The sequence below is a fragment of the Bacillus sp. FSL K6-1012 genome, from assembly GCF_037964915.1.
In the GTDB taxonomy this organism is placed as follows: Bacteria; Bacillota; Bacilli; order Bacillales; family Bacillaceae; genus Bacillus; species Bacillus halotolerans.
This window is the reverse complement of record NZ_CP150175.1, coordinates 691373-749043: the sequence shown is the minus strand read 5'-3', so window position 1 is coordinate 749043 and position 57671 is coordinate 691373. Positions and strand designations below refer to the sequence as shown.

Annotated in this window: 51 protein-coding genes and 2 riboswitches (2 of these 53 running past the window's edge); of the genes, 14 read left to right on the top strand and 37 right to left on the bottom strand. The window is 45.4% G+C overall.

Annotated elements, in window-relative coordinates; translation table 11 throughout:
- Together opuE and NSS75_RS03885 are read left to right on the top strand one after the other, a co-directional pair.
- Positions 1-1397: the 3' portion of a proline transporter OpuE gene (gene opuE, locus NSS75_RS03890; RefSeq protein WP_101861342.1), read on the top strand. It extends 82 nt beyond the left edge of the window; only the last 1397 of its 1479 coding nucleotides appear in the window; its start codon lies beyond the left edge, outside the window; it ends in the stop codon at positions 1395-1397.
- 105 nt (positions 1398-1502) lie between these two features.
- Positions 1503-2201: an MgtC/SapB family protein gene (locus tag NSS75_RS03885; RefSeq protein WP_081638247.1), complete on the top strand. Its 699-nt coding sequence runs from the start codon at positions 1503-1505 to the stop codon at positions 2199-2201.
- A 39-nt stretch (positions 2202-2240) separates the two neighbouring features.
- Here NSS75_RS03885 and NSS75_RS03880 read toward each other — a convergent pair whose 3' ends face one another.
- The 5 genes from NSS75_RS03880 to NSS75_RS03860 form a co-directional block, all read right to left on the bottom strand.
- Entirely contained in the window at positions 2241-3248 is a 1008-nt protein-coding gene (locus NSS75_RS03880) for a phosphotransferase enzyme family protein (RefSeq protein ID WP_339237552.1), read from the bottom strand.
- A 176-nt stretch (positions 3249-3424) separates the two neighbouring features.
- The gene (locus tag NSS75_RS03875) at positions 3425-4615 is read right to left on the bottom strand and encodes a CamS family sex pheromone protein (protein WP_024120459.1); all 1191 of its coding nucleotides are present in this window, start codon (positions 4613-4615) and stop codon (positions 3425-3427) included.
- A 15-nt stretch (positions 4616-4630) separates the two neighbouring features.
- Positions 4631-6637, bottom strand: a complete 2007-nt coding sequence (gene ligA / locus NSS75_RS03870) for an NAD-dependent DNA ligase LigA (RefSeq protein ID WP_024120458.1) — start codon at positions 6635-6637, stop codon at positions 4631-4633.
- A gap of 23 nt (positions 6638-6660) precedes the next feature.
- The gene (pcrA, locus tag NSS75_RS03865) at positions 6661-8880 is read right to left on the bottom strand and encodes a DNA helicase PcrA (RefSeq protein ID WP_024120457.1); all 2220 of its coding nucleotides are present in this window, start codon (positions 8878-8880) and stop codon (positions 6661-6663) included.
- Between the two features lie 59 nt (positions 8881-8939).
- Positions 8940-9626 (bottom strand): heptaprenylglyceryl phosphate synthase, encoded by a 687-nt coding sequence (locus NSS75_RS03860; RefSeq protein WP_024120456.1) that lies wholly within the window; start codon positions 9624-9626, stop codon positions 8940-8942.
- A 239-nt stretch (positions 9627-9865) separates the two neighbouring features.
- On the opposite strand from NSS75_RS03860, the gene NSS75_RS03855 reads away from it, so the two are divergent.
- Complete coding sequence (locus tag NSS75_RS03855; RefSeq protein ID WP_103672129.1) at positions 9866-11443, top strand: FMN-binding glutamate synthase family protein; 1578 nt, start codon at positions 9866-9868, stop codon at positions 11441-11443.
- 35 nt (positions 11444-11478) lie between these two features.
- Here the strand turns inward: NSS75_RS03855 and NSS75_RS03850 are convergent, their stop codons facing one another.
- Genes NSS75_RS03850 through NSS75_RS03840 form a run of 3 tightly spaced genes read right to left on the bottom strand, consistent with a single transcriptional unit; the run spans position 11479 to position 14560 of the window.
- A complete protein-coding gene (locus NSS75_RS03850) occupies positions 11479-11793 on the bottom strand; it encodes a YerC/YecD family TrpR-related protein (protein WP_014479070.1) in 315 nt (104 codons plus the stop codon).
- Positions 11794-11795: 2 nt separating this feature from the next.
- Positions 11796-12791, bottom strand: coding sequence for a DUF3048 domain-containing protein (locus NSS75_RS03845; RefSeq protein ID WP_316961199.1), 996 nt, complete (start codon positions 12789-12791; stop codon positions 11796-11798).
- 26 nt (positions 12792-12817) lie between these two features.
- Positions 12818-14560 (bottom strand): adenine deaminase, encoded by a 1743-nt coding sequence (locus NSS75_RS03840; RefSeq protein WP_024120453.1) that lies wholly within the window; start codon positions 14558-14560, stop codon positions 12818-12820.
- Between the two features lie 127 nt (positions 14561-14687).
- On the opposite strand from NSS75_RS03840, the gene NSS75_RS03835 reads away from it, so the two are divergent.
- Positions 14688-14921 carry a DUF2892 domain-containing protein gene (locus tag NSS75_RS03835; protein WP_024120452.1) on the top strand — a complete coding sequence of 78 codons (234 nt, stop codon included), beginning with the start codon at positions 14688-14690 and terminating at the stop codon, positions 14919-14921.
- A 14-nt stretch (positions 14922-14935) separates the two neighbouring features.
- Here the strand turns inward: NSS75_RS03835 and NSS75_RS03830 are convergent, their stop codons facing one another.
- On the bottom strand, positions 14936-16210 hold the full coding sequence (locus NSS75_RS03830; protein WP_339237549.1) for an amino acid permease: 1275 nt from the start codon (positions 16208-16210) through the stop codon (positions 14936-14938).
- 144 nt (positions 16211-16354) lie between these two features.
- On the opposite strand from NSS75_RS03830, the gene NSS75_RS03825 reads away from it, so the two are divergent.
- Entirely contained in the window at positions 16355-16777 is a 423-nt protein-coding gene (locus NSS75_RS03825) for an Lrp/AsnC family transcriptional regulator (RefSeq protein WP_024120450.1), read from the top strand.
- A gap of 39 nt (positions 16778-16816) precedes the next feature.
- On the opposite strand, the gene purD is transcribed toward NSS75_RS03825, so the two are convergent.
- The 22 genes from purD to mneS all read right to left on the bottom strand — a co-directional run bounded on the left by purD (position 16817) and on the right by mneS (position 41039).
- Positions 16817-18085 (bottom strand): phosphoribosylamine--glycine ligase, encoded by a 1269-nt coding sequence (purD, locus tag NSS75_RS03820; protein WP_339236026.1) that lies wholly within the window; start codon positions 18083-18085, stop codon positions 16817-16819.
- Positions 18086-18100: 15 nt separating this feature from the next.
- Positions 18101-19639, bottom strand: a complete 1539-nt coding sequence (gene purH / locus NSS75_RS03815; RefSeq protein ID WP_103672125.1) for a bifunctional phosphoribosylaminoimidazolecarboxamide formyltransferase/IMP cyclohydrolase — start codon at positions 19637-19639, stop codon at positions 18101-18103.
- Positions 19636-20223: a phosphoribosylglycinamide formyltransferase gene (purN, locus tag NSS75_RS03810; protein WP_339236021.1), complete on the bottom strand. Its 588-nt coding sequence runs from the start codon at positions 20221-20223 to the stop codon at positions 19636-19638. Before purN ends, purH begins: the two co-directional genes overlap by 4 nt.
- Entirely contained in the window at positions 20220-21260 is a 1041-nt protein-coding gene (gene purM / locus NSS75_RS03805; protein WP_101861353.1) for a phosphoribosylformylglycinamidine cyclo-ligase, read from the bottom strand. The genes purN and purM overlap by 4 nt, the downstream gene beginning before the upstream one ends.
- 100 nt (positions 21261-21360) lie before the next feature.
- The gene (purF, locus tag NSS75_RS03800; protein ID WP_024120445.1) at positions 21361-22791 is read right to left on the bottom strand and encodes an amidophosphoribosyltransferase; all 1431 of its coding nucleotides are present in this window, start codon (positions 22789-22791) and stop codon (positions 21361-21363) included.
- A complete protein-coding gene (gene purL, locus NSS75_RS03795) occupies positions 22767-24995 on the bottom strand; it encodes a phosphoribosylformylglycinamidine synthase subunit PurL (RefSeq protein ID WP_095714333.1) in 2229 nt (742 codons plus the stop codon). Before purL ends, purF begins: the two co-directional genes overlap by 25 nt.
- Complete coding sequence (gene purQ, locus NSS75_RS03790) at positions 24979-25662, bottom strand: phosphoribosylformylglycinamidine synthase subunit PurQ (RefSeq protein WP_339236018.1); 684 nt, start codon at positions 25660-25662, stop codon at positions 24979-24981. Before purQ ends, purL begins: the two co-directional genes overlap by 17 nt.
- Entirely contained in the window at positions 25659-25913 is a 255-nt protein-coding gene (gene purS, locus NSS75_RS03785; protein ID WP_010333246.1) for a phosphoribosylformylglycinamidine synthase subunit PurS, read from the bottom strand. The genes purQ and purS overlap by 4 nt, the downstream gene beginning before the upstream one ends.
- Complete coding sequence (gene purC, locus NSS75_RS03780; protein ID WP_103672124.1) at positions 25906-26631, bottom strand: phosphoribosylaminoimidazolesuccinocarboxamide synthase; 726 nt, start codon at positions 26629-26631, stop codon at positions 25906-25908. The genes purS and purC overlap by 8 nt, the downstream gene beginning before the upstream one ends.
- Before the next feature lie 74 nt (positions 26632-26705).
- Positions 26706-28001 (bottom strand): adenylosuccinate lyase, encoded by a 1296-nt coding sequence (purB, locus tag NSS75_RS03775; protein ID WP_101861356.1) that lies wholly within the window; start codon positions 27999-28001, stop codon positions 26706-26708.
- Positions 27998-29140: a 5-(carboxyamino)imidazole ribonucleotide synthase gene (gene purK, locus NSS75_RS03770; RefSeq protein WP_101863701.1), complete on the bottom strand. Its 1143-nt coding sequence runs from the start codon at positions 29138-29140 to the stop codon at positions 27998-28000. The genes purB and purK overlap by 4 nt, the downstream gene beginning before the upstream one ends.
- Positions 29133-29621: a 5-(carboxyamino)imidazole ribonucleotide mutase gene (purE, locus tag NSS75_RS03765; RefSeq protein WP_024120439.1), complete on the bottom strand. Its 489-nt coding sequence runs from the start codon at positions 29619-29621 to the stop codon at positions 29133-29135. The genes purK and purE overlap by 8 nt, the downstream gene beginning before the upstream one ends.
- A 140-nt stretch (positions 29622-29761) precedes the next feature.
- Positions 29762-29863, bottom strand: a riboswitch (purine riboswitch).
- Between the two features lie 79 nt (positions 29864-29942).
- Positions 29943-30140: an NETI motif-containing protein gene (locus NSS75_RS03760; RefSeq protein WP_044152785.1), complete on the bottom strand. Its 198-nt coding sequence runs from the start codon at positions 30138-30140 to the stop codon at positions 29943-29945.
- A complete protein-coding gene (locus tag NSS75_RS03755; RefSeq protein ID WP_339236013.1) occupies positions 30140-30694 on the bottom strand; it encodes a DUF5698 domain-containing protein in 555 nt (184 codons plus the stop codon). Before NSS75_RS03755 ends, NSS75_RS03760 begins: the two co-directional genes overlap by 1 nt.
- A gap of 214 nt (positions 30695-30908) precedes the next feature.
- The gene (locus NSS75_RS03750; RefSeq protein WP_010333239.1) at positions 30909-31076 is read right to left on the bottom strand and encodes a Fur-regulated basic protein FbpA; all 168 of its coding nucleotides are present in this window, start codon (positions 31074-31076) and stop codon (positions 30909-30911) included.
- 129 nt (positions 31077-31205) lie between these two features.
- Positions 31206-32003: a hypothetical protein gene (locus NSS75_RS03745; RefSeq protein ID WP_024120436.1), complete on the bottom strand. Its 798-nt coding sequence runs from the start codon at positions 32001-32003 to the stop codon at positions 31206-31208.
- 215 nt (positions 32004-32218) lie between these two features.
- Positions 32219-33541, bottom strand: coding sequence for a hypoxanthine/guanine permease PbuG (pbuG, locus tag NSS75_RS03740; RefSeq protein ID WP_024120435.1), 1323 nt, complete (start codon positions 33539-33541; stop codon positions 32219-32221).
- Between the two features lie 135 nt (positions 33542-33676).
- Positions 33677-33778, bottom strand: a riboswitch (purine riboswitch).
- A gap of 142 nt (positions 33779-33920) precedes the next feature.
- Positions 33921-35462, bottom strand: a complete 1542-nt coding sequence (gene guaA / locus NSS75_RS03735) for a glutamine-hydrolyzing GMP synthase (protein WP_038954159.1) — start codon at positions 35460-35462, stop codon at positions 33921-33923.
- Positions 35463-35623: 161 nt separating this feature from the next.
- A complete protein-coding gene (locus NSS75_RS03730) occupies positions 35624-37828 on the bottom strand; it encodes a DUF4129 domain-containing transglutaminase family protein (protein WP_339236008.1) in 2205 nt (734 codons plus the stop codon).
- A 20-nt stretch (positions 37829-37848) separates the two neighbouring features.
- A complete protein-coding gene (locus NSS75_RS03725) occupies positions 37849-39045 on the bottom strand; it encodes a DUF58 domain-containing protein (RefSeq protein WP_101861360.1) in 1197 nt (398 codons plus the stop codon).
- Positions 39045-40007: a MoxR family ATPase gene (locus NSS75_RS03720; RefSeq protein WP_024120431.1), complete on the bottom strand. Its 963-nt coding sequence runs from the start codon at positions 40005-40007 to the stop codon at positions 39045-39047. Before NSS75_RS03720 ends, NSS75_RS03725 begins: the two co-directional genes overlap by 1 nt.
- Positions 40008-40166: 159 nt before the next feature.
- Positions 40167-41039 carry a manganese transporter MneS gene (mneS, locus tag NSS75_RS03715; RefSeq protein ID WP_024120430.1) on the bottom strand — a complete coding sequence of 291 codons (873 nt, stop codon included), beginning with the start codon at positions 41037-41039 and terminating at the stop codon, positions 40167-40169.
- 412 nt (positions 41040-41451) lie between these two features.
- Between mneS and gabP the strand changes: the two genes are divergently transcribed.
- The 6 genes from gabP (at position 41452) to NSS75_RS03685 (ending at position 47044) form a co-directional block, all read left to right on the top strand.
- Positions 41452-42861, top strand: coding sequence for a GABA permease (gene gabP, locus NSS75_RS03710; RefSeq protein WP_059293380.1), 1410 nt, complete (start codon positions 41452-41454; stop codon positions 42859-42861).
- Between the two features lie 86 nt (positions 42862-42947).
- Complete coding sequence (cotA, locus tag NSS75_RS03705) at positions 42948-44489, top strand: outer spore coat copper-dependent laccase CotA (RefSeq protein WP_339236003.1); 1542 nt, start codon at positions 42948-42950, stop codon at positions 44487-44489.
- 104 nt (positions 44490-44593) lie between these two features.
- Positions 44594-45580: a DUF4003 family protein gene (locus NSS75_RS03700; protein ID WP_103672121.1), complete on the top strand. Its 987-nt coding sequence runs from the start codon at positions 44594-44596 to the stop codon at positions 45578-45580.
- Between the two features lie 13 nt (positions 45581-45593).
- Entirely contained in the window at positions 45594-46409 is an 816-nt protein-coding gene (locus tag NSS75_RS03695) for an alpha/beta hydrolase (RefSeq protein WP_339235998.1), read from the top strand.
- An 82-nt stretch (positions 46410-46491) separates the two neighbouring features.
- Positions 46492-46701, top strand: a complete 210-nt coding sequence (locus NSS75_RS03690; RefSeq protein WP_003234008.1) for a cold-shock protein — start codon at positions 46492-46494, stop codon at positions 46699-46701.
- Between the two features lie 184 nt (positions 46702-46885).
- Entirely contained in the window at positions 46886-47044 is a 159-nt protein-coding gene (locus tag NSS75_RS03685) for a hypothetical protein (RefSeq protein WP_174754407.1), read from the top strand.
- Between the two features lie 32 nt (positions 47045-47076).
- On the opposite strand, the gene NSS75_RS03680 is transcribed toward NSS75_RS03685, so the two are convergent.
- Both NSS75_RS03680 and walM read right to left on the bottom strand, forming a co-directional pair.
- Complete coding sequence (locus NSS75_RS03680) at positions 47077-48123, bottom strand: hypothetical protein (protein WP_339235993.1); 1047 nt, start codon at positions 48121-48123, stop codon at positions 47077-47079.
- A gap of 65 nt (positions 48124-48188) precedes the next feature.
- Positions 48189-48560 (bottom strand): cell wall metabolism protein WalM, encoded by a 372-nt coding sequence (gene walM, locus NSS75_RS03675; RefSeq protein ID WP_081638245.1) that lies wholly within the window; start codon positions 48558-48560, stop codon positions 48189-48191.
- Between the two features lie 440 nt (positions 48561-49000).
- Between walM and bdhA the strand changes: the two genes are divergently transcribed.
- On the top strand, positions 49001-50041 hold the full coding sequence (gene bdhA, locus NSS75_RS03670) for a (R,R)-butanediol dehydrogenase (protein WP_024120423.1): 1041 nt from the start codon (positions 49001-49003) through the stop codon (positions 50039-50041).
- A gap of 49 nt (positions 50042-50090) precedes the next feature.
- On the opposite strand, the gene NSS75_RS03665 is transcribed toward bdhA, so the two are convergent.
- On the bottom strand, positions 50091-51512 hold the full coding sequence (locus NSS75_RS03665; protein ID WP_326230350.1) for a sugar porter family MFS transporter: 1422 nt from the start codon (positions 51510-51512) through the stop codon (positions 50091-50093).
- 637 nt (positions 51513-52149) lie between these two features.
- Between NSS75_RS03665 and NSS75_RS03660 the strand changes: the two genes are divergently transcribed.
- Positions 52150-53145 carry a potassium channel family protein gene (locus tag NSS75_RS03660; RefSeq protein ID WP_213418368.1) on the top strand — a complete coding sequence of 332 codons (996 nt, stop codon included), beginning with the start codon at positions 52150-52152 and terminating at the stop codon, positions 53143-53145.
- Between the two features lie 63 nt (positions 53146-53208).
- Here NSS75_RS03660 and NSS75_RS03655 read toward each other — a convergent pair whose 3' ends face one another.
- The 3 genes from NSS75_RS03655 to gutB form a co-directional block, all read right to left on the bottom strand.
- Positions 53209-54177: a carbohydrate kinase gene (locus NSS75_RS03655; protein WP_339235988.1), complete on the bottom strand. Its 969-nt coding sequence runs from the start codon at positions 54175-54177 to the stop codon at positions 53209-53211.
- A gap of 106 nt (positions 54178-54283) precedes the next feature.
- On the bottom strand, positions 54284-55672 hold the full coding sequence (locus NSS75_RS03650; protein WP_326374604.1) for a glycoside-pentoside-hexuronide (GPH):cation symporter: 1389 nt from the start codon (positions 55670-55672) through the stop codon (positions 54284-54286).
- An 83-nt stretch (positions 55673-55755) separates the two neighbouring features.
- The gene (gene gutB, locus NSS75_RS03645) at positions 55756-56817 is read right to left on the bottom strand and encodes a sorbitol dehydrogenase (RefSeq protein ID WP_339235982.1); all 1062 of its coding nucleotides are present in this window, start codon (positions 56815-56817) and stop codon (positions 55756-55758) included.
- A gap of 233 nt (positions 56818-57050) precedes the next feature.
- Here gutB and NSS75_RS03640 point away from each other — a divergent pair, with 233 nt between their 5' ends.
- On the top strand, positions 57051-57671 hold the 5' portion of the coding sequence (locus tag NSS75_RS03640) for an NB-ARC domain-containing protein (protein ID WP_339235980.1). 1887 nt of this gene lie beyond the right edge of the window; the window shows 621 of its 2508 coding nt (coding positions 1-621); it begins with the start codon at positions 57051-57053; the stop codon falls past the right edge of the window.

Sequence of the window (57671 nt, the reverse complement as noted above, 5' to 3'; positions counted from 1 at the left end):
CTGATATCAACGATTACATGCTTGGAGGAAGAGGTCTCGGACCGTTTGTTACTGCTTTGTCTGCCGGAGCGGCGGATATGAGCGGATGGATGCTGATGGGTGTTCCCGGCGCGATGTTCGCGACAGGGCTGTCAACCTTATGGCTTGCTTTAGGTCTTACAATCGGGGCGTACTCAAACTACTTGCTGCTGGCTCCAAGGCTGCGTGCTTATACGGAAGCGGCGGATGACGCGATTACGATTCCTGATTTCTTTGATAAACGATTCCAGCATTCTTCATCACTGCTGAAAATCGTATCTGCTTTGGTCATTATGATCTTTTTCACATTGTATACCTCTTCCGGTATGGTATCTGGCGGACGGCTGTTTGAATCTGCTTTTGGCGCGGATTACAAATTAGGCTTGCTTCTGACTACCGGTGTTGTCGTATTGTACACACTGTTTGGCGGTTTCCTTGCTGTCAGTCTGACTGACTTCGTGCAGGGTGCGATCATGTTTGCAGCACTAGTGCTTGTGCCGATCGTTGCTTTTACCCATGTGGGCGGCGTTGCTCCGACTTTCCATGAAATCAGCGCTGTTAACCCAAATTTATTGGATATCTTTAAAGGCGCGAGCGTCATTAGCATTATTTCCTATTTAGCCTGGGGCTTGGGCTACTACGGCCAGCCTCATATTATCGTCCGGTTTATGGCCATTAAAAACATTAAAGATTTAAAGCCTGCGCGCCGAATCGGCATGAGCTGGATGATCATTTCAGTTCTCGGTTCCGTGCTGACGGGTTTAATCGGTGTTGCTTATGCCCATAAATTCGGTGTTGCTGTAAAAGATCCGGAGATGATATTCATTATCTTCTCTAAAATATTGTTCCACCCTTTAATTACAGGATTCTTATTGTCAGCTATTTTGGCTGCGATCATGAGTTCCATCTCCTCACAGCTCTTAGTAACAGCAAGTGCTGTGACAGAGGATTTATACCGGACGTTTTTCAGACGAAAAGCTTCCGATAAAGAACTAGTAATGGTCGGGCGTCTGTCCGTCTTAGTGATCGCCGTTATTGCGGTTCTCTTATCCTTGAATCCGAGCAGCTCCATTCTTGATTTGGTCGGATACGCGTGGGCCGGCTTCGGTTCAGCTTTCGGGCCTGCGATTCTGCTCAGCCTGTATTGGAAGCGGATGAACGAATGGGGCGCGCTTGCTGCGATGATTGTCGGGGCTGCGACCGTGTTGACCTGGATTACAACCGGCCTGGCAAAATCAACCGGCGTGTACGAAATCATCCCTGGGTTTATCCTCAGTATGATTGCCGGCATTATCGTCAGCATGATCACGAAGCGGCCTGCAAAAGCCTCTTACCGATTATTCGGTGTCATGGAAAAACTGTTAAAACGCAAAAAATAATCAAAAAGCCATCAAGCGCTGCTTGGTGGCTTTTGTGCCCTTGTTTTGCGATAAATACTGTGAGAAAATCATATTTATTTAAAAACACCATAGATAAGGGGGAAGTTGCTGTTGAGCTGGTATATTGATCCTGACATTTTATTAAAATTAGGCATTGCCACTTTGATTGGCATGGTCATCGGGCTGGAGCGCGAGCTGAAGAATAAGCCGCTCGGATTAAAAACCTGTATCGTTATCGCCGTCAGCTCATGCATGCTGACGATCGTCAGTATTAACGCGGCATATCATTTCCCTAAATACTACCGCATCATGATGGACCCGCTGCGTCTGCCGGCGCAAATCATCTCCGGCGTCGGGTTTATCGGCGCAGGTGTCATTTTGCGGAAAAGCAACGACGTCATTTCCGGCTTAACCACATCGGCTATGATTTGGGGTGCGGCAGGACTCGGGCTTGCTACCGGAGCGGGATTTTACAAAGAAGCCTTTGCCAGCCTTCTGTTCATCCTGATCAGCGTTGAATTTCTGCCGTGGGCGGTCAGAAAAATTGGTCCAGACCGTCTGCAGGAAAAAGACATCCGCATCAGAATGTCACTTTCCGATAAGGACAAAATGACAGAGATCTTAAAAGAAATGAAAAGAAGAAACATTAAAACACACTCCGTCCGAATCGATGACCTTCATGAAAAAGAATTCCCGATCATGGAAGTCAAGGTCCGTGTCCATAAAAACAGATACACGACCGATGTCTACTATGATATAAAAGACATTGAAGGTGTCGTCGGCGTGAAGTGCGATACATTATAAAAGCCAATGGGGCATTATATCCCATTGGCTTTTTTCGTTCTAGACGAGCTTAGAAAAATCAAATTCTGTGATCGGCGTGCGGTTTTCTATATCCCTTCTGAAACCGGCCAGCATTTCTTTTTCTTCTGCGCCTATTGAGTTAAGATCAAACATTTGATGCAGCAGTCCGTATATCAGCATGTGACGCAGACGAAGAAAATCAGGTATTCTTTTCAGCCACGAAGCATCAAGATTATTTTCCTCTCTGTATCCGTTCATAAAGTGCGTCATAAATTCCTCTGTAAACACGGCTTTATTTTCATATGGAACGACCGGGTACCACAGCACATTATAAAGGAGAATGCTGATATCATTGACAAACCAATTGTATCCGATGTCATCAAAATCAAATGTTGTGATTTTCCCTTGGTCCCAGTTAAAATTGCCATGGTGGAGGTCTGCATGAACCAAGCCGTAGCTGTCCCTGCTTTTTGGTAATTGGCGCAGTTCATTCATTAGCTCATCCGCCTGCTGAAACACCTGTTTCTGGTCTTCCGGCACGTATTTTCTAAGCATCAGCTGCTCTTCTTCATCCCACTCCTGTCTTTTAAAAGCAGGATTTTTGAGCTTGTAGCTTTTTGTCAAGCTGTGCATTTTCCCTGTGTATCTGCCAAGCTCAAAAAATAGGGTTTCATTCCAGTCGGATTCGTCCACTTTGTGCCCCGGCGCCTTCTCATAGGCTCGCAATAAAAATGCTCCGCCGTTTCCGTCAGGGACTTCTTCAACCTCTGTGCCGTTTAGCGACGAAATCGGTTTTGCGACTGAAAGCCCGCCTTCATCCAGATGACGGAGCCATTCCATTTCACCCATCATATAATCAGCCGACCTGCGAATTGTATGGGTAATCTTTAAAATATAAGGTTCATTATCTTTTATAAACTCATATACATAGTTTTCGGCATCAGCCAGAAAACGCACCTGATTTCTTGAAAAACCGTATCTCCCCGCAGCCTCTGCCAAAACCTTCTCCTCACGAAATACTTTCTTGATTTCTTTATGCACGTTTATCTCCCTTTCTATGCCTTTGATTTCTTCTATTGTTTTTACACGATTTCCAGCATCAACATACCCCCATTTGGTTTTTGTTTCAACAGAAGCGGAAACGATTGCGGTTTCCTTATACTGTTAATTGTAACACAAAAAAACCCTCGAGCCTTAATTGGCACAAGGGTTTTGCATGTTTATCAGTCATAAATGTGAACAGTCGGCTCTTTATCGCCAGCATCGCGGAGAATGACCGCTTCCTGTCCGTCTGAGGATGTAATATCCACTTCGAGATCTAGTGAGCTCTTTGAGTAGTAGTCCATGACTTCACCCGTTAAGAACTGGGTAAACGCGACGACTTCACTCTTTCCGTAGAATTGCATCGGAATTTCAATTTTCATTTTCTTCATTTCATCGTTTTCATACAGGGCCGTTCCGACAACACCTGTGTAGTTCGGGAAGTAGTTGTCAATTGAGTTTTTGAACCGTTTAAAGACTTCAGTATCATCAGGATATTTCTCTGCAGTGCTCGTATCGGCCGGATAGAAGACGTATTTTTCATTTACATCGTCCCAGTTTGAGATATCAGAGGAGCCTGCTTTGACTTCTGTTTTGGCGATAAAATTACCGGGAACGATTGATGTTTTGGACGCCTGTTTGTAAAGCGCAATCGTAATCGGCACATTTTTCAGGTTGTCTTTTTTGCGAAGGCGGTTAATGACCTCCTGCGCGATTTTTTCTCCCTGTTTACGGAGTGTGCTGTTGTCAATCTCCACTTCTTTTTGAGGGTCGCCTGTTTTTTCACGGTAGTAATACACTGAATTTAACGCCAAGCCGATCATAACGCCGCCAAGCTGGATGGAATTCTTGTCTTTTCTGACTAAGTAATCATGTTCCAGCATAGAAGCTAAATAAACCGGACTGCTTTCGTTTTTCTCTTCTGTTGAGCCAGAGCTAGGGAGCGCTGGGTTCAGACCTTCGTTTTTAAAGTTTTTATCTTCTTTTTGGGCTTTTTTCAGATCAGAGCCTGTTTTTTTCCGAGCCAGCCAGCTTAATACTGTATCTTCATCTAAGTATTGTCCTTCTTGGAACAGATAATCATCTGTCGAGAAAGAGTCCTGGGCAAGGCGCATCAGCCCCGTTTCAAACTCATCAATATCAAGTCTTGTATTCAGCTGTTCCGTTGTCAGGCCGCGTGCTTTCCCCGCTTTAAACGGAAGCACCATTTTGTAATAGGAGTCAGAGATATTGTATTTCGGGATAATCGCTTTTTCTGACGATTTCGCCGTTTTTTGCGTAATCTCTTCCTCCTTCTTCCCCCCAAAACCTGACGAACAGGCAGACAGCATTAACACTGCCGCCGTTGCCGCCATTACCAACGTCTTTTTCAATAGAAAACACTCCTCTTATTTCTTTAGCTCTCCCATTAACTGTTCTTCATTCCACACTTCAATGTTCAGCTCTTGCGCTTTTGTCAGCTTGCTTCCCGCCGCTTCTCCGGCGATGACCAAGTCTGTGTTTTTGCTGACGCTTCCAGTCATCTTTCCGCCGAGCGCTTCAATTTGCGCTTTCGCTTCGTTTCTTGACAGCTCTTCCAGCTTTCCTGTCAGAACGATGGTTTTGCCTGCAAAATAGGAATCGCTGTCCTCTGCTTTTACTTTTTTCGGACCTTTATAAAGTGTGTTTACGCCCAGCTCCTCAAGCTCTGCCAAAAGCTCGAGCATTTCTTCTTTATGGAAATAGGTGATGACTGCGTCAGCCATTTTTTCACCGATTTCATCTATTGCGAGAAGCTCCTCTATGGTGGCTTTTTTCAGATTATCCAGGCTTTCAAAGTGCATGGCGAGCGTCTTTGCAGCCTTCGAGCCGATAAATCGGATGCCGAGGCCGAATAACAGGCGCTCTAATGAATTTTCCTTTGATTTTTGTATAGAGCTGATCAGGTTTTCAGTTGATCTTTCGCCCATGCGTTCGAGCTGAATCACCTGTTCCTTCGTCAGCTTATACAAATCTGCCACATTTCGGACGAGATTCTCCTGAAACAGCTGGGTGATGACTCGTTCGCCAAGCCCGTCAATGTTCATGGCATTGCGGGAGACAAAATGAATCAGCCCTTCTCTGATTTGTGCAGGGCATTCAGGATTGATGCAGCGAAGTGCCACTTCTCCTTCAATGCGGACGAGTTCACTGCCGCATTCAGGGCATTCTGTCGGCATGCTGAATTCCTTTTCTTCCCCTGTCCGCTGTTCAACGAGAACGTTCACGACTTCAGGAATGATATCGCCCGCTTTTTTGATGACTACCTTATCCAAAATCCGGATATCCTTCTCTCTAATTAAATCTTCGTTATGAAGGGATGCTCTTGAGACCGTTGTCCCGGCTACTTTTACCGGCTCAAGAATCGCGGTCGGCGTAATCACACCCGTTCTTCCGACATTTAATTCGATATCGAGAAGCTTTGTCACGACTTCTTCTGCAGGAAACTTATACGCTATGGCCCAGCGCGGGCTTTTCGCCGTAAAACCAAGCTCCTCCTGCTGATCAAGGGAATCCACTTTGATGACGATGCCGTCAATTTCATACGGGAGATCGGCGCGTTTCGCCTGAAGCTCATCGATCATCGCAATGACTTCTTCTATGCTGCCGCATTTTTTCCGTTCCTGGTTCGTTTTAAAGCCGATGTCGTCGAGAAAATCAAGTCCTTGGCTTTGTGTCTCCACACCCATTTCGTCAAGCTCCGCTATACTGTAGACGAAGATATCGAGATTTCGTTTCGCCGCAATTTTAGGGTCAAGCTGTCTGAGTGATCCCGCAGCGGCATTGCGCGGATTTGCGAACGGTTCTTCCTCGTTTTTGATCCGTTCTTCATTGAGCGCTTCAAACGAACGCTTCGGCATATACGCCTCTCCTCGCACTTCAATCGAAAGGCTGCGTTTCATTTTGAGCGGAATAGTGCGGATCGTCTTCAGATTTTCCGTAATATCCTCTCCCGTTGTCCCATCGCCTCTTGTCGCGCCTCTGACAAAATAGCCGTCTTCATAACGGAGAGAAACAGCAAGACCGTCTATCTTCAGCTCCACATTATACGCCACATCATCACCCACGGCCTGTCGCACACGGCGGTCAAAGTCGCGGAGATCGTCAGCATTAAACGCGTTGCCCAGACTGAGCATCGGCGTGCCGTGAGTGACTTTTTGAAACGCATCAAGCACAGCGCCGCCGACACGCTGTGTAGGAGAATCAGGCGTTCTGAGGTCTGGATGCTCCTCCTCAATCGCAATCAGCTCCTGCATCAATCTGTCGTATTCGGCATCCGGGACGCTCGGTTCATCTAAGGTGTAATATTCATAGCTATACTTGTTGATGGTGCGGCGCAGTTCTTCTGCCCGCTGCTTCGCTGTTTCTTTGTCCATCTGCTTCTTCCTTTCCTCTTCAATTACTGCTTTTCAATTGGCGCGAATGCCGCTAACAGGCGTTTCACACCGATCGGGCTCGGGAAGGCAATATCGAGTTCGGTCCCTTCTCCTTCGCCTTTCACGCTGACAACGGTTCCTGTGCCCCATTTTTTATGCCCGGCTTTATCTCCGACAGCCCAGTTTAGGGTATCGCCGCCTGTTTTGCTTGCGTAGGACACCGGACGGGAAACAGGGCCGCGTCTCGGCTGCATTTTTCTCGCAGACGGCGCTCTCGTTTCTTTTTTCTCATTTAGGTTTTCCAATAAATCATCTGGAATTTCACCGATAAAGCGTGATTCCGGGTTCATGTTTGTTCTGCCAAACAACGTGCGCATTTTTGCGTTGGTCAGATAAAGCTCCTGCTCCGCTCTTGTAATGCCCACGTAAGCGAGACGGCGTTCTTCTTCCATCTCTGCTTCTTCCATCAGTGAACGGCTGTGCGGGAAGACGCCTTCCTCAAGTCCCATAAGGAAAACAACCGGGAATTCCAGTCCTTTTGCTGCGTGCAGCGTCATCAGCGTGATCGCATCCGTGCCGCCGGATTCTTCCTCTTTCTGGTCGAGCTGGTCGATATCAGCGATCAGTGCCAAATCAGTCAGGAACGCAACGAGTGTTTTGTCTTCGCTTTTCTGTTCAAAGTTTTTCGTTACAGACAGGAACTCGTCGATGTTTTCTAAACGGCTTTGGGCTTCAATTGATTTTTCAGCCTTCAGCATTTCTCTGTATTCGGTTTTATCGAGAATTTCTTCGGTCAGCTCGGTAATTGATAAATAGTCCTGCATGTTTGTCAGGTTCTCAATCATCTGTCTGAAGCTGTCGAGCGCGTTTGCTGCCTTGGCGCTGACGCCAATGAAATCAACCTGCTGAATCGCTTGGAATAGTGACAAGCCGTTCATCGCTGCATATGAAGCGATTTTTTCAAGCGATGTGGCGCCTACTCCGCGCTTCGGCACATTGACAATGCGCGTGAAACTGATATCGTCATCCGGATTGGATACGAGACGCAGGTACGCGAGGATGTCTTTGATTTCTTTTCTGTCATAGAACTTTGTGCCGCCGACAATGTTATAGTTCAGGCCCGCTTTGAGAAGCGTTTCCTCAATCACACGGGACTGGGCGTTTGTCCGGTACAAGATGGCGATATCCGACAGCTTCCGTTTGCCGGAGTTATGAAGCTCATAAATTTTCCCGGCAACAAATTGTCCTTCACCGAATTCATTGTCTCCGCGGTAATAGGAAATTTTAATTCCTTCATCGTTTTCCGTCCATAGATTTTTCGGCTTGCGGTTTGTGTTGTTTTGGATCACTTCGTTGGCCGCGCGCAAAATCCGTTTTGTTGAACGGTAGTTTTGTTCAAGCAAAATGACGCTGGCATTCGGATAATCCTTTTCAAAGGAAAGAATGTTGGCAATGTCCGCCCCGCGCCATCTGTAGATGGACTGGTCGGAGTCGCCGACAACACAAAGGTTTTGGAAACGCTCAGCCAGCTGCTTCACGAGCATGTATTGCGCTCTGTTCGTATCCTGATACTCATCGACGTGGATGTATTGGAATTTGCGCTGATAAAACTCAAGCACTTCCGGAATACGGTCAAACAGTTTAATGGTTGTCATAATTAAGTCGTCGAAATCAAGCGACTGGTTTTTCAGCAGTTTTTTCTGATAATCAGTGTATACATCGCTGACGACCTGATCATAGTAGCCGCCGGCAACCTTAGAAAATTCCTCAGGTTCGGTTAATTCGTTTTTCGCACTGCTGATCGTGCCGAGGATGCTCCTCGGATCAAATTTTTTCGGATCGAGGTTGCGTTCCTTCAAAATTCCCTTGATGACTGAAAGCTGGTCAGCCGTATCAAGGATTGAGAAATTGCGGTTGATCCCGATGCGGTCGATATCTCGGCGCAAAATCCGCACACACATGCTGTGGAACGTGGAAATCCAGATATCGTCCGCTCCGGGCCCGAGAATGCTTTCCACACGTTCTTTCATTTCCCGTGCCGCTTTATTTGTAAATGTGATCGCCAGAATGTTCCACGGCGCCACATGCTTTTCTGCCATTAAATAAGCGATCCTGTGTGTCAGGACACGCGTCTTTCCGCTTCCCGCTCCCGCCATCAGCAAGAGAGGCCCGTCCGTTGTTTTGACAGCTTCCTGCTGAACGGGGTTTAATCCGCTTAATAGTTGATTGCTAATGTAATTCAAAATTCGTCACCCGCCTATACAAACATATGTTCTATCATAAACCAAATCCGTACATTTCGCTACTCGCCTTTGACAGCTGCTACTGTTTTCAGCGCTTCATCAAAATTCTCATACACAGCGTTGCCCACCACAATGACATCCGCGTGCTCGGCATACTGTTTTGCCGTCTCCGCATCTTTAATGCCGCCTCCGTAAAACAGGGTGGACGTTTCCAATACAGCCTTCGTTTTCTTCACGGCTTCTATGTCCCCAAGAGCGCCGCTGTATTCCAGATAAAAAATCGGAAGCTGCAGCAGTTCAGATACGCGCGCATAGGCGATGATATCGTCATGATTCAAATTGGTGTCCGCCTCCGTTAAAACCGCGGCTTTGCAATCAGGATTTACGATACAGTAGCCTTCCGCCACGATTTCTTCCATCGACATCAGTTCTCCATATTCCTTCATGGCTTTCTGATGCATTCCGACAATCCAATCCGGATTTTTGCTGTTTAATACACTCGGAATAAAATATAAGTCAAAGCCAGGGACAATCGCTTCAATCGCTGACACCTCAAGGACACACGGCACTAAAAACCGTCTCACCTGAGACAGCATCCGCAGGACATTATCCTCCGTCACACCGTCGCTTCCTCCGATAATGACCGCATCAGTCCCTGACTCACAAAGAATCTCCAGCTGTTCATCAGGCAAATCTTTATTTGGATCGAGTTTAAAGACATGCTTCCACTCCGTTACATCGTACACGTCATCCGTTCCTCCATTCGTTTCTTACCATTTAAACATTATAACAAATTCACATAGCGCGGAAAAACGGAAAAAGCCGTCATTCTCTTTATTCACTGAAAAAGGTGTTTTGATTCTATTTCCGCAGAAAAAAAGCGGCTGTTCCGCTCTCTTTTTATAGAAAAAACACAGTAATATTTTCTATTGTTTGGAAACGCCCCAACAGTGGAAATGGTTACATAAAAAAGGGAGGCTGACAGATGGAATACATCATTATTGCACTTATTGCATTTATCATCGGGATCATCGTTATCCCCATCGCATTGTTTGTCTGGATCTACATAAAGGACGAAAAACAGCAGGAGCATTCAATCCTCCGCAATTATCCTGTCATCGGAAGGTTTCGCTATATTTTTGAAAAAATCGGACCGGAGCTGCGGCAGTATTTATTCAGCAATGACAATGAGGAACAGCCTTTTTCACGAAAAGAATATGAGCAAACAGTCATATCAGGAAAATACAAAAGCAGAATGATGGGGTTCGGATCGGTAAGAGATTTTGATCAACCGGGCTATTATATCCGAAACGCCCTTTTCCCAAAACAAAAAGAAGAATTGCGTATGGACCAGTCTCCGAAAATCGAAACCCACATCTATAAAATCGATTCGGACAATCTGTTCAGACGCAGCGAACATGCCGAACGTATCAAGGCTGATCCGTATTTTCTCCATCCTGATGATGTTCAAGTCATCGGCGGGAGTACATGCGAAAAGCCTTTTTATGTGAAGGGATTAGTCGGTCAATCCGCCATGAGCTACGGTTCACTTGGAGAGCGCGCCATTACGGCGCTGTCAAAAGGGCTGCACCAGGCGGGCGGCACTTGGATGAATACCGGTGAAGGCGGATTGTCTGAGTATCACTTAAAGGGAGGTGCTGATATCATTTGCCAAATCGGCCCCGGTCTATTTGGCGTACGCAATAGAAAAGGGGAATTTTCGTGGGAGGAATTTAAAAAGAAAAGCCGGCTAGATCAAATTAAAGCGTTTGAGCTGAAGCTCGCACAAGGAGCCAAAACCCGCGGCGGACATGTGGATGGCGCTAAAGTATCAGAAGAGGTGGCAGACATCCGGAATGTCGAACCCGGAAAGTCAATCGACAGCCCAAACCGCTTTCATGAATTTTCAAGCGCGCCTGAAATGCTGGATTTTATTGAAAAGCTGCGAAACGTCGGTCAAAAGCCGGTCGGCATTAAAATTGTTGCAGGCCAGCCTGATGACTTGCATGAGCTTTTTTCTTATATGCAGAAAAGCGGAAAACATCCTGATTTTATTACGGTAGACGGTAGTGAAGGCGGTACCGGCGCTTCCTTCTATGAGCTTGCCGACACAGTCGGCCTCCCGATTATGACGGCGCTCCCTATCGTTGATACGCTGCTCAGACAATACGGCTTGCGTGACCGTATGAAACTTTTTGCTTCCGGAAAGCTGCTGACCCCTGACAAAATCGCGGTCGCTTTAGCTCTGGGCGCTGATTTTGTCAACATTGCACGTGGCATGATGTTTTCAGTCGGATGCATCCGCGCCCTCGTATGCCACACCAACACATGCCCGGCAGGCGTTGCGACAACAGATCCAAAGCTGCAAAAAGCGCTGAGCGTTGAGGAAAAACAGCACCGCGTCTGCAACTACGTCATTTCGCTGCGTGAGGGGCTGTTTAATCTGGCCGCAGCAGCCGGGATCGATACGCCAGTTCATTTTTCCAAGGAGCATGTTGTCTATCGAAAAGAGGATGGCAGCACAATTGACATCGACAATCTGATTGAGAAAATTGTTTCATAAAAAAACCGCCCCTTGCCAGACGGCAGGGCGGTTTTTTATTTGGAAGAAGACTCTGTTTCATTCTCCTTCACACGGTCAAGCGCCATTTCATATGCGTCATTTCCATAATTTAAGCATCGTTTCACTCGGGAAATGGTCGCTGTAGAAGCGCCTGTTTCTGTTTCAATTTTATGATACGTGTTTCCTTCGCGAAGCATACGCGCCACTTCAAGGCGCTGAGCCAGCGATTGAATTTCATTAATTGTGCAAAGATCATCGAAGAACCGGTAACATTCCTCCAGGTCTTTCAGCGATAAGATCGAGTTAAATAACTGGTCCAGTTCTTTGCCGCGTAATTTATCGATTTGCATCGTTACACACCTTCTCCTTTACTAATGGAAGCCGCATCGAGATCAGGCACGATATTTATCCATGTCTTTCCTGGCACAAACGGCAGCCATTTGCCGTCTTTTACCGGCACAATTCTTCCGTTTACATTTTTCCAGTCTGCTTCAATGACGTTTCCGTGCTGAAACAGCAGACCTTTACCCCCTGATTCTATGTCGATGTCACGCCTTCCATCTTGGTCAATAATATGATGGCTGGCTTCAACAATGAAAATATTTTGCATTGCAACCGGCTTTCCGGTCTCCCGGTCTGTCGTCATGACACCATCAGAGCTTCTCGTATAAGCTTCAGTTTTTTTATCATAGTTGTATTCGACAAGATTTGTAACGTTTTTTGTTCCATAATCTACCCGAACATTATAAGATTCATTTACAGGTTTTGCATCTGATGTTTGAAACAGCATTGGATCTGTTTTCTGCTTCAGCTCATATCCCTTTTGTTCAGCCGCCTTTTTTATGTACTGATAAGACGTGTAAGAATTGTGGGGCGGTTCGCTGAAATCAGCTCTCCAAAATAAGCTTCCGTCAAAATCCAATCCATTAATATAATCGGCAGCTCCGGATTCCAGCTGCTCCTTGGCGCCGGGACTCCAGCCGTGATGGACAAATATGCTGTCAAAACCGTTGCTGAGAGTGACGAAATATTCCCGCGCACTCCGCACAGGTCCGACAGTTTCAGGCATCTGGCTTTGAAAAATGGCCAGAAACCTTGTGATTTGGCCTTCGGCAAGCGCTTCTATGACAATGTCGGCTTTAGACAGTCCTGATTGCGGCCTCGCCTTCGGGTGATTGTTCACCATGACAGCAACAGGCCTGCGTTCAGTCACCTTCTGCTCAGTCTCCAGTCCCGTCAAAGGAGCTTTCAGCTTCTTTGTGTGATCAGGGACAGCGTCCTTCTGCTGGCAGGATACTAGCAGGAAAAACGCGAAACACAGTACGCAAACTGTCATCCATTTTTTCATATGTCGGCTCCCCGCTCTTTTATATTTTAACGCATTATCGATGGAAAGAGTACAGTTTTTTTCATCACGTCGAAGATTCCTCTTGGCGTAATGCGTATATACGGGAGGTGCGTGCTTTGCAAAAAGAGCAGCGTATAAACCGGATCACAATACTCATAGCCTCTTTCAGTCAAAAGATCTCTCAGCTTCTGTTCCTTTTCCAGCACGATGTCATACGATTCCGAAGAAGCGCATCCGCACAGTGAAAGCGGTATTTCGTGAAGGATTTTTCCGTTTTCCGCAAGCACAATTCCCCCGCCGATTTCTTTCATGCGGGAGAAAGCAAGCAGCATATCCGCTTTGTTTTTTCCGATCGCGACAATGTCACCCGTCGTCGTAAAGGAGCTCACAAATCCCTGCACACTTGACGCAAATCCTTTTATCATCGTATTCACGCGCCATTTCCCATGTCTGTCAAGCATCGTTAAATAACTTTCATCATGGTCAAATGAAAGCTGTTCGACTGAGTTGTCGATCTCAATCATATACGGCTCCATAATCACCGCATTCCGCATTTTTACGCCCATCGGCATGGAAAACTGCAAATCATCCATCGTCATATCATATGAAAGCTCAAGCGGGACAAGACCGCCTTTATTCCAGTTCGTATGTGGAAACGCATTCATATCACGGCCGTCTTCACGCAGAATTTTGCCTTTTGACAGAACGGTTACCGGATTCGGCTGCAACGGGTCCTCAAGGATATTCAGTGACGCAAGTCTTCCCGGTCCGACAACGCCTAAATAATCATCCATTTGGTAATACTTTGCGATGTTAAAGGATGCCATATTGTACGCATCGATTGCCGGAACCCCTTCTTCCAGAGCAATCCGGATGAGCTCGTTTGTCATGCCGCCTTTATAAAAATTCGGCGTAGCGCCGTCTGTTGTGTAAAAAAAGTGGTCATAGTAGCGGAAGCCCTTTTCATGAAGCTCCTGCAATATGTTTCTTAAATCAGGGCGAATGGACGAATTGCGAAGTGATACATAATAGCCCAGTTCCAGCCTTCTCATCACTTCATCACCTGTCATGGCTTCATGATCACAATCCGCTCCGAACAGCTTCATTTTTGTAAGCGTTTTATCTGAAGCGCCGGGAAAATGCCCTTCTATGCGTTTCCGCTGTTTTTTTGTGGCCTGCATGCAGTGAAGCATTAAATCATCGCCATCTACAAGACGCGGCCAGCCAGTCATTTCTCCACCTTGAATGACATCCGGATGTTCAATCCACTGCTTTCTGACGTCAAACGGAAGAACGTGATCCTCGTTCAGCACCTCGGTCTGCAGGTCATACCGTGACCACCAAAAATACTGAACCGGAAGCTTTTTGAGTTCGTTCAAAATAGTAAGCGCTTTCTTTTTTCCGCTTTGCAAAAGCAAAAATAAGTTATCATTTACGAATGTCGTTGTACCGTACTGAGACACATATTCCGCCAGCGTTTGGGGATTATATATTTGAAAAGGATGTGCGTGCGGTTCGATATAGCCAGGCACAATGTATTTTCCTTCACAATCAATCGTATGAATTTCTTCGGTTCTATCCGGAAGTTCATGACCAACATAAACAATACGGTCCTGATAAATCCAAATGTTTTTTTTCAGCCATTGTTTTACATATGGATTTAAGACGAGAGCATTCCGTAAAAGGAGCGTTGGAAGCAGCTTAGAGTCTACAACATCAACCTGTGCCCTGATGTCTTTGTTTTTCCAGTTAAAGGTGCGTTCGGACATTCACATACTCTCCTTTACATGTATTAGACTCATGTTATCACATCCTTCTCCATCACGCACGATAAAAACGTTACAAATTTTTGAAGGTTCGATTAAAAAACTTTTTTAAGTAAAAGGAGCAGATTCCATGAAACCAAACATCAGTCTCATCAATGCCGTCTTCCGTATCGCCTGCGGACTGACAATTATGTCAGCTGCCAGTGCCAAGTATACGAAAAAACCTTGGTGCAGAATGCATCTGTTCTGCATCTTTATCGGCGCCATGAAGGCAGGTTCAGGCATACTGCGTTTCTGCCCTGTGACCTATATGTTTCAAAACAGCACTGGTGAAAACCATGGACAGGATCATCAAGAATCGTAAACAAAAAAGCTTGATCATAAAACGTGATCAAGCTTTTTCTCAGTATATCCCTTTGTCTTCATATAGAAAAAACCAACAGCCGCAAACGCAGCCGGATACAAGAGAGCCCAGCCGCTAAATAAGTAGATCACTGTACAAAGAAGAAGCGCCCCCAAAGCCATCCACCAGCCTGAATCCTTCCAGTTCAGCAGCTTCAGCGCTGCCGCCATTGTGCATATGTAAGATGCGATGAATGCTGAGCTTGGTCCTTTCAGGAGCGTTGTCAGATCAATTTGAAATATGCCGTTTGCCATAAGAACGAAACCAAACACGAAAGCCAGCGCTGTTAATACACGGACAGGTGTATGTTTTGTATGACTGAGCTTCCCGAAATACCCGGGAATATGACCTTCTCTCGCCAACGCATAGACCATTCTTGAAAATCCCGCAATGTTGGCATGAATGGTGGCGAATGTAATAAAAAGAGCTAAACAAGTCGTTACATATACCCCAATATCCCCTGTACCTTTTGATATGAGCATCGTCAGAGATGCGATTTCTCCTTTTTCTCCATATGCATGAGTGCCTACAGTGACAAACGATAGCATGATATAAAGCACCGCCACACAAGCTGCCGCCAAGAATAAACTGATTGGAACATCCTTTTCCGGTTGTTTAAACTCTTCAGCTAATGGGGTAATCATTTCCCAGCCTACAAAAGAAAAAAAGATGATGACAGAAACAGAACCCGCGGCAAACCAGCCATGTGGCAGAAAAGGCTTAAATTCAGCTGCTTTTACATGGGGCAGTGAAACAGCAACAGAAATGACAAGCAGCAGCAGAATGACACAGATGACGAGTATGCTGATGTTTGCTGATAATTGAATGCCCCTGATATGAAGCAAAATGGAGATCGCCAGCATACTTGCTGCAATGCAAGCAATCTGCCAATCTGAAGCCTGTGTGACGTAGCTGACATAATGTGCGCCAGTCAAAGCGATCACTGGCACACCGATCGGAACCGATCCCAGCATAATCCAGCCCAACATGGCTCCGGCTTTTGGCCGAAAAGCTAGCTGTACATAAGCCGTGATTCCTCCTGCGCTTGGTGCCATTCTGACAAGGCGCGCCAGTGTGCCGACGAGCAGAAAAGATAAGAAAGACATAAATCCCCAAACCAATACAGAAGCGGGACCGGCGACATCAGCCGTGACAGACGGAAGGATTAAGATCCCGCAGCCTAATACGGCCCCGATCGTTAATGCCGCTCCTTGAACCCAAGTAATCGAACGCTGTAATTCCGGCAAAATGATTGCCTCCTTTCATGTTGATGGCTTTATTATAGAAAAAAACAAACGGCACCTATATGCTACAATTAAGCTATATCAACAACATTTCCTCATAATAAAAGGAATTCTCACCAATTCACCTAAACATATAAAGGAGCAATACCAATGGACGATACAGACCTTCAGATTCTTTCGCATTTGCAGCAAAATGCCAGATTAACGATGGTTGAATTAGGAAAGCTTGTCGGACTCAGCTCTCCGAGTGCGGCGGAACGTGTCAGAAAGCTTGAGGACAAAGGGGTCATTACCGGGTACAGCGCTGATATCTGTTATGAAAAGCTAAACAAACATGTCACTGCTTTTATCCTGATGGAGCCGAAAAGCTGCAAACACTACGCCGCCTTTGCCGCAGCTCACCCCGATGTGGCAGAGAACCACCGGATTACAGGTATGTACAGCTATGTGACAAAAGTGGTGACGGAATCTGTGCATAGTCTAGAAGATTTTATAGACGCTTCAATGGCCCACGGAAAACCGACCACGCTTGTTGTGCTTTCTTCTTCCGCTTTCCGGCATGCTTTTGTATAACAAAAAACCCGCAGCACAATCTGCGGGTTTTTCTTCACTTTATTTTTGGGCAGCCTTCAGAGCTCGTGCTCCGATATCTTTTCTGAAAAACAGGCCGGGTTTGATGATCTCATCAACGGCTTTGTACACTCTGTCTCGTGCCGCTTCAAACGTTTCATCAAAAGCGGTCACATTGGCGACACGGCCGCCGTTTGTGACGAACTCTTCACCTTCTGCTTTCGTTCCGGCATGGAAGACGACAACTTGATCAGCATTTGCTGTCAGGCTGCCAATCGGCGTGCCTTTTGCATAGCTTTCAGGATAGCCTTCTGAAGCAAGCACGACACTGACTGCCGCCGTATCCTTCCATCTCAAGTCAACTTCCTTATCATCTAAAAGATCTAGAAGCACTTGTACCAGATCAGAATCCATACGAGGCAGCACAACCTGCGTTTCCGGGTCGCCGAAGCGGGCATTAAATTCAATGACCTTCGATCCATTCGCAGTGAGCATCAGCCCCGCATACAAAACGCCTGTGAAGGAGCGACCTTCTTGAACCATTGCTTTTGCGGCTGGCTTGACGATCGTTTCTACAGCATGACGCACGGTGTCTTCCGAAATTTGCGGAACAGGAGAGTAAGCGCCCATTCCTCCTGTATTCGGCCCTTTGTCACCATCAAACGCGCGTTTATGATCTTGGGCAATGACCATCGGATATACCTTTTCTCCTTTGACAAATGCCATGAGGGAAAACTCTTCGCCGGAAAGAAATTCTTCAATCACGACAGATGCGCTCGCATCACCGAATTTTTCATCTTCAAGAAAATCATGCAGACACGCGATGGCTTCTTCCTCCGTCATCGCAACGGTTACGCCTTTTCCAGCCGCCAGTCCGTCCGCTTTAATGACAATCGGAGCGCCTTTTTCCTGCACATAAGCCTTGGCTTTTTCAAAGGATGTAAACGTGTCGTATTCTGCGGTCGGAATGTCGTATTTCTTCATTAAATCCTTTGCAAACTGCTTGCTTCCTTCGATGATCGCAGCGGCTTTTGACGGACCGAACACACGAAGACCGGCTTTTTCGAACTCGTCAACAAGGCCTTCAATTAAAGGAACCTCAGGCCCGACAATGGTCAGCCCGACCTGATTTTCTTTTGCAAATGAGACAAGCCCGGCGTGGTCGCTTTCCTCAATGTTTACAAGCTGTGCAGAAGATGCCATGCCGTCATTTCCCGGAGCGGCAAATACCGTATCAACAAGGCTGCTTTGCGCCACCTTCCATGCCAGCGTATGCTCTCTTCCGCCTTTACCGATAATTAATACATTCACGTCGTTTTCATCCCCTTAATGTTTGAAGTGTCTGATGCCGGTGAATACCATGGCAATGCCGTACTCGTCCGCTTTTTTAATGGAATCCCCGTCACGGATAGATCCGCCTGGCTGGATGATAGCTGTAACGCCCGCTTTTGCCGCTTCTTCGACTGTATCAGGCATTGGGAAATATGCATCTGATCCGAGTGCGCTGCCTTTCGCTTTTTCTCCGGCCTGCTCGATTGCGATTTTCGCTGATCCGACGCGGTTCATTTGTCCGGCTCCTACACCTACTGTCATGTTATCTTTTGCGAGAACGATCGCATTGGATTTCACATGTTTCACGACTTTCCAAGCAAGCTTCAAATCTTCCCACTCTTGCTCGTTCGGCTCTCTTTTTGTCGGAATGCTGATCTCAGCATCATTAAAGCCGTGCATATCTAAATCTTGAATCAGCAATCCGCCTTGTACAGATGTCAGCTGTTTTTCTTTTTGGACGGCAGCTGTCACATCAAGTGTCAGCAGACGGAGATTTTTCTTCGCTGTCAGGATATCAAGCGCTTCCTGGCTGAATGAAGGCGCAATGATGATTTCTAAGAAAATATGATGAAGCGCTTCGGCTGTTGGCTTGTCCACTTCACGGTTCAATGCGATAATGCCGCCGAAGATCGATGTTTTATCTGCTTCGAACGCTCTGTCAAACGCTTCTGCGATCGTTTCGCCAGTTCCCACGCCGCACGGATTCATATGCTTCACAGCGACCGCAGCAGGCTCAGTGAATTCACGAACAATTTGAACAGCTGCGTCTGCATCTTTAATGTTGTTGTAAGAAAGCTCTTTGCCGTGCAGCTGTTCTGCTTGCGCAATAGATCCTTTGACAGGAAGCGCGCTTTGGTAGAATGTTGCTTCTTGATGAGGATTTTCCCCATAGCGAAGCGATTGTTTTTTCTCAAACGTAACGGTGAATTGCTCTGGTTCTTTTTCACCGACAACATTTGTCAGATAGTCAGCGATCAGCGCGTCATATGCCGCAGTGTGGCGGAATACTTTTGCCGCCAGCTCGCGTTTTTTCTGAAGCGAAACATCGCCTTCTTCTTTGATTTGATTCAGAACAGGGCTGTAATCCGCTGGGTCAACGATAACCGTCACATCCTGATGGTTTTTCGATGCCGCGCGCAGCATGCCAGGTCCGCCGATATCAATGTTTTCAATAGCCTCTTCGTACGTCACATTCTCTTTAGAAATCGTTTCTTTAAATGGATAGAGGTTGACGACAACCAGGTCAATTGGCGCAATGCCGTGTTCATTGATCTGCGCCATATGCTCTTCATTGCCGCGAACTGCGAGAAGACCGCCGTGAATATTCGGATGAAGCGTTTTTAAGCGCCCGTCCATAATTTCCGGAAAACCTGTCACTTCAGAAATTCCGATGACATCAACACCGTTTTCTTGAAGAAGCTTTTTTGTGCCGCCGGTTGAAATCACTTCAACGCCAAGCTCTGTCAGTTCTTTTACGAAAGGAACAAGATTTGTTTTATCTGAAACACTGATTAGTGCGCGTTTAATGGTCATGCCTTTTCACCTCTGTTATTTAATCCTAATAGCTCTTTGATCACACTCGGATACCATTTGTGCTCAAGCTTGTGAATGTGATTTTCAATGGTTTCTAATGTATCTTCTTCGGTAATTTCAATTGCCTTTTGAGCGATGATCGGCCCTGTATCCATTCCTTCATCGACATAATGAACGGTAATCCCGGCAACCTTCACACCCGCCCGGTATGCCTGTCCGACTGCGTCTATTCCAGGGAAAGCGGGAAGAAGGGAAGGATGGATGTTGATGATTTTTCCTCCGTATGCCTGAAGCAGCGTATCACCGATCAGTCTCATATACCCGGCGAGAACGATCAATTCTGCTTCATGAAGATGAAGCTGTTCAATAATGGCCCGTTCAAATGCGGCCTTGTTTTCATAAGACTTCGGCTCAAATGCAAAGGATGGAATCTGGAATCTTTCCGCCCGCTCGATGACTTTCGCCTGCGGCTTATCGCAAACGAGGAGCGAAACGGCTGCATCCCAGTTCTCCTCTTTCAAACGCGTGACGATGGCTTCAAAGTTTGAGCCGTTTCCGGATGCAAATACCGCAAACTTTTTCATGAAAGTGCAGCACCGCCGAATGTAACGCCTTCACCATGTTTTACTCGCCCGATCAAATAGGCTTTTTCGCCGTGACTTTCAAGCGTTCCGATGACTTCGGTGAGATGTTCTTCTTTTACCGCGAGAACAAATCCGATGCCCATATTAAAGACGTTAAACATGTCTCCTTCTTTCAGCTTGCCGTGTTCCTGCAAGAAAGAGAAGATCGGCGGGATCGGCCAAGAGCCGTGATCGATTTCCGCACTTAAGCCTTCAGGAAGCATACGCGGAAGATTTTCAATAAATCCGCCGCCTGTTACATGCGCCATACCATCAATGAGTCCGCTTTTCACAGCCGCAAGCACAGGCTTCACGTAAATTCTTGTCGGCTCAAGCAGTTCTTCGCCGAGCGGGCGTTCAAACGGCTCATACGTCTCGTCGAGATCAAGCTCTGCATCGTCCAGAAGCACCTTTCTCACAAGGGAAAATCCGTTGCTGTGAAGACCGCTGGAGCTTAGTCCGATTAAAAGGTGGCCTTCCTTGATGTTTTCGCCGGTCACGATTTCATCCTTTTCCGCTACACCAACTGAGAAACCTGCAATATCGTATTCATCAGCTGTATATAATCCAGGCATTTCAGCGGTTTCTCCGCCGACCAAGGCTGAACCTGATTGCTCACAGCCATCCGCAACGCCTTGTACGATCTGCTCGATTTTCACGGGGTCTGCTTTGCCGACCGCTAAATAGTCGAGAAAAAAGAGCGGCTCCGCACCTTGCGCAAGCACGTCATTGACACACATTGCAACAGCGTCTACACCGATCGTGTCATGTTTATTCATGGAAAAAGCCAGCTTTAATTTTGTGCCGACACCGTCTGTTCCCGAAATTAAAACGGGTTTCTGATAAGAAAGCTCCGACAGATCAAACATGCCGCCAAAGCCGCCAAGGCTGCCCATAACGCCAAGCCTTTTCGTGCGCTCCACATGTTTTTTCATCCGTTTTACAGCTTCATATCCGGCTTCGATGTCAACTCCTGCGTTTTTATATGCTTCAGACATCCTATTCACTCCTTTAAGGCGCTTTTCAAAATATCTCTCCGAACAAGGGCAGAAAGAGAAAGGCAGCCAAACTGCGCTGCCTTTATGTCATTTTCAAGTTTTATTTGGTTAACACCGCTTCTTTTACATGAGGAAGCACAGTGTCCTGATAAATTTCAGTCGGATATTTCCCTGTAAAGCAAGCAAGACATTGCCCGCAATTCGAGTCTTCGTATTTTCTGCCGATTCCTTTCAGCAGCCCTTCGACACTCAAAAATGAGAGAGTGTCGGCTCCGATTTCCTGACGGATTTCTTCAACCGAGTGAGAAGACGCGATCAGCTCTTCATGTGTGGACGTATCAATGCCGTAAAAGCACGGATGAGCGATCGGCGGCGAACTGATTTTCACATGCACTTCTGTCGCACCCGCTTCTCTGAGCATTGTTACGATCCGGCGGCTTGTTGTTCCGCGCACGATGGAGTCATCCACCATAACGACGCGTTTCCCTTCTACAACACCGCGCACCGCAGAAAGCTTCATTCTGACGCCCTGCTCACGAAGAGCCTGAGACGGCTGAATAAACGTTCTGCCCACATAACGGTTTTTGATTAATCCAAGCTCGTACGGGATGCCCGTTGCTTCCGCGTAGCCGATAGCCGCTGAAATACTGGAATCCGGAACCCCTGTCACGACATCAGCTTCAACCGCTGATTCCTGAGCGAGCATTTTTCCAAGGCTTTTACGCGCACTGTGCACGTTAATGCCGTCAATATTGCTGTCAGGTCTTGAGAAATAAATGTACTCCATGCTGCAAATAGAACGGTTGATATTCATGGAGAAACGCTCTGATTTCATGCCATCATCATTGATAATCAGCATTTCTCCCGGCTCCACCTCGCGAAGGTACGTCGCACCGACGACATCAAATGCGCATGTTTCTGAAGCGACGACATAAGCGTCTCCCATCATGCCGATTGACAGCGGTCTAAGCCCGTTCGGGTCAAGCGCTACGATCATTTCTGTTTCAGTCATGATCAGGAACGCGTAGGCGCCTTTCAGCATAGAAAGCGAGTTTTTAATCTGATCCTTCAGCGTGAAGTGGCCGCTTCTTTTGATCAGGTGAGCCAAAACCTCTGTATCCGAAGAAGTCTGAAAGATGCTCCCTTGATTTTCAAGCTGCTGCTTCAGCTGAGTGGCATTCACCAAGTTTCCGTTATGGGCAAGCGCCAGGCTGCCGTTGTTTTGAGAGCGGAAGAGGAGCGGCTGAACATTTTCATATCCGCCGCCGCCAGCCGTTGCGTACCGAACGTGTCCGATTGCGCCTTTCCCCTTTACTTTGCTGAGCTCACCGTTTTGAAATACTTCAGTGATCAGCCCTTGGCCTTTATGCGCCGTCAGCTTTTCACCGTCAGTCGCCACAATGCCCGCGCCCTCCTGTCCTCTGTGCTGGAGGCTGTGAAGGCCGTAATACGTGATTTGCGGGGCTTCTTCATGCCCCCAAATCCCAAAAACGCCGCATTCTTCATTTAAGCCTTTGATTTCAGCAAGCATGGGATAGCTCCTTTCCACGCGCGTTCAAGCTCTTTTGTCTGCGCGTGAATCAATTGTTGTCCGTCTTGGTTTTGAACGCTCAGAAGTCCGTCAGCTGTTACCTCACCGATATGAACCGCATCTTGTACAGCTGCTTCAAACGCTGCTTGATGTTCTTTTTTCACAGAAACGACGAAGCGGGATTGAGATTCAGAGAATAATAACGCTGCTTCCCCTTCAACAGTCACGTTAGCGCCAAGGTTTTCCGTCGTCATGACACTTTCAGCAATCGCTACGCCTAAGCCGCCTTCAGATACATCGTGCGCTGATTGAACAAAGCCTTGTTTAATCGCGTCAAGCAGTGCCTTTTGGCGTGCCTGTTCTACATCTAGATCGATTTGCGGCGCTTTGCCGTAAATGCGGCCTTCTGTCATTTTTTGCAGCTCGCTTCCGGCAAACTCAGGTTTTGTTTCGCCGATGACGTACACGAGGTCGCCCGCTTGTTTGAAATACTGCGTTGTGATGTGTGCTGTATCTTCAATTAAACCGACCATGCCGATCACAGGTGTCGGGTAGATCGCCGTGCCGTTTGATTCGTTGTAAAGCGATACGTTTCCGCCGATCACAGGTGTGCTGAGAACGTTGCACGCCTCACTGATGCCGTCAGCCGCTTTTTCAATCTGCCAGAAGATTTCCGGTTTCTCCGGGTTTCCAAAGTTCAGGTTATCTGTAACCGCAAGCGGTTCTGCACCTGAGCAAACGATGTTGCGCGCCGCTTCAGCGACAGCGATTTTTCCGCCGACCTCTGGATCAAGGTAGAGATAACGGGCGTTACAGTCAGTTGTCATCGCCAGCGCCTTTTTCGTTCCGCGGATTCTGAGAACACCCGCATCAGACCCAGGAGCGACAACTGTATTCGTCCGCACCATGTAGTCATACTGGTCGTAAACCCACTCTTTGCTTGCGATCGTCGGCTGCTGCAGGAGCGCCTTCAGTGTTTCATTCGCATCGTCAATTTGAGGAGCCGGGACATCCGTCTCTAAAAATTCACGGTAGTAAGCAGGCTCTTGAGAAGGCTTGTGATAAACCGGCGCCTCTTCTGCCAAGGCATCAACAGGGAGCTCGCATACAACCTCACCTTTATGTGTCAGGCGCAGCAGTTTATCATCTGTTACACGTCCGACAGAAACCGCTTCAAGATCATACTTGTCAAAAATATCGATGATTTCCTGCTCACGTCCGCGCTCGATAACAAGCAGCATCCGTTCCTGTGATTCAGAAAGCATCATTTCATAAGCAGTCATGCCTGTTTCACGCTGCGGAATCAAGTCAAGGTTCATTTCAATGCCTGAACCCGCTTTACTTGCCATTTCCGCGCTTGAGCTGGTCAGACCGGCAGCTCCCATGTCCTGAATGCCGACTAGGGCGTCACATTGAATGACTTCCAGACATGCTTCAAGCAAAAGCTTCTCCATAAACGGATCGCCGACTTGAACCGCGGAGCGCTTTTCTTCAGAAGCATCAGACATTTCTTCAGATGCAAACGTAGCGCCGTGAATTCCGTCACGCCCTGTTTTAGCGCCGACGTACATGACCGTGTTGCCGACACCCTTTGCCTGGCCTTTTTTGATGTCTTCATGATTGATTAATCCGACGCACATTGCGTTGACAAGCGGATTCCCTTCATAACTGCTGTCAAATTGCACTTCGCCGCCGACTGTCGGGATACCGATGCAGTTCCCGTATCCGGCGATACCTGCTACTACTTCTTCAAACAAGTACTTCACGCGCGGTGAAGTCAGTTCACCAAATCGAAGAGAGTTTAATACAGCGATAGGACGCGCACCCATAGAAAAGACATCACGGATTATGCCGCCTACGCCAGTCGCAGCGCCTTGGTACGGTTCGATGGCTGATGGATGGTTATGCGATTCAATTTTGAACACAACCGCTTGGTTGTCACCGATATCAACGATTCCGGCGCCTTCACCCGGACCTTGCAGCACGCGTTCGCCGCTCGTCGGGAATTTACGCAAAATCGGCTTTGAGTTCTTGTAGCTGCAATGCTCTGACCACATGACAGAAAAAATTCCGATTTCTGTGTAGTTCGGCAATCTGCCAAGAATGGATTCAATCAATGCAAACTCATCATCACTGACACCCATTTGCTGATAGATTTTCTCTTCTTTAATTTGTTCTTTACTTGGTTCAAGCAGTAGTGACATGAGTTTCCCTCCAATTTTTCACGATAGACTGAAACAATTTAAGACCGTCGGCGCTTCCAAGCAGTTCATCGACCGCGCGCTCCGGATGAGGCATCATGCCTAATACATTTCCTTTTTCATTTACAACACCGGCAATGTCGCTGACACTTCCGTTAATATCGGAACCGTATGTGAAAGCAATTTGATTGTTTTCTTTTAATGAAGCTAGCGTTTCGTCATCACAGTAGAAATTCCCTTCACCGTGGGCAACCGGAATCGTAATCGCTTGGCCCTTTTCATAGGAAGAGGTGAATAATGTTTCGTCGTTCTGCACGATTAATTCAACCGGACGGCAAATGAACTTCAAGTCTTTGTTGCGTCTCATTGCACCTGGCAGAAGGCCAAGCTCCTGTAAAATCTGAAATCCGTTGCAGACGCCGAGAACAGGTTTTCCTTCAGACGCTGCCTGTTTTACAGCTGGCATTATATTCGCAAAACGGGCGATGGCGCCGCATCTCAAGTAATCTCCGTAAGAAAAACCTCCCGGGATTAACACCCCTTCAAAGCCGTCAAGGCTTGTTTCCTCGTGCCAGACGTATTCCACATCATGACCGAGTTCATCCTTTACAGCGTGAAACATATCGATATCACAGTTAGAGCCAGGTAACACAATCACCGCAAATTTCACTGTGCGACTACCTCCTCAACCTCGTATCTGTAATCTTCAATCACTGTATTCGCAAGAAGTTTTTCGCACATTTCTTTGACTAGCACGTCAAGATCACGGTCAGACTTTTCGATTGTTAGCTCCATGTATTTCCCGATGCGCACGTCGGCAACTTCCTTGTAAGACATACTGTGCAAGGCATGCTGGACAGCGCTCCCTTGTGGATCCAGTACACTTTCTTTTAAGCTGACATAAACTTTTACTTTATACATGATGAATGCCTCCCAGTCTATTGAAAATCTCTTCGTATGCGTCGGTTAAGCTTCCCAGATTGCGTCTGAATAAATCTTTGTCCAGCTTTTCGTTCGTGTCTTTATCCCACAAGCGGCATGTGTCAGGTGAAATTTCATCCGCCAAAAGCACTTTCCCGTCTGCATCTAAACCGAATTCAAGCTTGAAATCTATTAATCTGACGTGACAATCGTCAAAAATGCTTTGAAGCTCTTCATTTACTGTTTTTGTAATGGACTTAATGGTTTCTACCTGTTCAGGAGTCGCCGCTTTCAGCAGCCAAATATGATCTTCTGTGATGATCGGATCACCCAGCGCGTCATCCTTGTAGTAAAACTCGATAATCGGCTGTTCAAGCTTCGTGCCTTCTGGAATGCCGAGACGTTTGGACATGCTTCCTGCCACCACATTTCTGACAACGACTTCCAGCGGCACAATCGTTACCTTTTTAATGAGCTGCTCTGTTTCCGAAATGCGCTCGATAAAGTGGTTGTTAACCCCTTTTTCGTGAAGGTGTTTGAAAATCAGGCTTGAGATCTCATTGTTTAAGCGCCCTTTGCCGCTGATTTCCGCCTTTTTTTCTCCGTTAAAGGCAGTTGCAGAATCTTTATACACCACATACAGCGTGTTTTCGTCGTCGGTTTTGTAAATCTTTTTCGCTTTTCCTTCATATAAAAGTTCATTCTTCACAATATTCACGGAAGGCCTCCTAACCCGAATGTTGGGAATTTTCAAACTAAGGCGGCACGGAAGAAGCCGCCTAAAAGCTTCTTCTATGCTAAACCTAAACGTTCAAAGATCAGATCCACATTTTTCAGATGGTAATGATAATCAAAGCAGTCAGCAATTTTTTCCGGAGAAAGACGGGAAGTGATTTTCTCTTCCGCTTCCACAAGTTCACGGAACGGTACTTGCTTTTCCCATGCCTCCATTGCTTTCGGCTGCACTGTGTCATAAGCTTCTTCACGAGTCAGGCCTGTGTCAATCAATGCCAGCAGCACGCGCTGAGAGTAGATCAGCCCCAATGTACGGTCCATGTTGCGCTTCATGTTTTCCGGGAAGACCGTTAAGTTCTTCACGATGTTGGAGAAGCGGTTCAGCATGTAATTCAGCCCAATTGTCGCATCCGGAAGAATAATCCGCTCCGCTGAAGAATGAGAAATATCGCGCTCATGCCATAATGGAACATTTTCGTAAGCTGTCATCATGTAGCCGCGAATGACACGCGCTATACCTGTCATGTTTTCAGAACCGATCGGATTCCGTTTATGCGGCATAGCTGATGAACCTTTTTGCCCTTTCGCAAAAAATTCCTCGACCTCGCGTGTTTCACTCTTTTGCAGTCCGCGAATTTCAACCGCGAATTTCTCAATGCTTGTCGCAATCAAAGCAAGTGTCGCCATATAATCAGCATGGCGGTCACGCTGAAGCGTTTGTGTTGAAATCGGTGCGGCTTTCAGGCCGAGTTTCTCACAAACATACTGCTCTACAAACGGATCAATGTTCGCATATGTGCCGACAGCACCGGAAATCTTACCAACCTCGATGCCTTCCTTCGCTTGTTTAAAGCGTTCCAGGTTGCGTTTCATTTCTTCGTGCCAAAGCGCCAGTTTTAAACCAAATGTTGTAGGCTCTGCGTGTACGCCGTGTGTACGGCCCATCATGACGGTGTATTTATGTTCTTTCGCTTTTTCTTTTATAATGTCAACAAATCTCTCAAGGTCCTTGAGCAGAATGTCATTTGCCTGTTTTAATAAGTAAGAAAGAGCGGTATCTACGACGTCAGTTGACGTTAAGCCGTAATGCACCCATTTTCTTTCTTCGCCCAGTGATTCGGATACAGCGCGCGTAAAAGCAACTACGTCATGGCGCGTGTCCTGTTCGATTTCTAATATGCGGTTGATATCAAATGACGCATTTTCGCGCATCAGCTTTACGTCTTCTTTTGGAATAACGCCAAGCTCCGCCCACGCTTCACAGGCAAGAATTTCAACCTCTAACCATGCTTGAAATCTGTTTTCATCCGTCCAAATCGCGGACATTTCAGGTCTTGAATAACGTTCGATCATTCTGCTTGTCCTCCGTCTCTATTTCTCCATTTATTTGTGATCTCCTGAATCCATTCGTCTTCAGGCTGCTTCATAAAAGTAATATGCCCCATTTTGCGGCCTTTTTTGATTTCATGTTTTCCGTATACATAAAGCTTTGCTTCTTTTAAAAGCTCTGGCTCTTCCTCTGGGATCTTCACTTCATCGCCGAGAAGATTCACCATCATGCCAGGCTTCAGCAGCTCCGTTTTTCCAAGCGGAAGGCCGCAGACCGCTCTGATATGCTGTTCAAACTGGCTTGTTTCGCAAAGATCCAGCGTGTAATGTCCTGAATTGTGCGGTCTTGGCGCCAGTTCATTAACCAAAAGCTCATCGCCCTCTGTCAGGAACATTTCAACAGCAAGCGGTCCGACAAGGTTCAGCTCATCTGCGAGCTTAACGGCCAGCTCAGCAGCCTTTTCCTGAATCCTTTCTTCAACCCGTGCAGGCACGATGCTTTGGAACAGAATATTATTGTGGTGAATGTTTTCTGCTGCCGGGAACGTCGAAATCTCTCCGTTTACCGATCTGACAACAATCACGGACAGTTCCATTTTAAAAGAAACCCAGCTTTCGAGAATGCAGGTTCCGTGCTCTAAAAGAGCTGAAGCCTCTTCTATTTGTGACGTTTCCTTGATGACAAATTGGCCTTTGCCGTCATATCCGCCGCGGCATGTTTTCAGCACTGCGGGAAGCCCCAGCGACTGAACCGCCTCTTTCAGCTCATCCTTTGTTTTGACGATGCGGTAAGGTGCAACTTCACAGCCTGCGGATTGAATCGCTTTTTTCTCTGTTTCACGGTTTTGGGTAATGAGCAGCAGCTCACTTCCTTGCGGGAGATACGCATGACCTTTCAGCCAATGCAGCGCATCATAATCGATGTTTTCAAACTCATACGTGATAATATCGCTGATCTCAGCCAATTTCCGAATCGCTTCGCGGTCGTTGTATGAAGCGGTGATTTCAATATCCGCCACCTGCCCGCACGGCGAGTCTTTTACCGGATCGACGACCGCGACTTTATACCCCATTTGTTTTGCGGAGACAGCCATCATTTTTCCAAGCTGTCCGCCGCCGATAATGCCGATGACGGCTCCCGGATAGATGATTTGATTAGACAAGCTGATCACTGCTTTCTAACACTGTTTGTTTTGTATTTTCTCTTCTTTCATCTAACTTTCTGGCCAGATCCTCGTCAAAAGCTGACAAAATTTGCGCCGCTAACAGACCTGCGTTCACAGCGCCCGCTTTTCCGATGGCTGTTGTGGCAACCGGCACGCCTCCAGGCATTTGCACGATGGAAAGAAGTGAATCGAGTCCGTTCAGCGCCTTGGATTGAACCGGAACACCGATGACCGGCAGCGTCGTTTTAGCAGCTGTCATCCCCGGCAGGTGCGCCGCTCCTCCAGCACCGGCGATAATCACCTTGATGCCTCTTTCTCTGGCTGTTTCAGCGTACTCAAACATGAAATCAGGCGTCCGGTGAGCGGAAACCACCTTCTTTTCGTACGGCACTTCAAGTTCTTCAAGTATGTCGCATGCGTTTTTCATTGTCTCCCAATCGGAAGTGCTTCCCATGATGATTCCTACTAGCGGCTGCATTCTGTTCCCACCTTCTAATGCTTTAGTTTTCAGAAAATAAAAAATACCCGGCTTTGTATTGACTTATGAGGAAGCAATACAAACCGGGCATGGTGCATGTATCGGCAGTCGTTCGCTTCTGCGATATATCCATGTCAGTTTTATCGATCACTTTCCTGCATAGTCCGGCAATTTACGGTTGCCGGGTAGAAACTTATGGGCCATATTCCCAAGATTATATGAGGTCGTGTTTTGATTTCATGTTTATCTTAACAACGGACATGAATAATGTCAACGACATTATCGAACGATATAAAAATTCATTCTGCTAATGTTCGTGTTTTAGATCAATTTCCCTTCAAATACGATTTTTTTTCCGCACGGAACGATCTGAATTGACCCATTTTCCATCTTTTCCTTGAAAATCGGCTCTTCCATTCGACGTACAGGCATATATCCTTCTTCTTTCATTTGCTGAAGCACTGCTTCTATCGTTTGCTGTTCTGTCACTTCAAACTTTTTCTTCTTCGGCTTTGCCATTATTCTTTAATTCTCCTCTTCTTCACCGCTTTGACCCAGAAGCCGCCGTGGATCGTTTTTGGTTCATACGCAATAATAAAAGCTTTCGAATCAAGCATTTTAATCGTATCATACAGCTGCAGCTCATATCTTCTCGGCGTCAAAATCTGCAGGGCCGTGCGGTCGCCTTCAAGCCCGCCGGCCACCCAATTCGTTACGCCGTAGCCTTTTTCACGAAGCTGCCTAGGAAGATCGAGGTCAAGCTCTTTTGTAATCACATTGACCATAATATAGCCAAGCGCCAGTTTTTCTTCGATTTTCATGCCGACAATAACGCCCAAACCATAGCCGAGTGCGTACGCAATCACGTTTTGAATCTGGTCTAAGTTATCAAGCACAAGGCTCAGCCCTGTCACATAAACCAGAATTTCAATGGTGCTGATTCCGGCCGCTAAATACCGCTGGCCTTTCAGTGTTAAAATCATTCTTATCGTAAAAAATGATACATAAACAACATTGATAATCAGAATAATGAGAACCATTGCTAATCCGTTTGATAATAAGGTTTGCATCATTTTATAAAACCTCCTTACTCATTCAACTTACGTAAAGCATTCATATTCTACTAGAGAAATGAACCCTTTACAATCAGCTATGGCCGTCATCGCAGGCAAAATTTTTCGACACACTCTCTTCATCACTCAGCAATAGTTTACCCTCTTTCTGTCCTTTTCAAAATCCAAACAAAAAAGCCTGCTTTTCAGCAGACTCATTTTTCTTTATCTATTGTCACATCTCTTTTTTCATTTTCCGAAGGGACTCATATTCTTTCTCAAGTTCACTCAGCGTATAATCAGCGAGCTGTTCCCCTCTTCCGCGATAAAATTCTGAGAGCATTAATTTGGTTTTTAAAAATTCCTTCTTTTGATAAATCGCCTGACGAAGTAAATGGGCCATGTCCATCATCCTCCACCGCATTTTCCTCATCATACACGGATTAATCCTACAATTCAACTGTGTTTTTTAGATATATTTGTAAAAACTGTGACATCAAAAAAACCGGCCTTTTCAGCCGGTTTTTTTACATTAAAGCGGGATAAGCGATGCCGTAAAATATTCAGAAATAAACGGCCAAGTCACTGCCGCAAACAGCAGCGCAACTGCTAAAACAGCAAACACACAATAGATATAGTCAATCGGTGCCTCGCTTGCCGCCTGATACAGACGCTGTACATACAACGCCATCATAAAGAAGATCGAAAACAGCATTAACACTGTAAAAAGGACAGTCAGCATCGGTACATTCACAATCGCAAATATCATCCAAATGATTGAAACGGCGATCACCGGAACAAGCAATGAGCCAAAACCAGCCGCAGCTTCCTTGAATGATACCTTTTGCTTCATCATATACCGAGACACGGCCCATATCGAGAAGACCATAACAGCAAAAAAGACGAGCATATACACAAGAACAACAAAAAATCCGTCATAAAACGCGTGATGGCGCTCTCCAAAACCAAGCGGCCTGTTCCAGCTCGCCTTTAACTGAAACCAGTTTCCGATTGAAAAAACGATACTGAATATGAGCATTGAAATAAGACCATATTTATAATGAGAGAAACCATCTGCCACAACAGTTTTCGCCGGAGACTTTAATATTGAAAAAGCAAAGCCGCAATATCTGTTAATGGCTGCCCAAACAGAGGATAGCTTTTCTTTCACAGACGATTCTACGCGTTCCTTATGTTGTTTCTGCTTTTGCTTCTGCTTTTGCTTGCTTTGGCGGCTGGCTTTTCTGGACATCCGCGAAAGCGGCTCTTCATCTATTCCTTCATTCTGGTTAACTTCTTCTTCAAACGTTTCTTTTCTTTCTTCCGTCATGTTAGCAACTCCTATCAAAAATATACGGCGGAATACCATTCAGTAAGAAAATAAAACACTTATATAAGGTACCGAAGCCTTCCTGAACAGTCAAGTCATTTCCATTTAAGTAAACAATGGCGGCACATCTACATGACGGTATATGATATGAAATGGTTTTGCCTTTCGCAACAAAATAAAAAACCAGCCGCAACATCGCAGCTGGTTTTCATTCATTATTTCAAGAAAATAAAGTAAAGAATAAATACAACAAACAGTCCGTACATGATCGGATGAACCTCTTTGGCTTTTCCTTTGCACACCATTGTAATCGGATAGAAAATAAATCCGATGGCAATCCCGGTCGCAATGCTGTACGTTAACGGCATCATGATCATTGTAAGGAAAGCGGGAACCGCCACTTCGAACTTATCCCAAGCGATTTTGCCAAGCGGCGCTACCATTAGTGCACCGACAATGATCAGTGCCGGAGCTGTTACATTTGACGTAACGACTGATAGAAGCGGCGAGAAAAACATAGCGAGTAAAAAGAGAAACCCAGTTACAATTGCCGCAAATCCGGAACGAGCGCCCGCAGCAACACCCGAGCTTGATTCCACATAAGACGTTGTCGTAGACGTCCCAAGCACGGAGCCGATAACGATGGAAGTTGAGTCAGCTAAAAGCGCACGGCCCGCACGCGGCAATTTGTTTTCCTTCATTAAACCAGCCTGTGTTGCCACAGCAACCAGTGTACCAGCCGTATCAAAAAATCCGACAAACAAGAATGTTAAAATGACGATCAGCATTTGCACAGAGAAAATATCCGGCAAGTGAATCCAAGCTTGTCCAAAGGTCGATTCCAGGCTCGGCACACTTCCGACGATTTGAGACGGAACCGGAACCAAACCGAAAATCATCCCGGCAATCGCCGTTAACAGCATCCCGATAAACACGCCAGCGTTGACGCGAAGCACCATCAAAATAACCGTTACGATGACACCGAAAATCGTTAACAGCACAGGACCGCTGTGAATGTTTCCGATTGTGACAAGGGTTGAAGGATTCGATGCAATGATTCCTGAGCCCTGCAAGCCGACAAATGTAATAAATAGGCCAATCCCCGCTCCGACTGCCAATTTCAGCTCAGGCGGAATGGCGTTAATGATTTTTTCACGAAAACCTGTTAAAGAAAGAGCAACAAAGATAAGTCCTGAAATGAAAACACCAGACAAAGCGGCCTGCCAGGAAATCCCCATACCGAGAACGACAGAAAACGCAAAAAACGCGTTCAGCCCCATACCGGGCGCAATGGCAATCGGATATCTCGCAATCAATCCCATTAAGATACAGCCTGCTGCAGACGCCAAAGCTGTCGCCGTAAAGACCGCGCCTTGATCTATTCTCAATGCTTCCGGAAAATCTTTTACACTTTCCAAAGCAAGCGTAATCGGATTGACGAACAGGATATACGCCATGGATAAAAAGGTCGTTAATCCGCCGATGATTTCGTTGCGATAGCTGGTACCCAGCTCATCAAACTGAAAAAACTTTTTCAAGCTATATGACTCCCTTCACTCTTTGCTATTTATCCTGCCCTGAAATCGCCAAATAAAAAACGCCCCAATACATTTTGGGACGCTTGACTACAGACGGATTTCAGTTTGAATAAATAAACGTGTTTTATTTATATCAAACGAAAGAAATGTTTACGTAGTCAAGCCATTTACGGTAGCTTGGTAGAAACTTGCGAGCCATATCCCCGCGATTATACGAATTCATCTTATTTGATTTCTGTGTCTATTGTACCAACTTCGATTTGAAAAAACAATATAAAAAACGAACAATAGTCGGTTAAAAATCGATTTTGTTCGTAATAAACAAAAAAACCATCTTCTCGGCATAATTGCCAAAGAAAATGGTTTTCGCTAATTTTACTTATTCCCACTCAATCGTCGCAGGCGGCTTACTTGTAATATCGTACACCACGCGGTTGATATGCTTTACTTCGTTTACGATACGTGTAGAAATGACTTCAAGCACATCCCACGGGATACGCGCCCAGTCAGAAGTCATGCCGTCAATTGATGTAACGGCGCGAATTCCGATTGTGTAATCATATGTTCTCGCGTCACCCATAACACCAACGCTGCGGATGTCCGGAAGAACAGTGAAGTATTGCCAGATATCACGCTCTAAACCATGATTAGCAACTTCTTCACGCAAAATCGCATCTGATTCACGAACGATTTCTAGTTTTTCTTCTGTTACTTCGCCAAGAACGCGGATTCCGAGTCCCGGTCCTGGGAACGGCTGGCGCCACACGATTTCATCCGGAATGCCGAGCTCTGTGCCAAGCGCGCGCACTTCGTCTTTGAAAAGCGTGTTTAACGGCTCGATCAGCTCAAACTGCATGTCTTCAGGAAGCCCGCCGACATTGTGGTGAGATTTGATCGTTTGCGCCGTTGCTGTACCGCTCTCGATGATATCTGTGTAAAGCGTACCTTGTGCAAGGTAGTCGATGCCTTTGAGCTTGTCCGCTTCATCATCGAATACGTAAATGAATTCATTACCGATGATTTTGCGTTTTTGCTCAGGATCAGAAACGCCTTTTAATTTATCTAAGAATCGATCTTGTGCGTCTACTTTAATCACGTTCATGTTAAAGCCTTCGCTGAATGTTTTCATAACACCCTCAGCTTCGCCTTTACGGAGAAGACCATGGTCTACAAAGATACAAGTCAGCTGGTCGCCGATCGCTTTATGAATCAAAACAGCAACAACAGAGGAATCAACGCCGCCGCTTAGCGCGCAAAGAACCTGTTTGTCTCCGACCGTTTCACGGATTTTTTGCATTTCGATTTCGATAAAGTTCTCCATTGACCATTCGCCTTCGCATTCGCAAACGCCGAATACAAAGTTTTTCAGAAGGTCATTGCCGTATTCAGAATGGCGCACTTCCGGGTGGAACTGAACGCCGTACCATTTTTTATCCGCTTTGCTCATCGCTGAGTTCGGGCAGTGATGGCTCGTCGCATCAACAGTGAAACCTTCAGGCACTTCTACAACCAAGTCACCGTGGCTCATCCAAACCACTTGTTCATTCGGAAGATCTTTGAACAAATCAGGTGTTCCTTCGATGTGGATGTTCGCTTTACCGTATTCACGCTGGCTGGCAGCTTCTACTTTACCTCCAAGGTAATGAGTCATCAGCTGCATGCCGTAGCAAATTCCCAATACAGGAACATCTAATTCGAAGATTTTCTCGTCACAGCGGAAAGAGCCTTCATCATATACACTGTTCGGACCGCCGGATAAAATAATTCCTTTTGGATTCATTTCTTTAATTTCTTCAGCCGTCAATGTATGCGGATGCAGCTCACTGTATACACCAAATTCACGGATGCGGCGTGTAATCAGCTGATTGTACTGACTGCCGAAATCAAGGACAAGAATCATTTCATTCACTAACTTTGTCATGGTTGTCACCTAATCTCCTCTAAGTTTTTTGACACAGAAAAAAACGAGGACAGATATGAAACACGCTCCGCCCTCTTTGGCAAGGCCGTTTGCCGGAGTCAGGCAACTCGCTCCCAGACTCCGATAATATTCACTAATTCTAACAACACGTCGATAAGCGGTCAAGACCATCTTCTTTTAATTAAATTTTCCCATAACTCTCTAGATTCATTCCAAAGCTTTGCCGAATCGTCATTTCTGTACAGCACCCGTTCATAGTTTGCTGTCAGCTTTAACATGTCTTCAGAATGATATGTTTCGTTGATTCGTTTTGCATACTCCCGCAGCGTTTCGCTGTCACGTTTAGGCAGGCCTCTTCTTTTCATCTGTTTCAGGAGCGCGCCGTATGCCTCAAAAAACACATGCTGATCACTGCGGTGCTTCAATTTTCTCACTGTGAAAACAGGAAGCCATAACGAACGGAAAACATAAAGCAAAAACGCTGTCAAAAGAACCGCAGCCATGGCGGCATACCAGCCTGCTCCAACGCTTGCATGCGCAGACGGCGTTTTTTTGGAAACGGCAGGCTCACGTTTTTCCTTTTGTTTTTGCTCTTTCTCCGGCTGTTTTCTCTTTTCTTTCTGTTCCTCTTTTGCTTTCTCAGGCGAACTGCTGCTTTCGCTGCCGGAATCCTTTGTATCGGAGGAAGCAAACTCAGCCGGATTTATGAACCCTTTTGTCGGCTCAAAAGTGACCCATCCCTGCTCTGGAAAATACACCTCTACCCAGGAATGGGCGTTGTTATTTGTCACTTCATAGATGCTGCCGTTTTTGTTCCCCGCTTCTTTATATTCACCAGACGTATATCCTTTTACCCAGCGTGCCGGAATGCCGGCCGAACGCAGGAGCACCACCATCGAGGACGAAAAGTTATCACAATAGCCCATCTTTGTTTCAAACAGAAATTGATCCACATAATCTTCATCATCTTTAGGGATGGTGACGTTTTCTGTTTCATAGGTGAACTCGTTTGATCCTAAATAGTCCTCAACAGCTTTGACCTTATCAAACATATTATCGTGATCCTGAGTCAGCTTGATCGCTAGCGTTCTCACCCGCTCAGGCAGAGTATCCGGCAGCTGCATATAGCGGTCGCTGAATGTGTACTCCTCACTGTTTTGTCTCACTTTCACCTTTTTCAGCTCATCCTGTTTATAGACCGGGGAGTTGTACGTCACTGTATAACTGCCCATGTTCCGAATATCACCGGTCTGCTCACTGATCGGAGAAATTTGTTCAGTGTTCCCGTTCATTTCAAGCGAGACAGCCTGCTTAGGCTTAATACTTTGCGCACCAATCGGATACATTACATGGTTATATCCGTAACGCTCATCGACCTTCACGCGTACAGTGTTCTGCTCTGTGGAAACCTTATGATCAAACCACAGATTTTCAACGTTGCCTCCGCTAAGCTGATACGACATGCCCGTGTCTGTTTCAATCCAGCCTTTTCCCGTATACGTATCCTTTGTTTCCACGCGGAAATATGTGCGCTCTTTTCCCTGCCACATGAAAACAGGGGTAGCGTCCTGCTGAAACGGACCGCCGAGCGATTCATCGTGATTCCCGTATCCGATTTTGCTTTCTCCTGCCGGCACACGATCATGATTGGTGACTTTTTTGAGAAAAGGAACGGGATCCGGCCAATTCGGATCTGATTTCGGCGCGGCAAGCCCAAATCCCACCGCGGCCAAAATCAGCACAGACAGGGGGAGAAACCATTTCAGAACAGCCGCTTTCGGTAACGTTATTCGTTCCATCAGCTTAATGCGTTCCAAATACAGAAGGCCCAGCATAAAGAAGCCAATCAGCACGATACGGATAACAGCGTAAGCGGCGTCATAAGGCGTAAATGTATCAAGAATCGTAATATACGCCACTGTCATCATAAAGAAAAATAAGATCCTCCTCTGGTAAATCACCCAGTAATGAAGGAGATAGACCAGCAGCCACAGCAGCACAAAAAACAGCAGGGTCCGAAAAGAAGGAATCATATTATCCCATTGTCCTGTCTGAATAAACGTGATATTCAAATAGACATCCTGTAAAAAAGAGCTGACCCAGCTTAAGTCAAAAATAGACCCTTGGTAAAACAGAATATGTATCGAAATGAATGTAAATAAGACACAAAAAGGAACGGTGACAAACCACCTCATCCTGAAAAAAGTCAGCAGAAACGTCAAGCCGATAAAGACAATAAAAAAGCCTGTATGCTTCGTGTCTGTAAAATGGTCCAGCGGCCTGAGCCACTCCCACAGCAATAAAAAAGCCAGAAAATAAAATAACAGCAAGCTCAAACGGCTTCCCTTCTGGTCATCAAGCGGCATGTACACCGTCACCTCTCTTTCTAAACAACACGCGAAGCTCGGCCGCCTCTCATGATTTGAACTCTGATTTGGTGTTTCAGCATGCGTTCGATCATCATATGCTCACCTTGGGAAAGATCGGCGTCTTTCTCTTTTGCCAGTATAATGGTAACCGGACCGATCCCTGCTTCTGACGTTTTCATCAAATCCTCCGTGATCTGTCCCGTGACAATCACTTTATCAGCCTGGCGAACAGACGGCTTCCCAAGCTCCTCAGCCGCAAAACGGCTTACGCGGTCAGCAGCATCACAATCACAAACGGCTAAGTGATGGAGCATGTGTTTAAAATGCCGCTCTCCCTCCTGAATCGGAAAAATAGACCTTTCCTTTCCGACTGAAGCCAGACCTGCTCCTGCGCCATTTTTCAAAACAGAATGAAGAATCGAAGCTGTCACGGAAACGACCTCTTCGAATGCGTCAGAGCTAAAACGGTCCATCAGAAGAAACAGGTTTTTGCTTCTCGACGGTTCAAATTCCTTCGTCATCAGCTGGCTCCGTCTCGCCGAAGTCTTCCAGTCTAACGCCGCAAAACGGTCACCCGGCTGATAGTTCCTTACACTCGCTGCGACAGAAGAATGGTGCTGATGAACAGGTGATGCCCCGCTTACGCCATCTTCCTGATATCGCTCATTCAGCTGATATTGAAGAGGCTGAAAGAACGGGTAAACAAACACCGCATCGTCTGCCCCATAAAACGCCGTTTTTTCAATCAGTCCGAGGACATCCCCGGTCCGCACCCTGACGGCATGAAAATGATGCTCTCCACGCGGTACTGGCGTTATTTGATATGACATCGTGATGCTCCGTTTGAACCACGGGAATACCAGCTGTTTGGCCAAAGCTTCATCTCCGTTTAATGGCTCTAACCCTGACGGCAGACAATCTTCAATTACCATATACATCAGGGGAAACGGCAGTTTTCTTTTAAGCGTAATCGAAGCTTCCAGCCTGTCTCCCGCATGCAATTGCGTTTTGACGATATGCCGCGACACCTGAAAGGAGCGGAGCGGGTACATCGCCAGCAGCCCGGCGTATACAACAAAAGGGAGACATGCATAAAACAAAAACCAGCTGACAAAGCCGCCCTGAAACATTGCATAAGAGAAAACAGCACCCGTCAATAACGTTAATACGAGCAGTTTCCACCCGTACATCAACCATTGAAATTTCTTTTTCATCAGCGGACCGACGACCTTTGAACCGGAACTTTCACGCCAGACATGATCTCCCGTATGATTGTTTCTGCCTGGATCCCTTCAAATTTTGCTTCCGGCTGCAGGAGCATCCGGTGCGGCAGTGTATAAGGGGCAAGATATTGAATATCATCCGGAATGACATAATCGCGGTCATGAAGCAGCGCAAATGCCTGGGCCGCTTTCATAAGAGCGATGGATCCGCGCGGACTGACGCCTAAGTGAACAGAGGCATGCTGTCTCGTCTTTTGCACGATTTCGACAATATATTCCTTCATGCTGTCATCAGCACGGACATCCTGCACTTCTCTCTGCAGGCGGATGAAATCTTCTTTTGAAATCACAGGCTCGAGTGTCTCAATCGGATGGCTTTTTTCCTGAAGAGATAAGACATCCAATTCCTCTTCAAAGGACGGATAGCCCATGCGAAGTTTAAATAAAAAACGGTCAAGCTGGGCTTCCGGCAAAGGATATGTCCCTTCATATTCCACAGGGTTTTGCGTTGCCATAACAAAAAATGGAGCGGCAAGCGGCATTGTGTTGCCATCTACCGTGACGCTTCCCTCTTCCATCGCTTCAAGCAAGGCAGACTGTGTTTTAGGGGATGTTCGGTTGATTTCGTCAGCCAGCACGATATTCCCCATAATCGGGCCCGGCCGGTATTCGAACTCCATTGTTTTCGCATTATAAATAGAAACACCCGTTACATCGGAGGGCAGCAAATCCGGTGTGAATTGAATTCGTTTAAAATCTGCGCCGATCGATTTCGCCAGAGCGCGAACCATCATCGTTTTCCCTACGCCCGGCACATCCTCAAGCAGCACATGTCCTTTGGCAAGAATAGCTGCTAAGCTGAGTTTTGCGATGTCCCGTTTTCCAACCATTACTTTATCAATATGTTCAACTGCTTTTCCCAGCAAAGGATGCAGGTCTTCTTGGTATGACATTCTCTTCCTCCTAGTCATCTACAAAAATCATCATATAGTAACCTAACTTTACCACAAAAAACGACCTGTATAAAAAAACGATTCTAGCAAATTACTGCCAATACATACAGAGCATTCAAACAAAAAAGCCTCCCATGACAGGAAGCTCTCATTACCCAGTTATTTGTTTTGCAAAGGCTCCATATGAACATGCGAATAATCAATCGCATGCTCCTCCTTCATTCTCCGCTCAATTTCATTCGCAATATCATGGCTTTCTGTAATATTTAACTCTGATGACACTTCAACCACTACATCTACGTGCACAGAGCTGCCCAAATATCTCGCCTTGATGTCTTTTAACCGGCTGACACCGGAGATTTTTTCGATCGTCTGTTTATAATCGGACATGTCCTTTACGTCAAAGCCATCAGTCAATGAATGCGATGATTCCTTAAAAATATCCCATGCCGTTTTGCAAATGAGAAGGCCGATGACAAATGCAGTCACCGTATCAATCCATGCAAGATGGAATTGCGCGGCCAAAATACCGATAAACGTGCCGACACTGACGAATGCGTCCGATTTATTATCAGCCGCCGCCGCAAGCAGCGCTTGGCTGTTCACCTTTTTGGCAAGCCTTTTGTTGTACTGATAGACAATCAGCATCATGACTGCCCCGCCTGCAGCCGTCCAAGCCGCAATCATATCCGGTGTTTCTTCTTTCACAGAAAAAATAGATTCACCGGCGCTGAAAAGCACTTGCAGGCCGACAACCATCATAATAAACGATGCGATAAGTGATGCAATTGTTTCCGCCCGAAAGTGGCCGTATGGATGATCTTCGTCAGGAGGCTTTTGAGAGATGCGGAGACCGATCAGCACAGCAACAGAAGCAATAATGTCTGTTGTGTTATTTAGCCCGTCTGCCGTAAGAGCTTCCGAGTGAAATACATAGCCGATGATCAGCTTAATCGCGGACAGCACAAGATACGCGGCAATACTGACCAGCGCCCCGGATTCTCCCTTTTTCAGTTCATCATATCTCTCCATAAAAAACCTCCTCTCCGCTCATGTTTTCCTATCATTATGATACAAAGCTGACCCGCAGTGGGTCTATAGAAACATGATTCACTCACCACAGAAAAATAGTGACGATAGAACAATTTTTACTCAATGCAAATTATTTTCATTTATAAAAAGTGTTTCAAATCCAATGATACCAATACTTCTAGCCATCCAACACTTTTTCAAAAATATAACAAATCAAAAAAACGGGTAATTGACGGAAAATTTTTTCTTTTATTTCGAACATATTCACTCCCAAAACAGCAAACAAAACCCTACAAATTTGAAATAAACTGTTATATTTTCTGACATAAATTTTCGACAAAATGTATATTTATGTTACAGTTTCAATTATCATAATATTCAGTAACAACTCTAATTTTCAAGGAGGTAACATATGAACCAGTCTCAATCAGGATTAAAAAAAGAATTAAAGACCCGACATATGACGATGATTTCTATCGCCGGCGTCATCGGAGCCGGATTATTTGTTGGCAGCGGTTCAGTCATTCACTCGACCGGGCCCGGTGCCATTGTCTCTTATGCATTAGCCGGATTATTGGTCATCTTTATCATGCGAATGCTTGGTGAAATGTCGGCTGTAAATCCGACAAGCGGATCATTCTCCCAATACGCTCATGACGCTATCGGACCGTGGGCAGGATTTGCAATCGGCTGGCTCTACTGGTTTTTCTGGGTTATTGTTATCGCTATTGAAGCAATCGCGGGAGCAGGCATTATCCAATACTGGTTCCACGATATTCCGCTGTGGATGACGAGCTTAATTTTGACGATTTTACTCACACTGACAAACATCTACTCTGTTAAATCATTTGGTGAGTTTGAATATTGGTTCTCCCTCATTAAAGTTGTTACAATCATCGCATTCTTAATCGTTGGTTTTGCATTTATTTTTGGCTTCGCCCCAGGCAGTGATCCAGTCGGTTTCGCAAATATCACGGGCCAAGGCGGATTTTTCCCGGAAGGCATAGGCTCTGTATTACTCGGAATTGTTGTCGTGATCTTCTCCTTTATGGGAACGGAAATTGTTGCGATTGCTGCCGGTGAAACATCAAACCCGGTCCAATCCGTAACCAAAGCGACTCGATCCGTTGTATGGCGCATCATTGTCTTTTACGTTGGTTCAATCGCCGTTGTCGTTGCGCTTCTGCCTTGGAACTCAGCGAATATTTTAGAAAGCCCTTTCGTCGCTGTTCTCGAACATATTGGAGTGCCGGCAGCCGCGCAAATTATGAACTTTATCGTCCTCACAGCTGTACTTTCTTGCCTGAATTCAGGTTTGTACACCACATCCAGAATGCTGTATTCACTCGCAGAAAGAAACGAAGCGCCGCGCCGCTTTATGAAACTGAGCAAAAAAGGAGTTCCCGTACAAGCAATTGTCGCCGGAACATTTTTCTCTTATATCGCGGTCGTAATGAATTACTTTTCACCTGACACCGTCTTTTTATTTTTAGTCAACTCATCAGGCGCAATCGCCCTGCTCGTTTATCTTGTTATCGCTGTTTCCCAGCTGAGAATGAGAAAAAGCCTCGAAAAAACAAACCCGGAAGCATTGAAAATCAAGATGTGGTTCTTCCCGTTCTTAACCTACCTGACCATTATTGCCATCTGCGGTATTTTAGTATCCATGGCATTTATTGAATCTATGAGAGATGAACTGCTGCTGACAGGCTTTATCACAGGCATTGTATTGCTTTCTTATCTTGTGTTCAGAAAACGCAAGGTGACTGAAAAAGCATCAGCCAAACCGGTCACTCAGCAGCAGCCCGATATCCTGCCTTAACGGCAGGATTTTTTTGTCACCTTCACGTCCTTAATGTCATTAACTATAGTACCAATTAGGGAATATTTAGATAAGGACAGATGAAAATGACACTTGAAAAATTTGCGGATGCTCTCCCAATCCCAGATACACTAAAGCCGGTACAGCAGTCAAAAGATAGCACATACTACGAAGTAACCATGGAGGAATGCTACCATCAGCTTCACCGCGATCTCCCTCCAACCCGCTTGTGGGGCTATAACGGTTTATTCCCCGGTCCCACCATTAAGGCCAAAAGAAATGAAAACGTTTATGTGAAATGGATGAATAACCTTCCTTCAGAGCATTTTCTTCCGATTGATCACACCATTCATCACAGTGACAGCCAGCATGCCGAACCCGAGGTGAAAACCGTCGTTCATTTACACGGCGGCGTCACTCCAGATGACAGCGACGGTTATCCTGAGGCCTGGTTTTCTAAAGACTTTGAACAAACAGGCCCTTATTTTAAACAAGAGGTTTACCATTATCCAAATCAGCAGCGCGGAGCTATTTTATGGTATCACGATCATGCTATGGCGCTCACGAGGCTGAATGTGTATGCCGGGCTCATCGGTGCTTATATCATCCATGAACCAAAGGAAAAACGCCTGAAGCTCCCATCAGGTGAATACGATGTGCCGCTTTTGATCACGGACCGTACGATTAATGAAGATGGCTCTTTATTTTATCCGAGCGGACCGGAAAACCCTTCACCGTCACTGCCTAATCCGTCAATCGTTCCAGCCTTTTGCGGAGATACAATTCTCGTCAACGGGAAGGCATGGCCATACATGGAGGTCGAACCGAGAAAATACCGCTTCCGCGTCATCAATGCCTCTAATACGAGAACATATAACCTGTCACTTGATAATGGCGGAGAATTTATCCAGATCGGTTCTGACGGCGGACTTTTGCCGCGCTCCGTCAAGCTAAACTCTTTCAGTATCGCGCCAGCTGAGCGCTTTGATATCCTCATTGACTTCGCCGCGTTTGAAGGACAATCGATTATTTTAGCAAACAGCGAGGGCTGCGGCGGCGACGTTAATCCGGAAACAGACGCAAACATCATGCAATTCAGAGTCACAAAACCGTTAGCCCAAAAAGACGAAAGCAGAAAGCCAAAATACCTGGCATCTTACCCTTCAGTACAGCACGAAAGAATACAAAACCTCCGAACATTGAAGCTGGCAGGAACTCAAGATCAATACGGCAGACCCGTTCTTCTTCTTAACAACAAACGCTGGCACGATCCTGTCACTGAAGCACCGAAAGCCGGTTCTACCGAAATATGGTCGATCATCAATCCGACACGCGGAACACATCCCATCCATCTTCATTTGGTCTCCTTCCGTGTATTGGACCGGCGCCCATTTGATACAGCCCGTTTTGAAGAGCGCGGAGAACTGGCCTACACCGGACCCGCCGTTCCGCCGCCACCAAGTGAAAAAGGCTGGAAAGACACGGTTCAGTCCCACGCCGGTGAAGTCCTGAGAATCGCCGTAACATTCGGGCCATACACTGGGCGGTACGTATGGCATTGCCACATTCTTGAGCATGAAGACTATGACATGATGAGACCGATGGATGTGATTGACCCCCATAAATAAGGCCCAAAAAACTTGCCTGCTGCAGGCAGGTTTTTTTATCTATGAAACTTTTTTCTTCCATAAATCGTATAACTTAGAAACAGCGAAGAAAGGAGCGGCTTTTTATGCTGGCAAACGATCTCAAAGATAAAACAAATCAATACATTTCAATTTATGACGAATTAAAATCAAAATTAAGGTGGAAAGTTGCTCATAATCAGATATTAATGCTCATCTCCTCTGCATATATTGTGAATAAAAGAGATTTTGATTTTCAGCGCTTTTACGATTTAAGCAGCTATATAAAATCAAACATCGGCAGCTTCTCAACACTCAATTCTCACCACCGCTTTACTGTCGCTTCAATTCTGGATATTCATTTTCAGCATGAGGCGAAGCAAGCGTTTCTTACTTTCATCGATGTGTACAGCCAAATGGTGAAGCTTGGATATAAACGGGATATTTTCACGTACCTTTCCGCTCTGATCATGCTCACCGGCAAGACCGAAACGATAAACCAAAGAGAACAGATGAACATGGGGCTCTCTGTTTATCAGCAGATGAAGAAAAATCACTATTTCCTCACTTCAACTCAAAATGTTCCGCTTGCCGTATTGCTTGCCCAAAACGAAAATGGTTTGCGGGCGCTGAACAAGGCAGAAACATGTTATCAGCTGCTGTCCGCTAATGGCTTTAAAAAAGGCCAATACTTACAACACGTCAGCCATATTCTTGCCCTGCAAAGTGAAAAAGACCCTGAAACCCTTGTTTCCCAATGCAAACTGATCTTTCAATCCATTACTGAATCTCATAAAAAGCCAAAAGATTTTCATTATCCCGATCTCGCCCTTCTCACATTCTTGGAAGAGCCGGACATCAAAACCGTTTTAGGCATCACTCATGAGCTGAACCAAGAAAAAGCATTTAAATGGGAAAAGGATATGAACTTCAAAATTGCTGTCAGCTTATATCTCAGCGAGTATATGGAGAAAAATCTGCTGATGGAATCAGGCCTATACACAGCAATTGAAACGGCCATCCAAGCACAGCAGGCAGCCGCGACAGCTGTGATCATCAGTTCATCAGCCATTCATTCACATGACGGAAACTAAAGGAGGAGAAAACATGCCATATATCACATTAGAAGATCAGACCCGCCTATACTACGAAACTCACGGGAGCGGGACACCGATCCTATTTATACACGGCGTGCTTATGAGCGGACAATTTTTCCACAAACAACTTTCAGCGCTATCTGCCAATTATCAATGTATTCGTCTCGACCTTAGAGGGCACGGCGAATCCGACAAAGTTCTTCATGGACACACCATTTCCCAATACGCCCGTGATATCAAGGAATTTATGTGCGCGATGGAGCTTGATCCTGCCGTCCTTGTCGGCTGGTCAATGGGCGCTTTCGTGGTATGGGATTATATCAATCAATTTGGGAATGATAACATACGAGCCGCTGTTATCGTCGATCAATCGGCTTCTGACTACCAATGGGACGGCTGGGGACACGGCCCATTTGACTTTGACGGCTTGAAAACAGCGATGCATGCTATTCAAACTGACCCGCTTCCATTCTACAAAAGCTTCATCAATAATATGTTCGCAGAGCCGCCAGCATCAACAGAAACAGAATGGATGCTTGCCGAAATTCTGAAACAGCCGGCAGCCATTTCAAGTGCGATTTTATTTAATCAAACGGCAGCTGATTATCGCGAAACCATTCAAAACGTTCATGTGCCGACATTGTTATGCTTCGGAGAAGACCGCAAATTTTTTTCAAAAGAAGCCGGAGAACACCTGCGTGAACATATTCCAAACGCAAAGCTCGTTACATTTTCGAAGAGCAGCCATTGCCCGTTTTTAGAAGAACCGGATGCTTTCAACAGCACGCTCCTGTCCTTTTTAGATGAGCAGATTGGAAAGTCATAAAGAAAAAGGAATTAGGAGATTAGGGCAAAGTATGAGACAATAAGAAATGTGCTGTAAAATACATGAGGGAAGAAGTGACTTTATGTCTTACTATAACAAACGAAATCAAGAACCGCTGCCAAAGGAAGATGTGAGTACTTGGGAATGCACAAAAGAAGACTGCAACGGCTGGACCAGAAAAAACTTCGCCAGCAGTGACACGCCATTGTGCCCTTTGTGCGGGAGTAAAATGGTCGACGGCATCCGTTCATTAGTGAATCTCCAAAACAACAGCCAAACGAAAACAAGTTAGCTCTTCCCTTTTTTAAAAGCAGTCTCTATCAGCAAACAATCCTCGATCAGAGATACGAATTTTATATCCAATAGCACGGCCTCCCGATTTGACGAGAGGCCGAGATAATGAAGCCCAAAACTGTAAACGTTTCGGGCTTTTTCACTTTCCGTTATGGTATAATATGGATATGAGGGGTGATGATGTGATCAAAAACCAACAGCAGGCAGACCTGAAGAAACGAGCTTCACTCAAAAAGGTGAACTTGGCTATAAACTCATGTGCGGAACTTATGAATTGGTCAATACCGATCATTCGTTTCTTTAAATGGCTCGGATCATTTGCCCTGCACCTCGTCCATTAAAAAAATCACTCAGCATTTGCTGAGTGATTTTTTCAGTTGATGACAGAAAAGCTGTTGATGATGCCATTCGGATTTTCCCATACTTTTTTGAACGTCTTCGTATCAAGGTCATAAGAATAAATTGTCCGAACCTTGGCTTCACGCCCTGTTTCGTCCTTCAGCTTTTTAGCCCCCTTGGCTTCGGCAAGGAAATAAATCTTCTTTCCGTCCTTGGAGAACTGCGGCTGCGCGTCAATTAACAGCTTAAATGTTTTCTGATTTGAAATGATTTTTTCATAGGTTTTCGTGTCTGCATTCAGCATTTGAATAGAAGCCGTTTGCTCCGTTCCTTTTTGTGTATATGACGTAAACAGAATACGTTTATCGTCATCAGAAACAGCAATATCACTGATAAACTGCTCCAGGCTCTTAAGCTCATGAAGGCCGCTTTCATGACCGGCCGAAAAATGAATCTTTGTCGGTTCAGGATCGTTTCCCTTCTCATTGGCTTCATCCGTTTTTTTGTAATCTTCTTCTACAGAATAATGAAGCAATGCAAATGAATCTGTTTTTTGGTTATAAAAGAAGCTGCTGACGCTGTCATCCTGGTCATTAGCGGCAGGATACAGGTTTTTGTACTTCTTCGTTTTCAAATCAAAGGATGCGATACGAAAATTGCTTTCGTCCGCTTTCCCTAAACGAAAATAGATTTTTGAGCGATCCTTTGATAAAAACAAGCTGTCCGCGCTTTCCGGACCTTTATAAAGCATAGTTTTCTTATCAGACTTAAGATCAAGCTTAAAAAGCCTCATCTCATTTTGATCGTTATTGCTTGTATAATAGAGCGCCTGCTGCTCTTGGTCCAAGGCAAATGCCGGATAGCTGGTCAGCTTCGCCTCGTGGATCACCTTATCATTTTCATAATACTTCGTCAGAAGATCGGTATCGGTAATCGAAACCAGAAGCTTCTCACTGTTCTCCGTGTTCACGGAAACATCGGCGGCACTCTCACTGCCTTTATCTTTAAAAGAATAAAACATAAAACCCGCAGCTGCCGCCAAAACAACGACGATTGCCAATAAAACGATTCCTTTTTTCATCTCTTATCTCCACCAATAGAAAAAGCAAGAATGCGACTTCTTGCTTTACAGATTTAAACTATGTATTAATAGCTGTAATGTCCCGCTACTTTTCCTTTGCTTAATGGGTATCCCAGCGCTTTAAACGCTTTAGGGCTTACATCCAGCACTGCATGAGGCATTCTGCCAACATCATTTTTATAAACCGTAATCACCTTTTTAGGCTTCGCTTTAGCATAAGCTCTGATTTTTGTCCCATTTCTAGGTACGTCAAATCCGATCTTTGTCGCACAGTCCCAATGTCCAAGTTTTTTACCTGAAGAGCCTTTTTTCCCAACTCCGTTATACCAAGTAATATTTCCGTTCACATGTTTTGCACTGGCATCTGCTGAAAAACTGAAAGCTCCCAAAGTACTTCCTACTAAGATAAAAGCGGCTAAAATGACTTTCTTCAACATTTCGTCCCCCTGTTTGTTAACATCTAGGAAAAATTATACACGATCAACCAGGGATTTTTTATTTCAATATCCTTACAGTAATGTTACAAAGTCGAAAAAATCCCCTCTGCTAAAATAAACCATGGAAGATTATCCTATTATAATTGCAGCATTAGCGTTATAATTGTTGATAGAGTAGTTGTCGCATTCAATATGAACGAACCATTACCGTATTGTTCAAGCCAAATTCATAGTTATGTAAACCAATCATACTCTCTCATCATAAAGAAAAAAGAGTGTGCGAGACTCTTTTTTCTTCAAAGTTTCTTATTTCAAAAAACGTAGATTATATTATATATAAGTTTTATCTTTTTTTGGTTTTAAAAAATGGCGATTTTGTGAACAGTTCATATTGATCGGTGCGGAATTACTCATATCAAAAGATATAGGAGTGGTAATCCATGAAGGCAGCTAGATGGCATAACCAAAAGGATATCCGTATTGAAAATATTGAAGAGCCAAAAGCGGAACCGGGAAAAGTCAAGATCAAAGTCAAATGGTGCGGCATCTGCGGCAGTGATTTACACGAGTATTTAGGAGGCCCGATCTTTATCCCGGTGGACAAACCCCATCCTTTAACAAAAGAAACAGCACCTGTCACAATGGGGCATGAATTCTCCGGTGAAGTTGTTGAAGTCGGGGAAGGCGTTGAAAACTATAAAGTCGGAGACCGAGTCGTTGTGGAACCGATTTTTGCAACACACGGACATCAGGGTGCGTACAACCTTGATGAACAAATGGGATTCCTCGGCTTAGCCGGAGGCGGCGGCGGATTCTCTGAATACGTTTCTGTAGATGAAGAGCTGTTATTCAAACTTCCTGAGGAATTATCATATGAACAAGGCGCACTCGTTGAACCTTCTGCGGTCGCTTTATACGCTGTCCGCTCAAGCAAAATCAAAGCCGGTGACAAAGCGGCTGTATTCGGCTGCGGCCCGATCGGACTTCTTGTCATTGAAGCGCTGAAAGCTGCGGGTGCTACTGAAATTTATGCTGTTGAGCTCTCACCTGAGCGCCAGCAAAAAGCTGAGGAGCTCGGCGCCATTATTGTGGATCCGTCCAAAACAGACGATGTAGTGGCACATATCGCAGACCTTACAGGAGGCGGCGTTGACGTAGCCTTTGAAGTAACCGGGGTTCCAGTCGTTTTGCGCCAAGCGATCCAATCTACAACAATCGCCGGTGAGACAGTGATCGTCAGCATCTGGGAAAAAGGCGCTGAAATTCATCCGAACGATATCGTAATCAAAGAGCGTACAGTGAAAGGAATCATCGGGTACCGTGACGTATTCCCAGCTGTATTGTCATTAATGAAAGAAGGCTATTTCTCAGCCGATAAACTCGTTACGAAAAAGATTGTCTTAGACGATTTAATCGAAGAAGGCTTCGGAGCTCTGATCAAAGAGAAAAACCAAGTGAAAATTCTTGTCAGACCAAACTAAACATACAAAAAAAGAATCCGCATTCAAGTGCGGATTCTTTTTATTCCACTTAGCCAATCACTTCAGCGCCGGACTCTTCTTTAACCTCACTGCGATCATGAGCACGGAAGCTTTCCTCAAGCTGCTCAAGCGAAAGACCTTTTGTTTCCGGTAAAAACTTGTTCACAAACAGAATCGAGCAAATTCCCAGCGCAACGAAGATGAAGAACGTTGTTGATAACCCAATGCCTGCCATCAAAATAGGGAAAGTCAGACTGACTGCGAAATTGACCATCCACAAGCAGAATACCGTAACACCCATTCCCAGACCGCGAAGGCGCAGCGGGAAAATTTCTGAAAGCATCAGCCATGTCACTGGTGAAATCGCACCCTGCTGAAACGCCAGGAACGAAACCGTTAATGACAGAACCACATATGGAAGCGCAGGCGATCCTTCCAGCACAAGTGAAAATATCCCGATCAGCAGCAATGCCGTTGTCGTTCCGATCAGCCCTGTAATCAGCATCGACCGGCGACCGACTTTACCGAGCAGCCAAATTCCGACGAACGTAGCCAAGACGGAGATCACACCATTGGCAATATTCCCGATCAGCGCTGCTTCCGTTTGAAATCCGGAATCTCTTAAAATTTCAGTACCATAATACATGATGGAGTTTACACCCGTAATTTGCTGTACAATCGCAATTCCGATTCCTATGAATACAATTCGGCGCACCCACGGCACTGCAAGATCTTTAAACGTAGCTTTCTCAAGCTTATCCTCTCTTTTGAAAGCGGATTCAATTTCAGCCAGCTCAGAAGCAGCGCGTTTTTCGTCCCTGATTTTCTTCAAAACCCCTAAAGCATCTTCATTCCTTCCTTTTGAAACAAGCCAGCGAGGACTCTCAGGCATTCTGATCATTCCAAAGAACAGGAATACGGCCGGAAGAGACGCTATCACGAGCATAAATCTCCATACATTGGAGCTGTCTCCCATTGTCGTCCCAAGGATGGCATTAAAAACAAAGGCCAACAGCTGTCCGGATACAATCATTAATTCATTCTGGGTCACCATCCGTCCTCTGCTTTCCACAGGTGACATTTCCGCTAAATAAGCAGGCACCGTCACTGATGCGCCCCCGACGGCAATTCCAAGCACAAAACGGGAGATGATCATGATTGTTACGTTTGGAGCCAGTGTACACCCAATCGTTGAGATAAAAAATATAATGGCGAGGAAAAGAATATTTTTACGGCGTCCGTTAAAATCAGACATTCTTCCGCCAAGCACAGCTCCAAGTGCAGCTCCAAAAAGAAGAGAACTGGTGACGAGCCCCTCTGTGAAAGCATTGAGATTAAGCTGATCAGGCTCACCCATATATGGTAAAGCTCCATTTAATACCCCGGTATCATAACCGAAGAGAAGCCCGCCGAAAGTCGAAACTAAAATAATTGTGCGTAAAAATGACATTTGACTGCCTTTTGTATTCATACCGTTTCCCCCAGTCTTTTTCAAAATCGGTCACTGCGTATTTCAAAAACGTATTCTAGGGCTGCCGCCTTCCTCAAATGCCGTGAGCAGGCCGCAGAAAAAAGTTCAGAATGTCTTTTTTCACTGGCTTCATAACCTTCCCTTCTTTTCAGCATGTGTTGAAGTCAATTTATTTGGAAGCGATTTCATTTATTACTAAACAACAATGGGTATATTTTTGGTGTCTGACTTAATGAATTGTCATCTTATAGTCACTTTGTAGTGTTGTTATAGTAATTTCATAGTGATATATTTGTCACTTCTGATATTATCATAATTTCAAAAACGCTTTCAGTCAATATAAATTTCTGAAAATTCCTTAACTTCATGTCAGTAAAATGACCACTTCAAGGGGAAATTGAACTTTTTTCTTGTCGGAAATGTGGAATCAGTATGTATTATCTGTGAATTTCTGTTTCATTTCTGTCTTCATCAAAATGAGTAAGTGTTGGGTAACTTCCCCTATACAAATCTTCTCTGCATGATTCGCTGCTCAAACATTCAAATGTTTGTTTCAGATTCAAGACAAAAGGAAATAGAAGAGGAAAATAAAGATGGCTAAATGGCTGGCTCTTATTGAATAGGAGGAGGCAATAAATTGAATGAGATTTATATCTTTGCAGGAATTTTATTGTTGGCAGCGGGGATGATTGATTTTATATGGACAACATTATGGCTTGAGAGCGGAGCCGGTCCGATCACAAGATGTTTGTCTGCATGGCTGTGGAAAGGCTTCCGTAAGATCAGCGGAGATCACGCAAAGGTTCTCAGTACGGCAGGGCCGCTGCTGTTATGCATGACATTATTGGTGTGGATCGGTTTATTTTGGAGCGGCTGGACTTTTATCTTCTCAAGTGATCCTCACTCTCTCGTAGTTACTCAAAGTAAAGAACCAGCCTCCTGGTCAGACCGGGCTTATTTTTCTGGATATGTGATGTTTACATTAGGAAATGGCGACCTTACACCGAACGGTGCCCTTTGGAAGCTTGTGACAGTCGGTGCTACAGCTGAAGGTCTGCTTACGATTACTTTTTCTGTCACGTATTTGATTTCTGTCTTGAGTGCGGTTAATCAAAAGCGCTCATTCGCCCAGAGTGTACTGAGTCTTGGGCATAACGGAACAGCGATTGTCCAAACTGCGTGGAACGGAAGACATTTTCACGACATGGATTTGCTTCTCGTCACATTTTCTTCAGAGCTGGGAAAGCTGACCGCTCAGCATAACGCCTTCCCCATTCTTCATTTTTACCATAGCACACAGCGCGAGGAATCTTCCGTCATTGCAGTCACTGTATTGGATGAAGCGTTAACCATTTTGACGTATGGCATTCCAAAGCAGTACCTTCCGAATCAGCTGCACATAAGAGAAGCGCGCTCAAGTGTCAAAAACTACTTAGACACCGTTCATACAGCATATATCCATCCGGCTGAACAAGAACCGCCGGAGCCCAACCTCTTGAAGCTAAGGGATTGCGGCATACCAACCCTATCGGAGCAAACATTTCGAACAGCGGTCAAATCTTTAAAAGAACGGCGGCAATTGCTTTTGGGCATTGTTCAAGCGGGTGCGCGTAAGTGGCCTGCACAAGAGTAAGGGGTAAAAAAGAGGATGCCCCCAAAAGTCAAAAAGACTTTTAAGAAACATCCTCTATTTTTATTACAAAGATAAAGAAGCTTCAATCTCTTCCATACGCGGCAGCGCATCTATCGCTCCAATTTTGGTGCAGACAAGCGCTCCCACCTTATTGGCAAAAGATACGATATCACGCAGCTGCTCAAAATCAGTTTCTCCCGATTGAATCTTATCTGTACCAGCTAATTTGAACAAAGCCGCTCCGACAAAAGCGTCTCCCGCTCCTGTAGAATCAATCGAAGTGACAGGAATACTCGGAATGATTTCATGTTCCTTGCCATTAGACAGCAATGTTCCGTTTTTCCCAAGGGTCACGGCAACCATCTTGGCTCCGATACCATGGAGAATATTGACGCCCTCTTCATGATCCTTCGCCCCAGTGATGATCTCCAGCTCCTCGTCACTCACCTTAACAAAATCACTTAAAGCAATGGCTCTTTTTGCAGCACTAACAAACTCAGAGACTCTTCCCTTCCATAAATCCCCTCGATAGTTAGGATCAAATGAAAGAAATTGCCCTTTATCCTTCGCAATGGACATAAGCCGTAAATAGGCTGTACAAAATGGATCAGATAACAATGCCGTCGCTGAGCCAAAATGAAGGATTTTCGCTTGATTCATTTTATCCTGATCGACATCTTCGATCGTAAACAGAGCATCCGCGCCTCTATTGAAAACAAAATCGCGCTCTCCATTATTCTTTAATGAAACAAAAGCAAGCGTTGTAGGTGCTTTCTCATCCATCACCAGCATAGAGGTATCCACATGAACAGCATCTAACGTTTGCTTCAGAAAATACCCAAAGGGATCCTTCCCTACTTTTCCTGCGAAAGCAGCGTCCCCTCCCAGCTTGGCAATCGCCGCTGACACATTTGCTGGGGCGCCCCCGGCACTTTTTAAAAATTGACGCCCTTTCTTTAAATCAACGTCCACATCGGTACAAAAGAAATCGATCAATAACTCCCCAATACAAACAACAGACTGACTTCGCATGTTATCACACTCTTTTTACATATTCTAGATTACAGTCTCAGTATATTACTTTCAGTCATAAATACAACCTTTTACATCGAATATTAGAAATATTAAATATATTCACTTACCTGGATTTCTTCTCAAGCTCAGTGATGATCTGTTTATATCTTTTTTCAGTTAAAGGATAAAAGGCTATGATGATGATAGAGAGTAAAATAAATAGACCCGGAATTAAGGCATTCATATGTTTAATCGCATTCAGTGACGTCACGGTTTGATCAGTATTCGCCACATATCCTGCGATTCCTAAATAGATGGCAGAAAACGAACCGGCCAGTGCAACACCTAACTTATTGATAAAACTCATGCTGGAAATTACCACTCCGTCGGCACGAACCCCTGTCTTCCATTCCGCATAATCAACACAATCGGCAACCATTCCCCAAGCAAGCGTATTTAAAGGGGTTGTAAAGAACCCTGAAGCAAATAGCCAGATGAAAATGAGCGTCACCGAAGAATACGCCGTAAAATGCAGACCTGCATACGAAATCAGTGACAAAGCGGCCGATATGATCATCACATTTTTCCTGCCCCACTTCTCAGAAAAGTATGGAATAAACAAGTTACTGATGAGGGCTGCGCCAAAAAATAAAACGGTTCCAAAGAACACCAGTTCCTTATGATTCACGTTATACGTAAAGTAGTACACCATTGTACTGATTTTAATATTAAACCCTATTGCAAAAGCTAAAAATGATGACGTTAGAATCAGCAAAGGTTTGTTTTGAAACAAAACAGATAACGTCTTTTTCATTCCCTGTTTCTTTGTTTTCTTAGGCGCAATCCGCTCACGCACAGTAAAGAAACTAAAGAGGTTCAAAGCAATGCTAACAATGGCATAGACGAGAGCTGTCATTTGAAACCCAAATGCCTGGTTCTCTCCTCCCAAAGCTGCTGCAAGCGGTGTTGCGCAGGAGATGGATAGAAGGATTCCGACATAAACCAAGATCATACGAGTTGTTGTTAATACCGTCCTTTCTTTTACAGAATTCGTCATCCGGCCCGTTAAGCTGTTCACCGGAATCGTTTGCATACTAAAGGACATGCCGAGCAGAATATAGGTGATATACGCATATACGATGTTTCCCGTTGCTCCAAAGTGAGGCGTGGTGAAACACAGGACAGTAAATAATGCGAAAGGAAATGCAACCCACAGCAGATAAGGCCTTGCCTTTCCCCACCTTGTGTTCGTTTTATCTAAAATAACCCCCATAATCGGGTCAAAAATAGCATCCAGCACCCGCACAACAAGAAATAATGTAGCGATGACCGCAGGCTGTATGCCGCCGATGTCCGTGTAATAAAACAGCAGGTATGCGTTTACAAATTGAAACACAATATTATACGACATATCACCGAAGCCGTATCCGATTCGTTCAAGCCAGGACAGACCGGCACTGGATTTTGTTTGATGTTTCGCCTTCATTACCGTTGCTTTTTCTGTTTCGATCATCTTTTCCACCCCAAGAATCCGTTTTCAATATTGAGTACAAATCCAGTAAATAAGAGGGAGAATACGAGATTCTCCCTGTTCACTCAGCTATTCGGATAAACCATCACTTTTAAACATTCATTCTTAAATTGCAGTGCCCGCTCCATCGCCTCTTGCGTATGCTCCAGCGCATATTGATCCGTCACAAGGTGCTTCGTGTCAACAATACCCGAAGCAAGGAATTCAATTCCTTTTGGATACGTATTGGCATAACGGAAGATGCCGTATATATCAATCTCATTGTCTGCGATAAATGGCACATTGAGCGGAATTTCATTCTGAGAAGGCAAACCGACAATCGCAAGCTTTCCGCCGCGTCGTACAGAAGCAAATGCAGATTGCAGTGCCGCAGGATTCCCCGCTGTTTCCCAAGCAACGTCAACGCCTCTATCATTTGTGATTTTTTTAATTTCTTCAAGAGCATCCTGTTCACGGATATTGATCACATGAGTAGCTCCCATTTTTTTCGCGGCATTTAACCGCAGCGGCTCTAAGTCGGTCACAATGATTGTACTTGCTCCAAATGCTTTAGCGGCTGCAACAGCCATTAATCCAACAGGGCCCATTCCCATGATCGCAATCGTTGATCCAGGCTGAAGCTTCGTTCTCATCGCTGCATGGATACCGACAGAAAACGGTTCAATCAAGGCAGCATGCTCATAGGAAAGTGAATCTGGAATTGAGAAAACAAAGTCCTGTCTGATTTTGATATATTGTACAAACGCGCCGTCTACCGGCGGTGTGGCCAAAAACTGTACATCCGGACAAAGGTTATAACGCCCTTCTTTGCACGCTTCACAGCGCCCGCACGTAACACCAGGTTCAACAGCGACGCGGTCACCGACTTTGAATTGATCAACAGACGAGCCGACAGCTGCAATTTCTCCCGCGCACTCATGTCCGAGGATAAATGGCTTCTCAACTACATAATTGCCTATTCTGCCGTTTGTATAGTAATGCAGATCCGATCCGCAAATCCCGACAGCCATCACCTTAATCAACACTTCATCCTGACTAATGTCAGGTACAGGCAATGTTTCTATTCTGATTTCTCTTGTGTTATGCATAATAGCTGCTTTCATGGTTTTAGGTACTGTGTGAGTCATTACGGCAAATTCCTTTCTTTATGAACACTATTAACGGCATATGGCCGCTTCATCAAGAAATGTAAGTGCATACATTTTTGCATTTTCTGTCACTGCCCTCATTTTATCTGCTTTTCAGAATGTTCAACAGCTTTTCATGCTGTATAAAAGGACAGCCGCACTGTACTTTTTGATTTTTCATATACAAAACTAGCAGGATTGATAAAATAGTACTAATAGGAGGTGCAGGTTTTATGGCTGAACTTGAAGATCGAAAACAATTTGCGGAATTGCTGGCACCTGGCGTAAAGTCATTAAAACTTCATCCAGATTATAAAGTCAGAAGTAATAAGAACGAAAAAACAAGACAGTCTTATTTAGACAACATTTCACACCAGCTGGGAGTTTCCCCAAACACGATTAAAAGCTGGATCGGACAGATGGGTGTGAACTATGTCCCCGGAAGAATCGAAGACGGAAAACTGTTCGGAATGATCTGGATCATTCTAGAAAAAACCGATATGAATATACAGTGGTTTACTGACCTGCTTGAGACCACCACTATACCGGTAATCAAACCTGCACTGCCTGTATGGGCGGCCTCATGTCTTAAAAAAGCGAAAATAGTACGGCAGGACAATTCATTCGGAGCACCGCTTGATCAAGATATTGAAAAAACAGTCAAACGTTTATTTCCCGATATTCTCGACCATAAAACGAATGCGCTTACAGAACAGATGCCTTTGACACACAACTTACCGTCACGCTGGTCGGGTCACTTTATAGGAAGAAGATTTGACATCGAGGCGATACGGCAATGGATGCTTTCCCCATCACCCGTCTGTTTAATTACCGGATGGGCAGGCACGGGAAAA

What these genes read in the sequence shown, in the direction of transcription:
- purM (WP_101861353.1), bottom strand. Translation starts at nt 21,260, where the DNA reads ATGTCTGAAGCATATAAAAACGCAGGAGTTGACATCGAAGCCGGATAT.
- NSS75_RS03745 (WP_024120436.1), bottom strand. Translation starts at nt 32,003, where the DNA reads ATGACGGAAGAAAGAAAAGAAACGTTTGAAGAAGAAGTTAACCAGAAT.
- purN (WP_339236021.1), bottom strand. Translation starts at nt 20,223, where the DNA reads ATGAAAAAGTTTGCGGTATTTGCATCCGGAAACGGCTCAAACTTTGAA.
- NSS75_RS03755 (WP_339236013.1), bottom strand. Translation starts at nt 30,694, where the DNA reads ATGATGCAAACCTTATTATCAAACGGATTAGCAATGGTTCTCATTATT.
- NSS75_RS03695 (WP_339235998.1), top strand. Translation starts at nt 45,594, where the DNA reads ATGCCATATATCACATTAGAAGATCAGACCCGCCTATACTACGAAACT.
- gabP (WP_059293380.1), top strand. Translation starts at nt 41,452, where the DNA reads ATGAACCAGTCTCAATCAGGATTAAAAAAAGAATTAAAGACCCGACAT.
- NSS75_RS03730 (WP_339236008.1), bottom strand. Translation starts at nt 37,828, where the DNA reads ATGCCGCTTGATGACCAGAAGGGAAGCCGTTTGAGCTTGCTGTTATTT.
- mneS (WP_024120430.1), bottom strand. Translation starts at nt 41,039, where the DNA reads ATGGAGAGATATGATGAACTGAAAAAGGGAGAATCCGGGGCGCTGGTC.
- gutB (WP_339235982.1), bottom strand. Translation starts at nt 56,817, where the DNA reads ATGACTCACACAGTACCTAAAACCATGAAAGCAGCTATTATGCATAAC.
- NSS75_RS03680 (WP_339235993.1), bottom strand. Translation starts at nt 48,123, where the DNA reads ATGAAAAAAGGAATCGTTTTATTGGCAATCGTCGTTGTTTTGGCGGCA.
- NSS75_RS03855 (WP_103672129.1), top strand. Translation starts at nt 9,866, where the DNA reads ATGGAATACATCATTATTGCACTTATTGCATTTATCATCGGGATCATC.
- NSS75_RS03725 (WP_101861360.1), bottom strand. Translation starts at nt 39,045, where the DNA reads ATGAAAAAGAAATTTCAATGGTTGATGTACGGGTGGAAACTGCTCGTA.
- NSS75_RS03825 (WP_024120450.1), top strand. Translation starts at nt 16,355, where the DNA reads ATGGACGATACAGACCTTCAGATTCTTTCGCATTTGCAGCAAAATGCC.
- NSS75_RS03835 (WP_024120452.1), top strand. Translation starts at nt 14,688, where the DNA reads ATGAAACCAAACATCAGTCTCATCAATGCCGTCTTCCGTATCGCCTGC.
- NSS75_RS03750 (WP_010333239.1), bottom strand. Translation starts at nt 31,076, where the DNA reads ATGGCCCATTTACTTCGTCAGGCGATTTATCAAAAGAAGGAATTTTTA.
- NSS75_RS03665 (WP_326230350.1), bottom strand. Translation starts at nt 51,512, where the DNA reads ATGAATACAAAAGGCAGTCAAATGTCATTTTTACGCACAATTATTTTA.
- purB (WP_101861356.1), bottom strand. Translation starts at nt 28,001, where the DNA reads ATGATCGAACGTTATTCAAGACCTGAAATGTCCGCGATTTGGACGGAT.
- NSS75_RS03690 (WP_003234008.1), top strand. Translation starts at nt 46,492, where the DNA reads ATGTCTTACTATAACAAACGAAATCAAGAACCGCTGCCAAAGGAAGAT.
- NSS75_RS03845 (WP_316961199.1), bottom strand. Translation starts at nt 12,791, where the DNA reads ATGAAAAAATGGATGACAGTTTGCGTACTGTGTTTCGCGTTTTTCCTG.
- NSS75_RS03840 (WP_024120453.1), bottom strand. Translation starts at nt 14,560, where the DNA reads ATGTCCGAACGCACCTTTAACTGGAAAAACAAAGACATCAGGGCACAG.
- guaA (WP_038954159.1), bottom strand. Translation starts at nt 35,462, where the DNA reads ATGACAAAGTTAGTGAATGAAATGATTCTTGTCCTTGATTTCGGCAGT.
- NSS75_RS03760 (WP_044152785.1), bottom strand. Translation starts at nt 30,140, where the DNA reads ATGGCAAAGCCGAAGAAGAAAAAGTTTGAAGTGACAGAACAGCAAACG.
- purS (WP_010333246.1), bottom strand. Translation starts at nt 25,913, where the DNA reads ATGTATAAAGTAAAAGTTTATGTCAGCTTAAAAGAAAGTGTACTGGAT.
- walM (WP_081638245.1), bottom strand. Translation starts at nt 48,560, where the DNA reads ATGTTGAAGAAAGTCATTTTAGCCGCTTTTATCTTAGTAGGAAGTACT.
- cotA (WP_339236003.1), top strand. Translation starts at nt 42,948, where the DNA reads ATGACACTTGAAAAATTTGCGGATGCTCTCCCAATCCCAGATACACTA.
- purH (WP_103672125.1), bottom strand. Translation starts at nt 19,639, where the DNA reads ATGACCATTAAACGCGCACTAATCAGTGTTTCAGATAAAACAAATCTT.
- purE (WP_024120439.1), bottom strand. Translation starts at nt 29,621, where the DNA reads ATGCAGCCGCTAGTAGGAATCATCATGGGAAGCACTTCCGATTGGGAG.
- NSS75_RS03650 (WP_326374604.1), bottom strand. Translation starts at nt 55,672, where the DNA reads ATGATCGAAACAGAAAAAGCAACGGTAATGAAGGCGAAACATCAAACA.
- NSS75_RS03700 (WP_103672121.1), top strand. Translation starts at nt 44,594, where the DNA reads ATGCTGGCAAACGATCTCAAAGATAAAACAAATCAATACATTTCAATT.
- ligA (WP_024120458.1), bottom strand. Translation starts at nt 6,637, where the DNA reads ATGGACAAAGAAACAGCGAAGCAGCGGGCAGAAGAACTGCGCCGCACC.
- purL (WP_095714333.1), bottom strand. Translation starts at nt 24,995, where the DNA reads ATGTCACTACTGCTTGAACCAAGTAAAGAACAAATTAAAGAAGAGAAA.
- NSS75_RS03850 (WP_014479070.1), bottom strand. Translation starts at nt 11,793, where the DNA reads ATGCAAATCGATAAATTACGCGGCAAAGAACTGGACCAGTTATTTAAC.
- bdhA (WP_024120423.1), top strand. Translation starts at nt 49,001, where the DNA reads ATGAAGGCAGCTAGATGGCATAACCAAAAGGATATCCGTATTGAAAAT.
- NSS75_RS03720 (WP_024120431.1), bottom strand. Translation starts at nt 40,007, where the DNA reads ATGTCATACCAAGAAGACCTGCATCCTTTGCTGGGAAAAGCAGTTGAA.
- NSS75_RS03655 (WP_339235988.1), bottom strand. Translation starts at nt 54,177, where the DNA reads ATGCGAAGTCAGTCTGTTGTTTGTATTGGGGAGTTATTGATCGATTTC.
- purF (WP_024120445.1), bottom strand. Translation starts at nt 22,791, where the DNA reads ATGCTTGCTGAAATCAAAGGCTTAAATGAAGAATGCGGCGTTTTTGGG.